Origin of the sequence: Sphaerotilus sp., from assembly GCF_013299175.1 — a bacterium.
Lineage (GTDB): Bacteria > Pseudomonadota > Gammaproteobacteria > Burkholderiales > Burkholderiaceae_C > Sphaerotilus.
In genome coordinates this window covers 1-46,608 of the sequence record NZ_JAAFKF010000017.1, presented here as the reverse complement: position 1 = coordinate 46,608, position 46,608 = coordinate 1, and the positions used below count along the sequence as shown (strand labels likewise).

Here is a 46,608-nt window from a genome sequence, read left to right as displayed (position 1 = left end):
TTATTGGGGCTGTTTCACGCCAGTGAGAAAATGGATGTTTTCCACCCGAGCGTGCGCTGTTTCACGCAGATCCCCACGGATGTGGCGCAGGCAGCAAACAGCCGTCACAAGGCGTAGCGGGCGATCCAGATGGCGTGTGGGCCGGATTCCCGCATCTCTACACCTCCCGTTGCAGACGAAGGGTGTTTGCATCGTCTGTGGAGCTGCCGTGTAGGAGCACAGGCCGTGCATCCGATAGCGACCCCCTATTTCAGCTCGAAAGCGCCCAGGTCCGGTGTCCGCCCGCCCTGGACTCGGCGCACCAGGCCCGCAGGTTCTGCAAACTGGTGGCTGACAGCAGGCAGATCCGTGGCGGTCTCGGCCAGGTCGGTGCCGGCCGCACCCACGCGCGGGCGGCCGTCCGGGCCGAGACCGGCGGCGGGCTGGCTCAGCAGCTTGCCGGTGACGACCACCTTGACTTGCGAGGTCGGCGCGGCTTCCGCCCAGTCGCGGCTGATCCAGTTGGTGCCGCTGAAGGTGACGGTGCCGGCTTCATGGCCCACGCGCATCTGTGTCGTGCCCTGGTTGACGAAGACATTGGCGCGGGCATCGACCTTCTGCTGCGCGGTCGGCATGTCGAACAGGGCCATGTACCAGGCCTGCGCCTGGGTGCTGCTGTGCAGGACGGTGTTGTTGTAGAAGTGCAGGGTGCCCTGGCGGAAGTAGCGTTCGTCGTTGTCGCCGCCCCAGTGGATCAGCTTGACCGAGGGCAGTCCGGGGTTCTTGAAGTCGTTGACGATCAGGTTGCCGTAGACCCAGGCGTCCGGGTAGAGCGGGTCTTTCAGGATCTGCCGCACGCCGCCCTCGATCTCCACCAGATCGATGGCCCGCGCCGCGGCGACGATGTGGTTGAAGCGCACGACGGTGGCGCTGGAGCGGTCCTTCATCGACGAGCCCTTGGCGCCGGGGATGAGCTGGCCGATGTAGTTGCCCTCGTAGAGCGCGCGGGCGGTCTGCACGTAGAGGTTGTGCTCGAACCAGCTCCCCACGTTGCCGTTGTCCCAGATGCGGTTGTGGCGGATGAAGACGTTGCGGCTGGCCTCGTCCTCGGACTTGCTGTTGACGAAGACGCCGTTGCCGTTGCGGGTGATCTCGCAGTTCTCGATCGCCAGGTCTTCCACGACGATGGCGTAGATGGCCGCCGCGCCACCGGAGAAGGTGCCGGTGCTGCCGTCCTGGGCGGTGTAGTGGTTGTCCTTGTGGGCGCCGGTGAGCTTGAGGTTCTCGATGCGGATGTGTTTCGGCCGGCTGCCCCAGGCCTGGTCGCGCGACTTGTAGATGAAAACCAGGCCCAGCGCCTCGCTGTACTGCTTGCTGAAGAAGCTGGCTGCCGCGGCGTCGCGGGCGGTGACGGCGTTCTGGCCGCTGATGACGGGGCGGTTGCACTTCACGTCGGTCACACCGTGGACCACCACCGGCGCGTCGGCGGTTCCTTGCGCGCGGAGGCCGATCTTGGTGCGGTACGGCTCGGCGCGGTGGTAGATGTTCACCACGTCCCCGGCGCGCAGCGACAGCCACGGCACATCGGTCAGCTCGGTGAGCGGATGTCCCGGCCCGACGTGGTAGGTGGTGCCCGAGCCTGTGAGCGGCTTGGAGCAGCCGTCGGCGCTGACCGGCTCGCGCGGGGCAGGGGGCCAGGCGGCGTCCTTGGCTGGTGTGGACGCCAGCGGGGCGCCCGCTTCACCGGATTGGCCAGGTTGGCCGGGCGTGGCCGCAGCCTCCTGGGGTGGAGCACCGAGATCGCCGAGGAACTGTCCGGACTCGCCGCTCGGCCCGCCGGTCTGGGCGCCGCTGTTCGTGGCCGGGACGATGACCCGCTGCGCCTGACCGGGTGGCGCCGACAGCACCAGCCCGAGGGCCAGGAGCAGGGCGGAGAGTGGGGCAGGGAGCGGGAATCGGGGTGGCATCGGTGGACTCCTTGGGCAGACGGCAGGGGGCTGCGCTAGCATTCGCGCCATTCTCGACTGCCCACCCTTACGCCATGTCCCTGCGGCTGATGCACATTGTCGATTCGCTCGAATTCGGGGGCCTCGAACGGGTGGTCACGGACCTCGCCATCGAACAGAAACGCCGCGGCGACACCGTCTGCGTGTTCAGCCTGCTGCACACGCAGGGCCTGAAATCCGAGCTGGAGGCCGCCGGCATCGAGGTCATCGTCGGCGGCAAGCGCGACGGGGTGGACTTGCCGCTGATCGGCCGGCTGCGCCGCGCCATCACCGAGCGGCGCATCGCGCTGGTTCACGCCCACAACTTTGTGCCCAACTACCACGCTGCGGCTGCGCTCTGGGGCCGCTGGCAGGCGCCCAAGCTGGTGTGCAGCCTGCACGACATGGGCTTCCGGCTGGACCGCGAGGCGCGGCTGCGCCGGTTCTTCCAGTGGTCGATCGGCCGCACCGCTGGTTTCGCGATGGTCGGCTCGCAGGTCCACGGCCGCTATGTCGGCAGTGGCATGGTGGCGGCGGACAAGGCCACGACGGTGCTCAACGGCATCCCGGTGGACCGTTTCCGCTGGACGCCCGAGCGCCGCTGGATCGCCCGCGAGCGGCTGGGGGTGCCGCAGGACGCGCTGCTGATCGGGGCGGTCGGGCGGCAGGTGGCGCTGAAGAACCACGCACTGCTGATCGCGCTGATGCCCGCCTTGCTGCAGCGCCATCCCTCGCTGCGGCTGGCGCTGGTCGGCAGCGGCCCGCTCGAAGCCGAGCTGCGCGCACAGGCCGAGGCCGCCGGGCTGGGCGACCGCGTGATCCTGACCGGCCAGCGCCGCGACGTGTCCGACCTGACGCCGGGTTTCGACATCTTCGCGATGCCGTCGCTGACGGAAGGGCTGTCGATCGCGCTGCTGGAGGCGTGTGCAACCCGTCTGGCCATCGTTGCCACGGCGGTGGGCGGCAATCCGGAGATCGTCCGGGAAGGCGAGACCGGCCTGCTGGTGCCGCCTGGCGAAGGTCCGCCGCTGCTGCAGGCACTCGACACGCTGCTGGCAGATGCGCCGTTGCGCGAGCGGTTGGGGCAGGCTGCCTGCGACTGGGTGCGCGAACACGGCTCCATCGGCACCTTGTTCACGGCATTCCAGCAGTTTTATGCCCGGCATTGAGGGGGCATGGATTCCGTATTGAAAACGATTCGCGTTTAGTGCCTAGAATGTTGGCATGAACGCTCCCACGCCCTCCCTGTCCCTGCGCGACCTGCCCCTGCGGGTCAGCGCCAGCATCGCAGCCGTCGTGCCACGCTCGGCCCATGACCCGATCGCCCAGCGGCTGGAGGAGCTGGGCTTCGTGCCAGGCGAGCGGGTGCGGGTCATCGCGCACGGGCCGCTGGGGGGCGAGCCGATCGCCGTGCAGCTCGGGTTCACCCGGTTCGCGCTGCGGCGGGCGGAGGCCGAGCGTGTCCTGCTCAACGCCCTCTCGGTGCCCGCATGAACACCGCCCACCTTGCCCTGGTCGGCAACCCCAATTGCGGCAAGACCGCCCTGTTCAACCGCCTGACCGGCAGCCGCCAGAAGGTCGCCAACTACACCGGCGTCACCGTCGAGCGCAAGGAGGGGCATTTCGTCGGGCCGTCCGGGCGCAGGTTCCGCCTCCTCGACCTGCCCGGCGCCTACAGCCTGCAGCCGAAAAGCCCGGACGAGGCCGTGACCCGCGCCGTGTGCCTGGGCGAGCTGGCGAGCGAGCCGCTGCCGGACGTGCTGATCACGGTCGTTTCGGCCACCAACCTGCGGCTGCACCTGCGTTTTGCGCTGGAGGTACGGGCGCTGGGCCGGCCGATGGTGCTGGTGCTCAACATGATGGACGAGGCGCGCCGGCTGGGCATGCAGATCGACGCCGCCGCGCTGGGTCGGGCGCTGGGTGTGCCAGTGGTCGAAGCGATCGCCGTGCAGCACGACGGCGCGCGGGCGCTGGTCGAGCTGCTGGACCGGGGAGTGCCGCCCGTGCCGACGGTGGCCACCCCCGCCGATCTGCACGCCGAGACCGCGCGCCTGCTCGCGCAGACCGTGACATTCAACGACACGGTGAGCCTGCGCGATGAACGCCTGGACGCCGTGCTGCTGCACCCGGTCTGGGGTCCGCTGGTGCTGGCGGCGCTGCTGCTGCTGATGTTCCAGGCGGTGTTCTCGTGGGCCGGGCCGCTGATGGAGGGCATCAAGGCGGGCATGGCCTGGCTCACCGCGCTGGTCAACGGCGTGGTGCCGGAAGGGCCGCTGCGCGGGCTGCTGACGGATGGCGTGCTCGCCGGGGCGGGTGGCGTGCTGGTGTTCCTGCCGCAGATCCTGATCCTGTTCCTGTTCATCCTGGCGCTCGAAGAATCCGGTTACCTGCCACGCGCGGCCTTCCTGCTCGACCGGCTGATGGTCGGCGCAGGGTTGTCGGGGCGCTCGTTCATCCCGCTGTTGTCGAGCTTCGCCTGCGCCGTGCCCGGCATCATGGCCACCCGCAGCATCCAGCACCCGCGCGACCGCCTCGTCACCATCCTCGTCGCACCGCTGATGACCTGCTCGGCGCGGCTGCCGGTCTACGCACTGCTGATCGGCGCCTTCATCCCCGATCGGGTGGTGGGCGGCGTCTTCAATCTGCAGGGTTTGGTGCTCTTCACGCTCTATGTCGCGGGCATCGCCAGCGCGGTGGGGGTGTCGATGGTGCTCAAACGCTGGTTTGCAGGACAGGGTGATACCGAGCAGCCGCTGCTGCTGGAGCTGCCGGCCTACCGGCTGCCGAACCCGCGCGATCTGGCGATCGGCCTGCTGGAGCGGGCGCGCATCTTCATCCGCCGCGTCGGCACGGTCATCCTGTCGCTGACCGTGCTGCTGTGGGGCCTGGGCAGCTTTCCTGCACCGCCCGAGGGTGCCACGGGTGCCGCGATCTCCTACAGCTTCGCCGGCATGATCGGCCACGCGCTGGAGTTCGTGTTCGCGCCGATCGGGTTCAACTGGCAGATCTGCATCGCGCTGGTGCCGGGCATGGCGGCGCGCGAGGTCGTCGTCGGCGCGCTGGCCACGGTCTATGCGCTGTCCGACACCAGTGCAGCCGCCACCCAGCAGCTCTCCGGCCTGATCGGCGCACAGTGGGGCTTGCCGACGGCACTGTCGCTGCTGGCGTGGTTCGTGTTCGCGCCACAGTGCATCTCGACGCTGGCCGTCATCCGCCGCGAGACCAACTCGGCGCGCACGATGTGGCTGTCGGCGGCCTACCTGACCGCGCTGGCCTACGGCGCGGCCTTCATCACCTTCCACATCGCCAAGGCACTGACATGACGACGACGCTCTATGCCGCCTTCGAAGCCACCGTGATCGCCGCGGCCTGTGGCTGGGCCTTGTGGCACACCGCCACGCGCGTGCTCAAGCTGAAGCTTGGGCGCCGCGCGGGGGTGTCTGCCTCTGCGGGATGTGGCAGCGGCTGCGGGGGATGCAGCGCCTCGCCGGGGACTGGCAGTGCCTGTGGCACCAGCACCAGCCCCCCGGCACAGAAACTCAGCGTGGTGGCTGCGCCTTCAACCAGGCGTAGGTCCGGCTGAGTCCGTCGGCGGTCGGCACGCGCTGGGTCCAGCCGATGCGCTTCAAGCCGTCGTTGCTGTAGCGGATCGGCGTGTACATCGACTTGACGACGTAGGGCGTGAAGACCGCGGGCATCTGGCCCTTGGACGCCTTGTTGTACGCCACCAGCTTCTTCGACACCCACAGGAACACCCCGAACGACAGCGGCACCACGCGCATCTTCTGCACGTTCTTCAGGTAGCCGTCGAGGTACTGGCGGCAGGTCGGGATGTTGTCGTCGGTGACGGCAAACGCGCTGCCATTCGGCGCATGCACCGCCGCCCGCGCCACCGCATCGGCGCAGTTCTCGACATACGTCAGCGGCAGCAGCGCCCCGTTGCCCAGGCTCGCGAACAGCCCCATCGCCTTCAGCCCGACCCGCGGCGACAGCGCACCACCGCCCGGCCCGTAGATCACGCCGGGACGCAGCACCACCGTCTCGAAGCCGTACTGTTTCGCGTAGTCCATGAACATGTGTTCCTGGCGCGTCTTGGCGTAGCCGTAGGGGCCTTTGTCCACGCCGACCGGCTCGATGGGTGTCTGCTCGCCCAGCGTGTCACCAGGTTGCATCTCGTCGGTCTTGTAGACGGCGAATGAGCTGATCAGCGTGATGCGCTTGATGCCCGTCTTGCCGCACGCCTCGAACACGTTGCGGCTGCCCATGACGGTGTTGGCGAACATGTCGGCTGCGGCGCCTTTCATGCCGGCCGCCGCGTGGATCACGCAGTCCACACCCTGCAGCATCGCGTCGAACGAACCACGGGACAGCAAGTTGGCCGCCGCGGTCTCGACCTGCGCCTGCGGGAACTCCCGGACCAGCGACTCGATGAAGCCGGCGGGCGCCTTGTTGCGGAAATGCAGCCGCAGGTCGTTCTGACCCTGCATCAGCAGGCTGCGGGCGATCTGCTTGCCGAGGAAACCGCCGGCGCCGGTGACGAGGATCTTCATGCTGCGACCTCCTTGGCGTTCTGCTCCGCCATGCAGGCGTCCACGCCCACGACGATCTGGTCGATCACTTGGCACACGCGCAGGATCTGCTCGGGCGGGATCGGGTCCGGACCCTTGCCTTCCACGGCGTCATAGAAGCGGTCCAGCAGCACGCGCATGCACTGGAAGTAGTGGAACTCGTACTTGCGGAAGCGGGTGATGTTGCGGCGGCCATTGGCGGCGAGTTGCCTGGCCTGTGTCCACGCCATGAACTGCCGACCCAGCGCACTCGGCGCCGACCAGCGCGACGCCTGGACCAGCGTGCGCGCCGTGTAATCCAGCTCGACCGAATCGTTCGTGCCGACGACTTTCAGCGTGTGCGGCACCGGGCGGCCGTGGGCGCTGACGTTGCCGCTCACGGTGACGCCGCCGCTGCGCAGGATGAAGCGCAGCTCGTCGGGCATCGCGTCCACGATGGCGCTGCCGGTCGGGCCGCGGCGGCGGAAGGCGAGCACGCGGGTGTCGATCTCGTCGCCCAGGAAGGGGATGACCTTGGCCAGCACATGGTCGAGCACGTTGTGGAACAGCTTGCCCGGCAGGCGATGCACCCAATGACCCGGATCGGTCATCACGGCCAGCCCGTAGTCGCCCGCGAGGTTGTAGCCATAGTTGGTGTCGAGGTGGACGATCTCGCCGAGCGTGCCTTTGCGGACCAGCTCTTCGAGTTCCAGCCCCGGCGTCTCGTAGTTGTAGAGGTAGTTCACCCCCGCCTTGCGCCCGGCCTGTGCAGCCAGCGCCAGGATCTCGCGTGTCTGCGCCGCGGTCAGCGCAAACGGCTTTTCCATGAACACATGGCAGCCGGCGGCGAACGCCATCTTCGCGAGGAAGAGGTGCGAGTCCGGCGGCGTGGCGATGTGGACCACGTCGAGCCGCTCCTTGGCGAACATCTCCGCGGCGTCGTCGTAGCGGCCGGGGATCTTCAGCCGCACGGCGAGCTGCTCGGCCATCAGCGGTTCGCGGTCGCACACGGCCACCACCTCGCCGCGGCCGATGGCGCGGATCTGTTCTACGTGGCCGTCGGCAATCTTGCCGCAGCCGATGATTCCTACCCTTAACACGGTATGCACTCCTGGTGATGCTTCAAGGATTTCAAGGACTTCACGGCAAGGACGCCGGAGTCTGCGGCTCTTTCAACGGCTGGTGCGGCCCCAGCTTCCGCTGGCCCGCCCGGTCGAAAAGCGCCAGGACGCCACCAGGAACGCCCAGTTCAGCGCAAACAGGAAGGCCGCCAGCTTGACCAGCGTCGGCAGCTTCACGCCCCGCGTCGTCAGCCGCCAGCCCGCCCAGGCCAGCATGTAGCTTCCCGCCTGTGCCAGCGCATACACGGCCCAGCCCGACGAGGATTCGGTGACGGCCAGCGTGACCGACGCCGCCAGCGCGAGCAGCAGCAGGTGCGGTGCCGTCCAGCGCAAGACCTTGTGCGAGACGTAGGCGAAGGCGGTGGCCAGCGAGGTGCGGGTCAGGTACTGGGGGTGCCGGGCCAGTGCCTGGAAATTGCCGATGCCGATGCGGATGCGGCGCTTGACCTCTTCGCCGATCTGCTCGGGCGTGTCCTCTTCCGCCCAGGCTTTCGGTTCGTACACCAGCCGATGCCCCGCCGCCGACACGTTCATCGCCACGCAGAAGTCGTCGCAGACCGTGTCCGGCCGCAGCGGCTGCCACAGGGTGCGGCGGATGGCGTAGATCGCGCCATTGGCTCCGAGCAGCGCGCCGATGCGGGCCTCGAAGAACTTCAGGAACTGCTCGATGCGCCAGTACAGGCTGTCCTGGTTGTCACCGTCGTTGCCCATCAGGCGCAGCTCGCCCGTGACGCCGCCGACCTTCGGATCCTGGAAGCGCGCCACCAGCCGCTTCAGGGCGCTGCGTTCGAAGTAGGTGTTGGCGTCCGAGAACACCACGATCGGCTCGCTGGTCCGCGACACCAGGTCGTTCAGCACGCTGGCCTTGCCGCGGTTGACCTCGAAGGGCAGGGCGACGACGCGGGGTTCGTCCTTGAACTGCACCATCAGCTCGGCCGTGCGGTCGCGGCTGCCGTCGGAGCCGATGTAGGCGTGCAGCTTGTCGGCCGGGTAGTCGAGCGCCAGCAGGTTCTCGATGCGCGAGACGATGTGCGTCTCTTCGTTGTAGGCCGAGATGACGATGGCCACCGGGGGCCACTGCGGTTCGGTCTCGGCATGGCCGGCGTCGATGCGGCGGTCGCGCTTGCGGAAGACAAAACCCACGTCGCGCAGGCCCTGCACCACCGACCCGATGACAAACAGCACCACCGGATACAGCGCATACGAGTAGACGACCGCCACGACACCCCCGATGGCGACGCAGGCCAGCAGCGTGTGCAGCACCGGCTCAGCCCTGCGCCGTGGTGGCGGCCGTGTCGCGGTAGCCGGGGCGCGGGATCACCAGGTCGCGGTACTCGCCCGGCTCGCCCGGCAGACCCTGTTCGGCCGCCTTGACGATGTTGTACATCTCGCGGGCGCTGACGTAGTGCAGCTTCCAGTCACGGCCGTCGTTGTACTTGGCGTGCAGGTGTTCGTAGGTGCGCCGCATCGGCTCGCCGAGCAGCGTGTCCATGTCGCGCTCCTGGGTGCCGTGGGTGTGGATCTTGACGAACAACCACTCCGGCTTGCCTTCGACGTGGATGCCGGTCTCGATCCACGCATCCACGCGGTCGGGCGTCGGCGGGCAGCTCGTGCGGATGTCCGAGTTCTCGATGCGCGGGATGATGCCGAACTTGCGGTCGTTCCACTTGAAACCCAGCGGACCCTGGATCAGCATCAGGTCGCCCGAGGGCTGGCCGCCGACCTTCACGCGCACGCCGGTGTCGTGCGACTTGCAGGCGTGGGGGTCGTCCTTGGCGTAGTAGATCTGGTTGATCGTCGAGGTCTGGCAGGGATCGGGCGAGGCCGGGAAGGTGTAGTCCACATAGCAGCCTTCCTCGCGCAGCACGATCAGCTCGTTGTTGACTCCGCAGCCATAGCCATCCGGGTGCGAGTTGTCCAGCGCCCAGTTGCCGTGGATGAAGGCCCAGCGCGGCTGTTTCGTGACCGGATCGACCGGCAGCGCGTCATGGCGATCGACCAGCAACTGCGTGAAGCGGCGCAGCTTTTCGCGCAGGCCGGCCTCGGTGTCCTTGTCGTGGTGCAGGTGGATCTCGATCTCGCCCAGTCCCATGCGGCAGATTTCGACCAGCGGGTCGAGGTGCTCGGGGCGGTATTCCTCTTCAGGATAGAAGAAACTGTGGATCGGGCCGCGGCCATCGGCGTCCTTGAACGGGGCGCACAGGGCGGGATATTCCTGGCGCCAGCGGGCCACGCGCTTGCACTCGGTGGCGTAGTCCGGTTTTTTCCACATCGGCTCGTAGTGATCGACGAAGCAGAACATCACATGCTTGGTCACACCAGCCGGCACAGGTGCCGGCGCCCGCCAATCCTGCTTCAGGTAGCTGGCCAGCCAGGTCTCGATATTGCGCTGGCGAATGAACACTGTGACGACGCCAGCGATGACCGCCAACAGCACGAAAATGACAAGCACGACACTCATCGGAACCTTTTGGTGTGTTTTGGTGTGGTGAAAATCTGCGCCGATGCCCAACGCATGGACGCAGGATCGGTGGCTGGGACGCTTGCAAAACAGGATCGGCCGAACTCTAGCACCGCCTGCGGGTCCGGGAAGACCCTGATTTGCTGAAGCTCAGCCGCCGCCGCCACCGTTGTGCGAAATCACGAATGCCTTTACTGCAAAAATCGTGAAAGCCATCATCCACAAAGTGCTTTTCACCCACTTGATGTCGTGTATGCGTTGATAAGCCGGGGAATCCCGGTCGGTCATGCCGGGAGATTGCGTGGCGCAATACCAGGCAGAAATGCACAATGCGAGCAAGAAATACAGCACGGGCTGGTAAGTGCGCGAGAGGAACCATGCGCAAACCAGAAAACCCACCAGCGAATTGCGCAGCAAGGCAACCAATTGCCGGCTCGGGTTGCGGCTGGGCAGGGTGTCGATCACGGCCGTCAGGCTTTTGTAGGCCAGCACGATCATGCCGATCCACAGGAAATAACCGACCAGCCCCAACTCCGCAAAACACAGCACAAAGGAGTTGTGGGCGGTCAGCGGGTTGTGGTCGATGAAGTTGCCGTAGCCGACGCCGAAGGCGGGCTTCCACTTCAGCAGCTCCAGACCCACCGACCACGCTTCGATGCGCTCGGCTGCCGATTGCTCCTTCGAGGAGATGGCCCGGCCGCCGATGGCGCTGGCGGCGATGAAGCCCGCACCGCCGAGCGCCATCAGCACGGTGGTCTTGGTCGTGCCCAGCCAGTCGCGCACCAGGAAGAACAGCAGCGACGCCGCCCCCAGCATCGCCCCGCGCGACTGGCTGAGGAAGATCGCATAGCCCATCACCACGCCGGGGGCGAGCACGAACAGCAGGTTCTGCAGGTACTTGCCCGTGCGCCAGACAGCCCACAGCAGCGGCAGGCACATCACCAGCACCTGCGAGAAGTCGTTCGGGTCGCTCAGGAAACCCTGGCCACGCACGCGCCAGAGGTACCAGCCGGTCGTGTCCTGGGCCGGGATCTCCGACGCGGAGGATGGCGGCGCACGGCTCGGGTCTTCGTCCTCGTGGCTGGGCGCCGTCTGGCGCAGCACGAGCTGCGTGGCGTACTGGCCGGTGTGGAACGCCTGGATGCCGAAGCCGGCAGCGATCAGCATCGACAGCACCACCGCCGCGCAGGTCTTCTTGAGCCGACCCAGATCGGTCACGTTCAGCGCCACCAGCACGAACAGCATCGACGAGGTGGTGAACTCGTTCATCGCCGCGAAGGCGCCACCCGCCCAGCCATTGACCAGCAGCGACAGGCCCAGCGTCAGCATGAAGCCGAACAGCAGCTTGAAATCGATGGCCCGCGCCGCGATCTGCTTGCGCACCACCGCCCGACTGGCTGCCATGACGAAGGCGATGCTCCAGAGCACCAGCATGGGTCGGAACTCGGCGATTTCGGGCACGAACAGCTCGATGGGCCGGAAAAAGCTCAGGAATACATACAGCAGAAAGACGGCGAAGCTCATTGTCGAAGACCGTTGTTCTTGCACAAAGGTTCGATCGTAACGGCTTCTGCCTGGGGCGCTCGGTGCCAGCGTCTTAATCTGGAATTAGAGGGTACCGCTCGTTGTTGCACAAACATCGCAACGGCGCTGTTCGTCCGATCGCGCCGGGGTGTGGCCCGCGTACCATCACGGCCGCGTGAATGCGTCACTGCGTAACCCCCACTCCGACATGAACAAGCCTGCTGTCCTCCCTCCCTTGCGCCGCGTGCTGTACCACCACCGCACCCAGGGCAAGGCCGTCGAAGGGGTCCACATCCGTGGCATCACCGACGCGCTGCGCGCCGAAGGGGTGACGGTGGACATCATCTCGCTGCCGGGCGCCGATCCCTACGCCAGCCCCAAGGCGCTGAGTCCGACCAAGCAGGCGCGCCCCTGGATGAAGTGGGTCACAGGCTTGCCGGAACCGCTGTTCGAGCTGGTCGAGCTGGGCTACAACCTGGTCTCCGGCTGGCGCATCCGCGAATACTTGAGTGCCTACAAGGACGTGGACCTGATCTACGAACGCTACTCGCTCTACATGTGCGTGGCAGTCATGATCGGTCGCGCCCGCAAGATCCCGGTCATCCTGGAGGTCAACGACTCGGCCACGGTCTACCGTGTGCGTCCGTTGTTCTTCCTGAAGCTGGCCACCCTGATCGAACGCTGGGTGTTCCGGCGGGCCAACGGGCTGGTGTTCGTGTCCGGCGCCTTCCGCGACCGCGTGACCAAGGCGCATGGCCACATTGCCCCGTCGCTGGTCTCGCACAACGCCGCCAACATCGACAAGTTCAGCTTCACGCCCGCACAGCGCGCCGAGACCCGTGCCAAGTGGGGTTTGAAGGACGGCGAGGTGGTCTGCGGCTACCTGGGGGCGTTCGTGCCGTGGCACGCGATCGACCAGTTCGTCTACCAGATCGCCGACCGCCTCCAGGACAACCCGCACCTGAAGCTGCTGCTGGTCGGCGACGGCGCGACCTTCCCGACCGTGCAGGCGTTCGTGGACAAGCACGGCCTGGGGCACCAGGTGATCCTGACCGGCCGCGTCTCGCACGACGAGGTGCCGGGGCTGCTGGCGGCGATGGACATGGCGGTGCTGCCCAGCGCGGGGGACTACACCTCGCCGGTCAAGCTGTTCGAGTTCATGGCCTGCGGCATCGCCCCGATCGCGCCGGACTTCATTCCGATCAAGGAGGTGGTCCAGGAAAACGAGACGGGCTGGCTGTTCAAGGCGGGCGACCTGGAAAGCGCCGTCGGCATGGTCCTGCAGCGCAGCCGTGACCTGCCCGCGCTGCAGCGGATCGGCCAGGCCGCGCGCGCCTACATTGCCCGCGAACGCCAGTGGCGCCACAACATCCTGGCGCTGGTCGATTTCCGCACCCAGGTCAAGGACCGCTGAGGTGGGCTGTCCATGAAGCTGCTGCTGTCCGACCTGCGCGCCAAGCAGGTGCTCTATGGCGAAGGGGGTCCACCGGTCGCGCTGCTCAAGGTGGTGCTGGCCGATGGCACGCTGGCCAACGCGCTCTACCGGCTGCAGGCGTGGCTGGCGCGCACCGGCCTGGCCCCGCTGGCGCTGTTGCCGCATGTGCTGAACAAGTGGCTCAACGGCTGTGTCATCGGGGTGAAGGCGCAGTTCGGCCCCGGCTTCGTGCTGATCCACCCGATCGGCGTGGTGATCAACTCCAGCGTGCGTGGCGGGCGCAACGTGTGGCTGGAGAGCAGCGTCGTCATCGGCGAGAACCGGGGTGCCTTTCCCCGGCTGGGCGACGACATCTTCGTCGGGTCGGGTGCCAAGATCATTGGTGGGGTGCAGATCGGTGACGGCGCACGGGTCGGCGCCAATGCGGTGGTGCTGCGCGACGTGCCACCGGGACACACCGCGCTGGGGATCCCGGCCCGCAACCGTCCGCCCCGGTGATGGCCATCGGATGGGCCATCGATAGCGTCAGGAATGCACGCGTGGACGCAAGTTCCCGGAAATTCGTCAACGCATTCCCTAGTGCGCCATCCGCCACGCCGCGATAGTCTAGGCGCTGTCGATCGATGGTTTCACGGCCTTCGTGGTCGGCGCATCAGAGCATTTGCCCCCTGGTCCAGAAGGCCAGGGGGCATTTTTTTGGGCTTGGCTTAGAACGCGGGTGGATCGTCGAAAGCGAGGGCTGCGCCGCTGAGCGGATGGGCGAAGGCGAGGTGGCAGGCGTGCAGCAGCAACCGTGGTGCTGCTTGCTGCCAGGGGTCCGGCGCATAGAGGGTATCGCCGACGATCGGGTGTCCCATCGACTGCAGGTGGACACGCAACTGGTGCGAGCGTCCGGTGACGGGTTCGAGTGCGAGCCGCGTGGTGCCGCTGTCCGGCTGGCGCGAGAGGACACGCCAGCGGGTGAGGGCGGGTTTGCCGAGGGTGTGGTCCACCATCTGGCGTGGCCGGTTCGGCCAGTCGCAGACCAGTGGCAGGCACACCTCGCCCTGTTCGCCGGCCACCTGCCCGGCGACGACCGCGGTGTAGCGTTTGGCGATGCGGCGCTCGGCGAAGGCGGTGCTCAGCCGGCGCTGCGACTCGGCCCCGCGCGCCAGCAGCAGCAGGCCCGAGGTCGCCATGTCCAGCCGGTGCACGACCAGCGCATCCGGGATCTGGCGCTGCACCCGCGCCGACACGCAGTCCGCCCGCTCCGGTCCCCGCCCCGGCACGGACAGCAGACCCGACGGCTTGCGCACGACGACCAGCACCGCGTCCACGTAGAGCAGTTCGAGGGTGGTGTGGGGCAAGGTCATGCCCGAATTGTCGCGTACACCCGGACACGCCAGCGCCTCTGGCTTGGCGGCAGAATCGGTGCCCTGTTCCGCTGTCCCTGTCCTTGCCATGCCCGCACCTGCTGTTGCCACGCCGCCTGACCTGCCATCCTTGCTGGCGGCGCTGGGGCGCACCTCCTCCCTGGTCGAACTGGCGGTGCTGGCAGGCGTGCTGCTGGCGGGCTGGCTGACCGTGTGGGGACTGCGGCGCGGGGTGCAGGACGCGCCCGACCCGCGTTCGATCTGGTTCGGCGCCCATGTGGTCGATGGGGTGCTGTTTCCGGTGCTGGCGCTGGCGCTGGCCTATGTGGCGCGGCGGGTGCTGCTGGATGCGGGGCATGCGCTGGGGGTGTTCCGGCTGGCGATTCCGGTGCTGCTGTCGCTGGTGGCGATCCGGCTGAGCGTGCGGGTGCTGCGGCTGGCGTTTCCGGCGTCCCGGCTGGTGCGGGTGGTCGAGCGGACGATCTCGTGGTTCGCGTGGCTGGGCGTGGTGCTGTGGGTGACGGGGCTGCTGCCGGCGGTGCTGGACGAACTCGACGACATCCAGTGGAAAGTCGGCGCCCACCCGATCAGCCTGCGCAACGTGATCGAGGGCACGCTGTCGGCGGGCTTCGTGCTGGTGGTGGCGCTGTGGATCTCGGCGGCGCTGGAGGCGCGGCTGCTGGCCGGTGCGGTGGGCGCGCAGTTGTCGCTGCGCAAGGTGGCGGCCAATGTGCTGCGGGCGGCGCTGCTGTCGGTCGGGCTGCTGCTGGCGCTGTCGGCGGTGGGGATCGACCTGACGGCGCTGTCCGTGCTGGGGGGGGCGCTGGGTGTCGGCATCGGGCTGGGCCTGCAGAAGCTGGCGGCGAACTACGTCAGCGGCTTCGTGATCCTGGCCGAGCGGGCGCTGCGCATCGGCGACCTGGTGAAGGTGGCCGAGTTCGAGGGTGTCATCACCGACATCACCACCCGCTACACCGTGATCCGCGCCGCCTCCGGTCGCGAGGCCATCGTGCCCAACGAGACCCTGATCACCACCATGGTGCAGACCCTGTCGCTGGCCGACCGCAACGTGCTGCTCAGCACCGTGGTGGGTGTGGACCACGGCACCGATGTGGCCACGCTGCGCGAACGCTTGACCACGGCGATGGCCCGTGTCCCCCGTGTGCTCTCCACACCGGGACCGGCCGCCCACCTGACTGCCCTCGGCGCCGAGGCGCTGGAGCTGACCCTGTACTTCTGGATCGCCGACCCGGAGAACGGCCAGGGCAACGTGCGCTCGGAGGTGAATCTGGCCGTGCTGGAGCTGCTGCGGCGCGAGGGTGTCCTGCACCATGCGCTGCCTGCCGCGTCCGCGTCCGTGCCCGTGGTCGCTCCGGTCAAGGCGCCTGCAGCGGGATCTGGACCGTGAACCGGCTGCCCTGACCCAGGTGGGTCGCCACCGTCACCCGCCCGCCCAGCACCTGGGTGCAGAAGTGGTGGCACAGGTGCAGGCCGATCCCCGTGCCGCCCCGGCCGCGCCGGGTGGTGAAGAAGGGGTCGAAGATGCGCGGCAATACCTGCGCGTCGATGCCGCGGCCGTTGTCGAGGACGGTGATCTGCAGCAGGCCGCTGTGCGGATCGATCTGGCTGCACACGCGGATTTCGGCCGGCTGTCGGCGCGGGGGCGCGGGGGTGATGTCCGATTCGAAGGCGTGCAGTTGCGCATTGCCCACCAGGTTCTCGACCACCTGCCCGAGCGGGCCGGGGTAGCTGTCGAGCACGATGCCCGGCGCGGACTCGATGTGCAGCGCCACGGCCGGCGCCATCTGGCGCGCCACCAGCAGCCGCCGCACGTCGCTGAGCACATCGTCCAGCGCGAACACCCGCCGCTCGACCGCGCCCCGGTCCACGGCGAGCTGCTTGAACAGGCGGATCACCTGTCCAGCGCGGCCCAGGCTGTGGTCGATGATGTCCAGCCCGGCACGCTGGTTGTCGAGCACGGCGCGGAGGTGCTGCGGTGCCAGCCCGTCCGCGCCTGCGCTGCGCAGGGCGTCGTCCAGCCGGCGCGTCATCGCCGAGGCCGTGACCGTGGCGCTGCCGAGCGGCGTGTTCAGCTCGTGGGCCACGCCGGCCACCAGCAGGCCCAGCGAGGCGAGCTTTTCCGCCTGCACCAGCTCGGCCTGCAACTGCTGCAGCCGCTGCAGCGACGCCTCGGCTTCGGCCTTGGCGGCAGCGAGCGCGCGGTGGTTGGTCTGCAGGTCGGCCAGCAGCCGCTCGCGCTCGCGCTCGATCTGGCGGCGCCGGCCAGTGGCCCAGACCGCCAGCCCCAGCACCACCGCGCTCGCGCCGCCGCTCTGCCAGGCGCTGGCGCTGCGCAGTTGTCCCACGGACTCGGCCGGCACATGGGCGAGGAAGTACCAGGGTTCGGACGCCAGCCGGCCGGGGCCGGGTTCGGTGGGCAGGAAATCCTGGAAGTACCACATGCCCTCGGCGCTTTCGCGCCGACCGCGGCCCTGTTCCCGCATCGACTGCCACAGGCTGGGGTCGGTGTAGGACAGGCCGGGCAGGGAGGAACCTGCCTCGACCGGCCGACCGTCCGGGCCGATGGGCTGCAGCGGGTTGATGCCGCTGCTGTCGAGCGCCTGCAGTTGCGTCAGCAGCCGGCGCAGGTCGAGTGTCACCACCACCATGCCGCGCTGGCGCCCCCGCCCGTCGTAGACCGGTGAGGCTGCGCGCAGCCAGAGGGTGCCGCCGCGGCGGTCGAGTGGCGTGAAGCGGGCCTCGGTGGGCAGCAGGTTGGACAGCGAAGGCAGCCACGGCTCGGTCTCGGTGCGCCGCAGCCGCGGTGACTCGACCAGGGTGGCGATGCCGTCGCTGTTGTCGATGCGGCTGCGCTCGCGGCCGGTCTCGTCCACCCAGGCGATGCGGGCATAGGGGCGCGAGGCGCGGGCGAAGGTCAGCAGCGCCGTGCCGGTGGCGGGCAGGTTGTCGGCGCTGATCGCTGCGGTCAGCGCCGGGTTCTGGCCGAGCACCAGGGCGTCCCGCGACAGGTTCGACAGCTCGCTGCTGGTCAGCGCCATGCCCTGCTCGATCAGCAGGCGTGCGCCGTTGCGCAGCGGTGTCAGCCGCAGGTCCAGCAAGCGCAGATAGCTCAGCGATCCCGCCACGCACACCACCACCACCCACGGCAGCAGCCGCAGGCCGAGCACCCGCACTTCGCGTTTCCAGGTCGCGGGGGGCGCCGGGGCAGGGGGCAGCGCGGCCGTCACCGAGGCGTTCAACCGTGGCCGGCCGTGACCGGCTGGGCGGGCAGGTGGCCGTGGGTGCGCAGCCAGTCGGGCAACGCGGCCACCGGCATCGGCGCGCCGAAGAGCAGGCCCTGCGCCGCCATGCAACCGCTGCGCACCAGCCACAGCCGCTGCGCATCGGTCTCCACCCCTTCGGCCAGCGACTTCAGGCCAAGCTGGCGCGACAGCGTGACGATCATGTCGGGCAGCGTCTCGTGGTCCGGGCGCTGGCCGATCTCGCCGAGGAAGGCCCGGTCGATCTTGAGCCAGTCCAGATCGAAGCTGCGCAGCCGCGCCAGCGACGAGAAACCGGTGCCGAAATCGTCCAGCGCCACCTCGAAGCCGAGCTGGCGCAAGCGGGCGAGCTGCGCGGCGGCGCCATCCGGGTCGAGCATCACGGCGCTTTCCGTCACCTCCAGCTCGATCGCCTCCGGTGGCACACCCTGGTCGGCGCACTGGTCGGCGATGTCCTGTGCCAGCGTCGGGGCGGCCAGTTGCAGCGCCGAGAGGTTGACCGCGATGCGCAGGTGCCCCAGCCCCAGGGCCTCCAGCACCCGCCAGGCATGGCAGGACTGCTGCAGCACCTGCGTGAACAGCGCGGTGATGTGGCCGGATGCCTCGGCCAGCGCGATGAAGGTGACGGGCGAGACCTCCTGTCCGCGCCGGTCGGTCCAGCGGGCCAGCGCCTCGAAGCCCTTGAGCGTGCCGTCCCGGAGCCAGACCTGTGGCTGCAGCGCGATGCGGATCTCGCCCGCCCGCAGCGCCTCGTGCAGCGCCTGGCCGAGCCGGTAGTTGTCGCGGGCGGCGGCCTCCATGCCCGGGCGGTAGGCCACCTCCTGGCCCCAGCCGCGCCGCTTGGCATCGTTGAGCAGGTAGCGGGCGGTGGCCAGGATCTCCTCCGGCGGGCCGCTGAACAGCGCCAGATCGACCCGCGCCCCCGTCAGGTGCAGCACGGCCGAGAAATGCCCGTCGCTCACGGTGATGCCCTCGCTGCGGTGGCGGTGCAGGGGGGTGTCGAGCTTGTCGCGCGGGCCGAGCAGGGCGAAGGTGTCGTTGTCCATGCGGGCGACGAGCACCTCCGGGCCGGCCTCGTCGCGCAGCCGCTGCGCCAGCGCCTGCAGCAGCCGGTTGGTGGTCTCGAAGCCGAGCATCAGGTTGAGGTTGGAGAACTGGTCCACGTCCTCGAACTGCAGCACCATCGTGGACAGCCGCTCACCCGCGGCGTGCATCATGCGCAGCAGTCCGTTGCGGTTGGGCAGCTCCGTGAGCGGGTCGTGGTAGGCCAGCCGGTCGAGCTTGGCGATCAGCTCCAGCCGGTGCATCTGGGCACCGACATTGGCCACCAGCAGTTGCACCATCTCGGTCTCGTTCGGCGCGGGAGGCTGCCGGCGTGGCATCCACAGCGCGAACAGCGTCGCCAGATCGTCCGGGCGGCCAGGGCTGGCCGTGGTCGAGAGCGCGGACGAGGGGTGCAGCGGCATGAGCAGATCGAGCGCGTGCGCGGGTGCGGCGGCCATGCCGGGGCGGTGCGTCAGGGCCTGCTCGATGCGCTGCACCTGGGCCGGATCCCCCAGCGCGTCGAGCGGTCGGCCCTGCAGCTCGGCGAAGCGGCCGGTGGCACCGATGACGAGCGCAGCGGTCGTGTGCGCTGGCCACATCACCACCAGACCTTCGCCCGGCAGCCCGAGCAGCCGCGCGACATCGACCAGCAGTGCCTGGCTCAAGCCCGTGAGGTCGGGCACATGGCTGGCGCCATCGACTGCGGCGAGCAACTGTTCGAGCTGCCGGCGGGTCTGCAGGGCTTCCTGGATGAACTGGTGGCTGCGCAGGTTGGCGTTGAGGATCGCTTCCAGCCGGTCGCTGCCGAGTTCGGTCTTGTGCCAGTACTCGTTGACATCGAGGTTGCGCATCACGTCGCGCATCGGCGCCATGCCCGGCTGGCCGGTCAGCAGCACGATGCGGATGTCGCGCCGCCCCATCCCCTCGCGCACATGGCGCACCAGCATCAACCCGTCGTCGTCGTTCTCCATGACCACGTCGAGCAGCAGCAGGGCGATGTCGGGGTGTGCGACGAGCAGGGCGCGTGCCTGGGCGGCACTGCCGGCCTGCAGCAGCGTGATGTCGCGGCCCTGGAACTGGTAGCCCTCCAGGGCAAAGGCCATCGACCGGCGAAAGACCACGTCGTCATCGACGGTCAGCACCTTCAGCTCCGGGGCATTGGCCAGATGGCGTGGCCATGCGGGGGTCGAATTGGCAGGGGAAGCGGGAAACGTCAAGGTCAAGTACGACTCCGGGCAAGGCCCATGCCGCTCGCGGCGCAGGCGGGCAGGGCCGCGTGCCCCCCATGTGCAGTCTGTCTCAGGCTCCCGGACTTGGCAATTACTCAAGGCTGATGCCCGGTCGCCGATATTGGAAACAACAGGTTTTCTGGGCCTCCATGTCGGTCGATTTCTCCTCCACGCGCGGCTTGACGGCCAGCCGGGTGCTGCACAGCCGGCTGGCCCGGCGCATCGCCTTGAGCGTCCTGCTGGCGGTGGTGCTGCCGCTGGGGCTGCTGGCGTTGCTGGGTGGGCAGGTGCTGGAGTCGCTGGCCGACCGCTTCTCGGCCCGCGAGCGGCTGGTGCTGGTGCGAACCGTGGCGCAGCAGGTGGCGGCCCACCTCGGCAATGACCGCACGCTCATGGCCGCCTGGCCGACCGAGTCACCGGGGCTGGAGTCTGGTGCCGACCCGCGTGACGCCGGCGTGCGCAACCGCTTGCCGGGACTCGGGATGCAGTTCAAGGAGGCTGCGCTCGTGGGCCGCGATGGCCAACTGCGCTGGTCCACCAGCGGCTGGCCGGGTCCGCTGGCCGAAGTGGTCACGGCACTGCCCGCTCCTGCCCGCACCGCGCGCAGCCAGTTGCTGTCCCATGAGCGCAATGGACAACTCCAGCTCGTTCTCGCCCAGCCCCCGCGGCCCGACGGCACCCGCTGGCTGGCCGAACTCGCCACCGAGGCGCTCTGGCAGCCGGTCACGGCCGCCGAGGGATCCGAGGAGGCCAACTACTGGTGCGTGCAGAACGCGCAGGGTCTGCGCCTGTACTGCCCGCCGCCCGCCACGGACAGCGCGGGTCGGGGTAGTCGGGGCCGGCTGCTCGGCGTGGCGATTGCCGATCGGGTCCACACCGGCTGGACCTTGCCGCTGGACGCCGACTATGGCGACGGCGACTGGCAATTCGATCTGGTGCAGGTGCGGGTGGCTCCCACGGTGCTGGAGCCGGCGTTGACCGGGCCGCTGGTGGGGGGAGCCTTGTGCGCGTTGTCGGGGGTGTTGCTGGCCAGCAGCGTGCTGATCCGCCGCACGCTCGGCCCGCTGCAGCGCCTGCAGCAAGGTGCCCGGCAGCTCGAACAGCGTGCGCCGGGCGTGCGGGTGGATGTCGGTGGTCGGGACGAATTCCGGGATCTGGCGCAAGCGTTCAACGAGATGGCGGGTGCGGTCGATGCGCAGTTCCAGTCGCTGGAGCTGCTGGCGTCGATCGACCGGGACATCGTGGGCCACCGGGCGGTGGACGAAGTGTTCCGGCGTGTGCTGGTGCAGGGCCTGCCGGGGTTGGGTGCGGCGGTGATGGGGCTGGCACGGATCGAGTCGGCACGGGTACCGCGGCTGCACCTGCAGTGGAACGACGAGGCGTTTGCGCACAAGGTGCGGCGCAGCGTGCGGGCGCTGTCACCCGCCGAGGTCGAGGCGCTGCTGGGGGTGACGGTGGACACGGTGTGGCAGCCGAGCGGGCCGAGTCTGGCCTCGGCGTGGTGCGCGCCGATGCGACAGGACAAGGATGCGCCGCTGCAGGCCCTGCCGCTGCGCTGGCAAGGGCGCACGCATGGACTGCTGCTGCTGGGCTGGACCACGGAACCCGCGTTGCAGCGCCTGCGCGAAGCGGCCGAGTTGCGCGACCGGCTCTCGGTGGCACTGGCCTCTCACCAGCGCGAGCTGGAGCTGACCTGGCAGGCCCGCCACGACGACCTCACCGGCCTGCTCAACCGCAATGGCCTGCACCAGGAACTGGACGCGCTGCTCGCCGCGGACCCCGCTGCGGGTCCGGGCGCACCTGCTACGGCCACGCTGGCGGTGCTGTTCATCGACCTGGACCATTTCAAGACCGTCAACGACAACCTGGGGCACAGCCTGGGTGACGAGCTGTTGCGCCAGGCCGCCGAGCGCCTCGAAGCCTGTGCCCCGACGCGGGCAGTGGTGGCGCGGCCTGGGGGTGACGAGTTCGTGCTGGTGCTGCCAGGCGCGAGTGACGCGGCGGCGATCGAGGTGGCCAGCGCCGTGTGCCGGCGCATGGCCGTGCCGTTCACGCTCAGCGGCAAGGAGCACTTTCTCGGGGCGAGCATCGGCATCGCGCTGGCACCGGTCCACGGCAACAGCCGCATCGACCTGCTGCGCCACGCCGACATGGCGATGTACACCGCCAAGGATGCCGGCCGTGGGCGCCATGCGATGTTCGAGGAACCCCTGGACGCGCGGCTGCTGGAGCGCAGCGCGCTGCTGGCCGATCTGCGCCAGGCCGTGGCACGCAAGGAGCTGGTGCTGCATTTCCAGCCGCGGGTCTGCGTGGCCGACGGCAGCATCGTGTCCGCCGAGGCGCTGGTCCGGTGGCGCCACCCCGTCCGCGGTCTGGTGCAGCCGGGTGTGTTCATCCCGCTGGCCGAGGAGTCGGAGCTGATCGAGGTGATCGGGCTGTGGGTCATTCGCGCGGCGTGTGCCCAGTTGGCGCGCTGGCGGCGCGAGGGCATGCCGCTGCAGCGGCTGTCGGTCAATGTCTCGCCGCGCCAGTTGCAGTCCGGCCGGCTGCTCGAAGAGGTCGAGGCGGCGCTGGTCCAGCACGGCGTGCCCTGGAACATGCTGGAGCTGGAGGTGACGGAGAGCCTGCTGGTGGGCGACGCCCGCTCGGCCAGCGAGCAGCTCAGTCGCCTGCGCGAGCGCGGTGTGCTGATCGCGCTGGACGATTTCGGCACCGGCTACTCCTCGATGGCGACACTGCGCAACCTGCCGATCGACGTGATGAAGGTGGACCGGGCGTTCGTGCAGGATCTGAGCGACGACCCGTCGGCGCTGGCCGTGACGCGGGCGATCCTGACGCTGGCGCAGGCGCTGGGCAAGCACACCGTGGCCGAGGGCATCGAAACCCAGGCCCAGGCCGATACCTTGCGCCAGCTCGGCTGCGACGAGTTCCAGGGTTTCCTGTTCAGCAAACCGGTGCCGGCGAAGGAGTTCGCGGCGCTGTGTCGCTTCTCGGCTCAGCAGCATCCTGTGGCGTCACTCGCTGCACCGGCCTGAGCACAGCCACGGCAGATGCAGGCCAGCCCGCGCTGCGCCGCCGGGACACGGGCCAGCACTTCCGCCGGAATCCGCACCGCCGTACACCAGCACGGGCTGTCGAACGAGCCGGACACCGCTGGCGCGCAGCCGTTCGGCCCGCCGCAGAGCGGACAGGCCGTGGCTGGCCGCGGGATGGGGGAGGTCACGCCTCGACGACCGGGATCTTGCCGATGCGGGCCTGCCAGAGCTTCGGGCCGGTGATGTGGGCGCTGGTGCCGCCCGCGTCCACGGCCACCGTCACCGGCATGTCCACCACGTCGAACTCGTAGATGGCTTCCATGCCCAGATCGGCGAAGCCGACCACCTTGGCGGCCTTGATCGCCTTGGACACCAGGTAGGCCGAGCCGCCGACCGCCATCAGGTAGGCCGACTGGTTGTCCTTGATGGCCTGGATGGCGACCGGCCCGCGCTCGGCCTTGCCCACCATCGAGATCAGGCCGGTCTGCTCCAGCATCATGCGGGTGTAGCCGTCCATGCGGGTCGCCGTCGTCGGGCCGGCCGGTCCCACCACCTCGTCGCGCACCGGATCGACCGGGCCGACGTAGTAGATGACGCGGTTCGTGAAGTCCACCGGCAGCGTCTCGCCCTTGGCCAGCATGTCGGCGATGCGCTTGTGGGCGGCATCCCGACCCGTGAGCATCTTGCCGTTGAGCAGCAGCGTGTCGCCCGGCTTCCAGCTCGCCACTTCGGCCTTGGTCAGCGTGTTCAGGTCCACGCGCTTGCTCTTGTTGTAGTCCGGCGCCCAATGCACGTCCGGCCACAGGTCCAGGCTCGGCGGCGTCATGTAGGCCGGGCCGGAGCCATCGAGCACGAAGTGGCCGTGGCGGGTCGCGGCGCAGTTCGGGATCATCGCGATCGGCTTGGAGGCGGCGTGCGTGGGGAAGGTCTTGATCTTCACGTCCAGCACCGTCGTCAGCCCGCCCAGCCCTTGCGCGCCGATGCCCAGGGCGTTGACCTTCTCGTACAGCTCGATGCGCAGTTCTTCCAGCTTGTTCTGCGGGCCGCGGTCCAGGAGTTCGTGCATGTCGATGTCCTCCATCAACACTTCCTTGGCCATCATCACGGCCTTCTCCGCCGTGCCGCCGACGCCGATGCCCAGCATCCCCGGCGGACACCAGCCCGCGCCCATCGTCGGCACCGTCTTGAGCACCCAATCGACGATGCTGTCGTTCGGGTTGAGCATGGTCATCTTCGACTTGTTCTCGCTGCCGCCGCCCTTGGCCGCCACGATCACGTCCACCTTGTCGCCGGGCACCACCTCCATGTGGACCACGGCGGGCGTGTTGTCGCGGGTGTTCTTGCGGGCAAAGATCGGGTCGTCGAGCACCGAGGCGCGCAGCACGTTGTCCGGGTTCAGGTAGCCCTGGCGCACGCCCATGTTCACGGCGTCGGCGATCGAGCCGGTGAAGCCCTCCCACGTCACGTCCATGCCGATCTTCAGGAACACGTTGACGATGCCGGTGTCCTGGCAGATCGGGCGACGGCCTTCGGCACACATGCGGCTGTTGGTCAGGATCTGGGCGATCGCGTCCTTGGCGGCGGGCGATTCCTCGCGTTCGTAGGCGCGGGCGAGGTGACTGATGTAGTCGGCCGGGTGGTAGTAGCTGATGAACTGCAGCGCGGCAGCGACGCTTTCAACCAGATCGGCTTGGCGGATGGTGGTCATGGGGGATCTCGGGTCTCTTGGCGAATCGCCCGGTGGGCGGCTGGGACAGGAACGGTACCGCGATGTTGCGCGTTTCGACTTGCGGCGAGTTTACTCAAGGCGTTTCAGTTTCAGCCGGAAGTGGTCGATACGATAAGCTCCCTGCGGTCTCGTCCCCATGTCACCACGTTGGGCGATGGGGCGCATTGCAGCCCGGGGGCTTGCTCCGGTTGATCCACAGAAGATTCAGAGCACGTGCTGTCCATGACTCCAGGCGACACCGGGAACCCTCCACCGCTGCCACCTCCGCCCAGGCGCTGGCCCGCCAGACTCGCCAAGTGGTCCGCCGGCGTCGCTGTGCTGGCCGGTGTGTCGTACCTGGCGCACGTCGAGATGCGCTCCTCGGCGTTGCAGGCGCGCTTCTTTGCTGATTGGGCCGCCAAGCTGGGCCATGCCCTGCAACCGCAGCCAGCGACCGGCAGCCGCTACCCCAAGTCCGGCCCCAGCGACGACCGCATGGGCTACACGCACCTGCCCGACTTCCTCGCCAGCCTGACCGGCCGTGGCTACCAGGTGGTGTCGCAGGCCCAGCAGTCGGCGGCCCTGCAGGATTTCATGGCCCGCGGCTTCTTCCCGCCGTACCCGGAAAAGGTCCAGGCCGGCCTGACGCTGCTGGACTGCCGTGGCGAGCCGCTGTTCCGCTCGCGCTTTCCGCTGCACACCTACGCGGGCGCACAGGACTTGCCGCCGCTGGTGGCACAGACCCTCGGTTTCATCGAGAACCGCGAGGTGCTCGACACCAGCGAGCCGCGCCACAACCCGGCCATCGAATGGACGCGCCTGGGCAAGGCCGTGCTGGACCAGGCGGTCGCCGTGGCCCACGAAGACCACGCCGCTGCCGGTGGTAGCACGCTGGCGACGCAAACCGAAAAGTTCCGCCATTCCCCCGACGGCCGCACCTCCTCTGCCCGGGACAAGTACCTCCAGATGGTGTCGGCCTCCGTGCGCGCCTACCGTGATGGCGAGGACACCGTCGCCGCCCGCCACCGCATCCTGCAGGACTACCTCAACAGCCTGCCGCTGGGTGCGCAGAAGGGCTGGGGCGAAGTCCACGGCGTCAACGACGGGCTGGCGGCCTGGTACGGCGTCGATGTCGAGGCGGCCAACCGCCGGCTGCGCGAACCCGGCGAGCAGGAGGCCGGGCTGGCCGAGCGCGGTCTGGCGTTCCGCCAGGTGCTCAGCCTGATGATCGCGCAGCGCCGGCCGGGCCACTATTTCGGCCCTGGTCACGCGCAGTTGCTGAACATGACCGCCAGCTACACCCGGCTGCTGGCGCAGGAAGGCGTCATCGGCCCGGCCTTGCGCGACGCCGCACTGGCTGCACCGCTGGCCGTGCGCAGCGCCTATACCGGCCCGGCTGCCGGCATCGAGTTCGGCGAGCGCAACGCCTCGACCCTGCTGCGGGTGCAGCTCTCGGCGATGCTCAACACGCCGCGCCTGTACGAACTGGACCGCTTCGACCTGCGCGCCACCAGCCACCTGGACGGGCGCCTGCAGCGGGAAGTCACCGACCTGCTGAACCGGCTGCGCGACCCGCAGGCGGCCAAGGACGCCGGCCTGCTCGGCTTCCAGTTGCTGGAGAAGGGCGATCCATCGAAGCTGCTCTACAGCTTCACCCTCTACGAGCGCGGCGAGGGCATGAACCGCGTGCGGGTCCAGACCGACAACCTCGACCAGCCCTTCGACATCAACGGCAGCGCCAAGCTCGAACTCGGCTCCACCGCCAAGCTGCGCACGCTGACCACCTACCTCGACATCGTCACCAAGCTGCACCAGGACCATGCCGGGCTGGATGCGAAGGCGCTCGCGGCGGTCGAGGTCGGCCCGAAAGACCGGCTCTCGCGCTGGGCCGTGGACTGGCTGAAGACGGCCAAGGACCGCTCGCTGGCCGCGATGCTCGAAGCTGCCATGCTGCGTACCTATTCGGCCAGCCCCGGCGAAACCTTCTTCACCGGCGGCGGCGCGCACGTCTTCGCCAATTTCCACAACGCCGACAACGGCCGCATGCCCACGCTCTACGAGGCGCTGCGCGATTCGCTCAACCTGCCCTTCATCCGGCTGATGCGCGACATCGTCTACCACCACCTCTACAACGCCGCTAACCCGGCCGCCGACATCCTCGAAGACGAGGACCACCCGCGCCGGCTGGAACTGCTCAAGCTCTTCATCAACAAGGAAGGGCGCCAGTTCATGCGCAAGTTCTACCAGCGCCACCACGACAAACCGGTCGAGACGGTGCTGGAGAATATGGCTGCGGCGGTGTCGAAGACGGCGCCGCGGTTGGCCGTGATCTACCGCTCGGTGAACCCGGCGGGCAGCTTCGAGGACTTCAGCGCCTACCTCGTCCACCAGATGCCCGGCACGCCACTGCCGCCGGACTACCTGCGCAAGCTCTACGACCGCCACGCGCCGGGCAACTACTCGCTGGCCGACCGCGGCTATCTGGCGCGGCTGCATCCGCTGGAGCTGTGGGTGGCCGACTACCTGCGCCAGAACCCCAAGGCGGCGCTGGACCAGGTGCTCGATGCCGGTGCGGTCGAGCGCGAGCAGTCCTACAACTGGCTGCTGCGCAACAAGGCGCGGCGCGGGCAGAACAGCCGCATCGTGCAGTTGCTGGAGATCGAGGCGTTCGCCAAGATCCATGCACAGTGGAAGCGGGTGGGGTTTCCGTTCGAGACCCTGGTGCCGTCGTATGCGACCGCGATCGGCAGCTCGGGCGACCGACCTGCCGCGCTGGCGGAGTTGATGGGCATTCTCGTCAACGACGGACGGCGGCTGCCTGCCACCATGCTGGACTCGCTCCAGTTCGCGTCCGGATCGCCCTATGAAGTGGCGCTCAAGAAAAAGCCGGCCGAGGGCGAGCAGGTGCTGGCCCCCGAAATCGCCGCGACACTGCGCAAGGCGCTGGCGCTGGTGGTGAGCGACGGCACCGCTCGGCGCATGAAGGGTGTGCTGGACGAACCCGGCCAGGCGCCGATGGTGATCGGTGGCAAGACCGGCACCGGCGACAACCGGCTCAACACCTACACCCGCGGCGGCGGGCTGCTGGCCTCCAAAGTCACCAGCCGCACGGCGACCTTCGTGTTCTACCTCGGCCCGCGCCACTTCGGCACGCTCACCGCCTTCGTCCTCGGCCCCGAGGCGGGCAGCTACAAGTTCACCAGTGCCTTGCCCACCCAGATCCTGAAGAACATGGCGCCGCTGCTCAAGCCGGTGTTGTCGGGGGTGTCGGCGCAGGCGTGCCCGGCGGGTGCATGAGCCTGTCCGCCCACGCGATGGCGATGGCCGAGGCGAGGAATGCGATGTGGATGACCGTCTGCCACATCAGCGTCTTCTCGCTGTAGTTCTCGGCGTTGATGAAGGTCTTGAGCAGGTGGATCGAGCTGATGCCGATGATGGCCGTGCCCAGCTTGACCTTCAGCACCGAGGCGTTGACATGGCTCAGCCACTCCGGTTGGTCCGGATGCCCCTCCAGGTTCAGCCGTGACACGAAGGTCTCGTAGCCGCCCACGATCACCATGATCAGCAGGTTCGAGATCATCACCACGTCGATCAGGCCCAGCACGACGAGCATCAGCACGGTCTCGTTGAGTCCCTCCAGCGGTACCGTGCTCTTGTAGCCGATGCTAGACACGAGGATCTGCAGCGCGTGCTGGTTGCCCAGTGCGGCCTCGATCAGGTGGACCAGCTCCCTCCAGAACTGCAGCACATAGACGGCCTGTGCCAGGATGAGCCCCAGGTACAGCGGGAGCTGCAACCAGCGGCTGGAAAAGATGAGCTTGGACAGCGGCGAGGTAGGTGCGGTCAGCGGTGCGGGAATTTGTGCCATGGACGTGTCAGGGTGTGTGTCCGGATGGACGCATCAGCAGATGGAGAAATGGGTGAAAACACGGGAAAACCAGCGGATTCTAGTGGGGTGATCGTGTCAGGATGGCGCGCGTTTTCTTGATCCAGCTCCAGCCCCCACAGGAATGAAATTTGCGGAGTAAGGGGTTCGTAAGAGCCTCTCCCTAATGTGGGGGGCAGCATTTTTTCACTGCATTCCACCGCAGGAGACAAGCATGACCCAAGCCGACACTACCCAAGAATCCAAGATCTATCTGCCGTCCGAGGCGTTTGTCGCCAACGCCACTGTCTCCGGCATGGCCGCCTACGAGGCCCTGTGCGCCAGGGCCGACACCGACTACGAAGGCTACTGGGCCGACCTCGCCCGCGAGCTGATCACCTGGAAGACTCCGTTCACCAAGGCCCTGGACGATTCGAACGCCCCGTTCTTCCAGTGGTTCGCCGACGGGACGCTGAACGCCTCCTACAACTGCCTGGACCGCAACGTCGAGCGTGGCCTGGGTGACAAGACGGCGCTGATCTTCGAAGCCGACGGCGGCGAAGTCACCCGGATCACCTACAGCGAACTGCTCGCCAAGACCTGCCAGATCGCCAACGGCCTGCGCTCGATCGGCATCGGCAAGGGCGACCGCGTCGTCATCTACATCTCCATGTCCATCGACGGTGTGGCCGCCATGCAAGCCTGCGCCCGCATCGGTGCGACGCACTCGGTGGTGTTCGGCGGCTTCTCTGCGCAAAGCCTGCGCGACCGCATCGAAGACACCGGCGCCAAGGCCGTCATCACCGCCGACTGCCAGGTCCGTGGCGGCAAGAAGCTGCCGCTGAAGTCCATCGTCGATGAAGCCCTGGCGATGCCCGGCTGCGAGAAGATCGAGAAGGTGCTGGTCGTCAACCGCGCCAATGCGCCGGTCACGGTGGTCGAAGGCCGCGACGTGTGGATGCACGACCTCACCGCCGGTCAGCCCACCACCTGCGAGCCGGAATGGGTCGGCGCCGAACACCCGCTGTTCCTGCTCTACACCTCCGGCTCGACCGGCAAGCCCAAGGGCGTCCAGCACTCGACCGGCGGCTACCTGCTGCACGCCGCGCTGACGACGAAGTGGACCTTCGACCTGAAGGCGGACGACGTGTTCTGGTGTACCGCCGACATCGGCTGGGTCACGGGCCACACCTACATCACCTACGGCCCGCTCGCCCTCGGTGGCACGGAAATCGTCTTCGAAGGCGTGCCGACCTACCCGGACGCCGGCCGCTTCTGGAAGATGATCCAGGACCACAAGGTCTCGATCTTCTACACCGCCCCGACCGCGATCCGCTCGCTGATCAAGGCCGCTGAAGCCAACGACGCCGTGCATCCGAAGAGCTACGACCTGACGAGCCTGCGCCTGCTGGGTTCCGTCGGCGAGCCGATCAACCCGGCCGCCTGGGAGTGGTACCACAAGCACGTCGGCGGCGGCCGCTGCCCGATCGTGGACACCTTCTGGCAGACCGAAACCGGTGGCCACATGATCACCCCGCTGCCGGGCGTCACGCCGATGGTGCCGGGTTCCTGCACGCTGCCGTTCCCCGGCATTCAAGCCGCGATCGTGGACGAGACCGGCAAGGACGTGCCGAACGGGCAGGGCGGCATCCTCGTCGTCAAGAAGCCGTGGCCGTCGATGATCCGCAACATCTGGGGCGACAGCGAACGCTTCGTCAAGAGCTACTACCCGGCCGACTTCCAGGGCAAGTACTACCTGGCGGGCGACGGCGCGATCCGCGACGCCAAGACCGGCTACTTCACCATCACCGGCCGCATCGACGACGTGCTGAACGTCTCCGGCCACCGCATGGGCACGATGGAAATCGAGTCCGCGCTGGTGAGCTGCACCGAGCTGGTGGCCGAAGCTGCGGTGGTGGGCCGTCCGGACGACACGACGGGTGAAGCCGTGTGCGCGTTCGTCGTGCTGAAGCGCCCGCTGCCAGTGGGTGACGAAGCCAAGGCGATCGCCAAGCTACTGCGCGACCACGTCGGCAAGGAAATCGGCCCGATCGCCAAGCCGAAGGACATCCGCTTTGGCGACAACCTGCCCAAGACCCGCTCGGGCAAGATCATGCGCCGCCTGCTGCGCTCGCTGGCCAAGGGCGAAGCGATCACGCAGGACACCAGCACGCTGGAGAACCCTGCCATCCTGAGCCAGCTCGGTCAGGCGTACTGAGGACCGCGCAGCCCCTGCGGGGGCTGCTGGCGTGGCGAGAGGTGGATTCCGGCGATCATGCAGCGCACGGAGCCACCCGCCCGCTCGATGGTTGGCACCGCCAGCGGCACCAGGCGGGCCGAGCGTTCGATGCGTGCTTTCTGATCGGCGCTCAGGCTGTCGCAGGCGCGCCGTGACAAGGCCAGCAGGCGCCCGCCCTGGCCCGACAGCTCGATGGCGTTGCCCGCAAACGCAGCGATCTGCGTCTGGCTCAGCGCGATCACCTCGCGGCCGGACTCCTGCAGCCGCGCACACACCTCGGCCGCCCGGCGCGGGTCGGTGAACGTGTCCAGGCCGATCAGCGCGAATGCGGTGGCCACGCACATCAGCACGTTCGTGTGGTAAATCGGCTGGCCGCTGGCGTCGGCCGTGTCGAACAGCATCGGCTCGTAGCGGAAGTGCGTGCAGAAGCGTTCCAGTGCCAGCGGATCGGCGCGGTGGGAGCGGGCGGTGTAGGCCACGCGGGCGATGTGGTCCAGCACCATGGCCCCAGTGCCCTCCAGGAACAGCCCGTCCTGTTCCAGCCCCGAATAGTCGATCACGTCCTGCACCCGGTAGGCGGTCTTGAGGTGCTCGATCACGTCGCTGCGCCGCTCGCGGCGGCGGCTGGGCGAACGCATGGCGTGGATCGCTACATGCCCGCCGGCGTGGGTGGAGAACCAGTTGTTCGGGAAGACCGAGTCGGGGGTGTCGCACTCGCCCCGGTCTTCGAACAGATGCACGCGCACGCCCTCTGCCCGCAGCCGCTCGGCCGCCGCCGTGACTTCGCGGTAGGCCGTGTCGGCGATGGTGTGGGGCGTCTCCTGCGCGGCAGTGGTCTGGAAGGCGTTGTCGGCCGCGGTTTCGCCGTTGGACCGGAACTGGTGGGGCCGGATCATCACGACCGCGGCGGGTGCCTGGATGGACTGCAGGGTGGACATGGCGATGGGCTTCCCGTGGGTCGGATCAGGCCACCCGGCGCACTGCGGCCCGTGCATCGCTGGAGCGGACATGGCGGAACAGATCCTTCGGGTCTTCAGCGTCGGGCACCAGCGCCACGTCCACGCCCAGTCCGCGGCGTTCGGCCTGCGCATGGAGGTAGCGCAGGGTGGAAAAGTCTTCCAGCGCAAAGCCGACGGAGTCGAACACCGTGACCTGGTTGGCGTGCTGCCGGCCGGTTTCGGTGCCGGCCAGCACGCGCCAGAGATCGACGACCGGGAAGTCGCGGGGAAGCTGCTGGATGTCGCCTTCGGTGCGCGTCTGCGGCTCGTACTCGACGAACACGCGCGCCCCACGCAGCACGTCGGCGTGCAGCTCCGTCTTGCCCGGACAGTCGCCGCCCACGCCGTTGATGTGCATGCCCGGCTCGATCATCTCGGGCGTCAGGATGGTGGCGCGGGTCTTGTCGGCGGTCACGGTGGTCACGATGTCGGCACCGCGCACCGCGTCGGCGATCGATCCGGCGCGGACGATCCGCAACGCCGGGTAGACCGAGAGGTTGCGGATCAGCTTCTCGGTGGCGCGCGGGTCCACGTCGTACACGGCGATCTCGTCGATGCCCAGGTGGCTGTGGAAGGCCAGGGCCTGGAACTCGCTTTGTGCGCCGTTGCCGATCAGCGCCATGCGGCGCGCGTCGGGTCGGGCCAGGGCGCGGGCCGCCATCAGCGAGGTCGCACAGGTGCGCAGCGCGGTCGCCACGGTGAGTTCCGACAGCAGCACGGGGTAGCCGGTCTCGACATCGGCCAGCACGCCGAAGGCCATGACCGTGTACAGGCCGCGTGCCGTGTTGCTCGGGTGTCCGTTGACGTACTTGAACGCATAGCGCCGGGCGTTGGACACGGGCATCAGCTCGATGACGCCGACTGCCGAGTGGTTGGCGACGCGGGCCGACTTGTCGAAGTCGGGCCAGCGCACGAAGTCCTCCTGGATGGCGTCGGCCAGATCGCCCATGCACTGGGTCACGCCGATGTCCTGGATCAGGCGGGACATGGTGGGAACGTCGATGAAGCGGGTCATGGGGCTTTCCTTGTTGCAGAAGGATTGTCCCCAGTGGTGCTGCCAATTTGAACGGTGCAAATTGCCACAAATATCGGTCAGCTATACATTGTGCTCACTCAAATCAGCAGGATGCACAGCGCCATGGACGACACCGACCGGCAACTCATCGCCTTGTTGCGCGACAACGCCCGGCTGCCCGTGGTCACGCTGGCGCAGAAGCTGCGGGTGGCGCGCGCGACGGTGCAGAACCGGATGGCCCGGCTGGAGCGCGAGGGCACCATCGTCGGCTACACCGTGCGCCTGCGCCCCGAAGCGGAAGCGCACCGCATCCGGGCCATCACCAGCATCCAGATCGAGGGGCACCACGGCGACGAGATCTGCCGCCTGCTGCGCGGCCACCCGAACGTCGTGGCCCTGCACACCACCAACGGCCGCTGGGACTTGATGGCGGAGCTGCGCGCCGATTCGCTGGAGGCGTTTGACCAGGTGCTCAACGGCATCCGGGCGATTCCGGGGATTGCGAGCACGGAGTCGAGCTTGCTGCTGTCGACGCACAAGCTCTAGATCTGGCTTACTTCTGGCTCAGCACCCAAGCCACCAGCGTCTTCGCCTCTTCGGGCGTCACGGCGTTGGCCGGCATCGGAATCTGCCCCCAGGTACCCGAGCCACCCTTGATGACCTTCTCGGACAGTTGCGCGACAGCGTCCTTCTGCCCTGCGTACTTGGCAGCGATGTCCTTGAACGCCGGGCCGACGAGTTTCTTGTCCACGGCGTGGCAGGCCATGCAGTTCTTTTTCTGGGCCAGCTCGGCGTTGGCGAACACAGAGCTGGAGAGGGTCACGGCGGCCAGGGCGGCGAGGGCGAACAAGGGCTTCATGGTGCGAGCTTTCGTTGGGGATCGGTGTGGCGGTGCGCAGAGGCACCGCGTGGCAACGATTTTATCGAGGCCCTCGTTGACGCATGGGGCGCGGGGTATCCTCGCCAGTCGGCGTTCTTGTGGCGGCTGGATGAAGCCGGGGGTGGTGGCATGGCGTTCTTGTATCTGGGTGTGCTGGGTCTGGCACTGAAGTGGCTGGAGATCGGCCCGGTGGCCCAGTGGTCGTGGTGGTCGGTGCTGGCGCCGTTCGGGCTGGCGGTGGTCTGGTGGGCCATCTCCGACGCCTTGGGTTTCACCGCCCGCGCCCGCCAGAAGCGCGAGGACACCCGCCGCGAGGCCCGCCGACGCAACACGGTCGAAGCCCTGGGCCGCAAGACCCCGCTGCCCCGCCGCCGCTGACCGCGCCTGCCCCTTTGGCCGCTGCAGCGGCAACCGGCGACAATCGGCCCCGTTTCTCTTCCACGGAGTGCTGCCGATGCTCGTGCATCCCCAATTCGATCCCGTTGCGCTCAATCTGGGGTTCCTCCAGATCCACTGGTACGGCCTGACCTACCTCGCCGCCTTCGGGCTGTTCTACTGGCTCGCCACTCGCCGCATTCGGCAAGCACCTTATGTGGCCGGTGGCTGGACGCCCCGCGAGGTGGAGGATCTGCTGTTCTACGGTGTCATGGGCGTGATCCTGGGCGGGCGCTTCGGCTACGTGCTGTTCTACAAGCCGGCGTACTACTTGGCCAATCCGTCCGAGATTCTGGCAGTCTGGAAGGGGGGCATGGCCTTCCACGGTGGCCTGCTCGGCGTGATCGTGGCGATGGCGGTGTTCGCCTGGGTGCGCAAGAAACGGTTCTTCGAGGTCACTGATCTGGTGGCGCCGTGCGTACCGACCGGGCTGGCCTGCGGGCGGATCGGCAACTTCATCAACGGTGAACTCTGGGGCCGGGCGGCGGACGCGAGCCTGCCGTGGGCGATGGCCTTTCCGCAATCGGGCAGTGACACGCTGGCGCGCCACCCGTCGCAGCTCTACCAGTTCCTGCTGGAGGGGCTGCTGCTGTTCGTGATCCTGTGGCTCTATGGCAAGACCCGCTCGGCCCACCACCGCGCCGATGGCTCGATCGTCTGGGGTCGGGTGTCCGGGCTGTTCCTGATCGGCTACGGCGCGTTCCGCTTCATCGCCGAATACTTCCGCGAGCCGGACAGCTTCCTCGGGTTGCTGGCGCTGAACCTGAGCATGGGGCAGTGGCTGTGCGTGCCGATGGTGGTCGCGGGCATGGGGATCTGGGCACTGGCGGGACGGTCGGGGAACCGTTCGTGAGCGCGCCGCTGCGGGTGCTGGGCATCGAGTCCTCGTGCGACGAAACCGGCGTCGCACTGGTCGAGCTGCCCGAGGGGATGGACGGCTTGGCGCCACCGCGGCTGCTGGCGCAGGCGCTGCACAGCCAGATCGACATGCACCAGGCGTATGGCGGCGTGGTGCCGGAGCTGGCCTCGCGGGACCACATCCGCCGCGCCGTGCCGCTGCTGCGCGAGACGCTGGCCGGGGCGGGGCTGGGGCTGGAGGCGGTGGATGTCGTCGCCTACACGCGCGGGCCGGGGCTGGCCGGGGCGCTGCTGGTCGGCACCGGCATGGCCTGCGCGCTGGGGATGGCGCTGGACCGGCCGGTGCTCGGTGTGCATCACCTGGAGGGGCATTTGCTGTCGCCGTTCCTGTCGGCCGATCCGCCGGAGTTCCCCTTCGTCGCGCTGCTGGTGTCGGGCGGGCACACGCAGTTGATGCAGGTCGATGGGGTGGGGCGCTACACGATGCTGGGGGAGACCATCGACGACGCCGCCGGGGAAGCCTTCGACAAGACCGCCAAGATGCTCGGGCTGGGCTATCCGGGCGGGCCGGCCTTGGCGGGTCTGGCGGAGCAGGGCGATGACGCGGCGTTCAAGCTGCCGCGGCCGCTGATGCGCGGCGACCTGCTGGACTTCTCGTTCGCCGGGCTGAAGACCGCCATGTGGACGCAGTTGAACAAGCTCGATGCCACGGCGCCGAACGCCGCGCAGGCGCGGGCCGATCTCGCCGCTTCGACGCAGGCGGCGATCGTCGATGTGCTGGTCGCCAAGTCGCTGCTGGCGCTGAAGCAGACCGGGCTGAAGCGGATGGTGGTGGCCGGCGGGGTCGGCGCGAACCGGCGGCTGCGGGTGCAACTGGACGCGCAGTGCGGGCGGCGTGGGGTGCGCGTCCACTATCCCGAGTTGCACCTGTGTACCGACAACGGCGCCATGATCGCGCTGGCCGGGGCGATGCGGCTGCAGAGCGGGCAAGGGGTGGCGACCAGAGACTACGCCTTCGATGTGAAGCCGCGCTGGGATCTCTCGGCGGTGTGAGGGGGGTGGTGCGTGCGCTGTTTTTGAATGCATAATTCAAAATTCATGAAAACACTGCACACATCCTTCCTTCCTGCGCTCGCCCTGTCGAGCGTTTTTTCCATCGGCGCGCAGGCAGCGGAGCCGATCCGGCTCGGGCTGATCGAAGGCTTGTCCGGCCCCTTTGCCAATGCCGGCGAAGCGGTGGCGCGCAACCTCACCTGGGCCATCGAGCGCGTGAATGCGCGGGGGGGTGTCAAGTTGCCCGGCGGGAATCGTCCGCTGGAACTCGTGCGCCTGGACAGCAAGGGCAACACCGAGGAGGCGCTGACGATGCTCAAAAGTGCTGCCGACCAGCAGATCGGCGTCGTGCTGCAGGGCAACAGCTCCGCCACCGCTAGCGCGCTGATCGACGCACTGAACAAGCACAACGACCGCGAGCCGCAGCGCCGGGCGGTGTTCCTCAACTACTCGGCGGTCGATCCGTTGCTGACCAACGAGAAGTGCAGCCCGTGGCACTTCCGCTTCGATGCCCACGCCGACATGCGCCTGGCTGCGCTCACCGACGTGCTGCAGCAGGACACCGCGACCAAGCGCGTCTACCTGATCGGCCAGGACTACAGCTTCGGCCAGCACGTCGTGCGCCAGGGCAAGGTGATGATCGCGGCCAAGCGCCCGGACATCCAGTTCGTCGGCGAGGAGCTGCACCCGGTCGGTCGCGTCAAGGACTTCCTGCCCTATGCGACCAAGATCAAGGCCAGCGGCGCGCAGACGGTCGTCACCGGCAACTGGGGCAACGACCTGACGCTGCTGGTGAAGGCGGCGCGCGATGTCGGCTTCGAGGGCAAGTTCTACACCTTCTATGGCAACGCGCTGGGCGTGCCGGGCGCCTTGGGGGATGCGGGCGTGGGGCGTGTGGTGGCCGTGGCCGAGTGGCACCCGAACGCGGGCGGCAAGGCGTCCGAGGCGCTGGTGAACAGCTTCCACCAGCGGTTCCCCAAGCCGGAGGACGACTACCTCCATGTGCGGATGCAGGCGATGGTCGAGATGCTGGTGCAGGCGATGGAGCGCGCCCGCAGCACCGACGCCACCGCGGTCGCCAAGGCCCTGTCCGGCGCCCGCTACGACGGCAAGGCGCTGGGCGGGCTGGGCGCGGGCGTGATGCGCGCCGAGGACCACCAGTTCCTCCAGCCGCTCTATGTCAGCACGATGCAGAAGGCGGGCACGGACGGCGTGCGCTTCGATGTCGAAGGGTCGGGCTATGGTTTCCGCACCGTCCGGTACCTGACCGCCGAGCAGACGGTCCAGCCGCATTCGTGCAAGATGGCACCCCTCTGATCCTCAGGATCGCACAGCAGCAGGGGATTCCATGCGCCAAGTGATTGCCGATCTGTCGGCGTCTCGCATCCGTGAAGTCGCCAACGCCGGACTGGGGCGCAGCGACGTGCTCGCCTTCTGGTTCGGCGAGAGCGACGAGGTCACGCCCATGTCGGTGCGCGATGCGGCGGTCACGTCCATCGAGGCCGGCGAGACCTTCTATGCCCACAACCTCGGCCTGCCCGCCTTGCGCGAAGCCTTGGCGGGCTACCTCTCGTCGCTGCACCGGCCCGTGGGCGCCGATCGGATCGCGGTCACGTCGTCGGGTGTCAGCGCCTTGATGCTGGCGCAGCAGGCACTGGTGGACGCGGGCGACGAGGTGGTGGTGGTCGTGCCGGTGTGGCCGAACCTGACCGCGCAGCCGGCGATCCTGGGCGCGCGGGTGCGGCGGGTGAGCCTGCGCGCCGGGGCGGGGGCGTGGCGGCTGGACATGGACGAGCTGCTCGCGGCGGTGACACCGGCCACGCGGGTGCTGGTGCTGAACGCGCCGAACAACCCGACCGGCTGGACGTTGACCCGCGCCGAGCAGCAGGTCATCCTGGACCACTGCCGCCGCACCGGCACCTGGATCGTGTCGGACGAGGTGTACGAACGGCTGTACTACCCGGACGCTGTGCCCTTGCCGGGGCAGGTCGTCTGCGCACCGAGCTTTCTCGATCTGGCCGATCCCGAGGACCGGCTGGTGGTGGTCCACAGCTTCTCGAAATCCTTCCTGATGACGGGCTGGCGGCTGGGCAATCTGGTGGCACCGGCGCCGCTCATCGAGCAGCTCGGCAAGCTCATCGAGTTCAACACCTCGTGTACGCCGGTGTTCGTGCAGCGGGCCGGATTGGCGGCACTGGCGGATGCGCCGGTGTCGGTGCCGGCCTTGCAAGCGCGGCTGCGGGTGTGCCGCGACACGCTGGTCGGGGCGCTTCAGGCCGTGCCACGGGTCGAGGTCGCCACGCCGCCGGGGGCGATGTACGCCTTCCTTCGCATCGAGGGCGAGACCGACTCGCTGGCGCTGGCCAAGCGGCTGGTGACCGAGCACGGACTCGGGCTGGCGCCGGGCACCGCCTTCGGGGACGAGGCCGAGGGCTGGCTGCGCTGGTGCTTCGCGTCGCGCCAGCCGCAGCGGCTGCTTCAGGGGGTGGAGCGGCTGGCGCGGGCCTTGGCGCTATAATCGCCGGCTTCGCTGTTCGTTCTGATGGCGATGACACGCGCATCGGCGCGTACACGGCGCGGGGCGGTTTCCCCCACGGCCGCAAGTGAACCTCGAAACCCCAAGGAAATTTGACATGTCCGAAATCAACAAGGCAGAAGTCGTTGCCGCCAACGCCCGCGGCGTCGCCGACACCGGATCGCCGGAAGTCCAGGTCGCCCTGCTGACCGCCCGCATCAACCACCTGACCCCGCACTTCAAGACCCACAAGAAAGACCACCACGGTCGTCGCGGTCTGCTGCGCATGGTCAGCCGCCGCCGCAAGCTGCTCGACTACCTGAAGGACCGTGACGCCAGCCGTTACCTCGCCCTGATCCAGAAGCTGAGCCTGCGCAAGTAAGCAGGTCATGCATGTGAAGAGCCTGTCTGGACCCTCCAGCACAGGCTCTTTGTTTTTACGGCCACGCGTGGGCGCTGCTGTGTCATTCCATCCTGATCCGTGCATCGACCTGATCGACGGGTCCGGATGGAATGGCATCCCGCCGCGGTGACCGGCCACCTCGAAGAAAGAAAACCCATGACCGCAAGTCTGTTCAACAAAGTCACCAAGACCTTCCAATGGGGTCAGCACACCGTCACGCTCGAAACCGGTGAAATCGCCCGGCAAGCCAGTGGCGCCGTGATCGTCAACATGGACGACACCGTGGTGCTCGCCACCGTCGTCGCCCGCAAGGAAGCCAAGCAGGGCCAGGACTTCTTCCCCCTGACGGTGGACTACATCGAGAAGACCTACGCCGCCGGCAAGATCCCCGGCAGCTTCTTCAAGCGTGAAGCCAAGCCCAGCGAGTCGGAAGTGCTGACCAGCCGCCTGATCGACCGCCCGCTGCGCCCGCTGTTCCCGGAAGGCTTCTACAACGAAGTCCAGGTCGTGATCCACGTCCTGTCACTGAACCCGGAAGCCTCGGCCGACATCGCCGCGCTGATCGGCTCCAGCGCCGCGCTGGCCATCTCCGGCATCCCGTTCAACGGCCCGGTCGGTGCGGCCCGCGTGGGCTACATCAACGGCGAGTACGTGCTGAACCCCGGCCCGACGCAGCTCAAGCAGTCGTCGCTGGACCTGGTCGTCGCCGGTACCGAAGCCGCCGTGCTGATGGTCGAGTCCGAAGCGCAGCAACTGACGGAAGAAGTCATGCTGGGCGGCATCGTCTACGGCCACGAGCAAGCCAAGGTCGCCATTGCCGCGATCAACGAGCTGGTGCGTGACGCCGGCAAGCCGGAATGGACGTGGCAGGCGCCGGCCAAGAACGAGCCGCTGATCGCCAAGATCGCCGAGTTCGGTCAGGCCAAGATCGAAGCCGCCTACCAGATCCGCTCGAAGCAAGCCCGCACCGACGCCTGCCGCGCGGCCTACGCTGAAGTCAAGGCTGCATTGAAGGCGGAAGGCGTCGTGTTCGACGGCGTTGAAGTCGATAACCTGCTGTTCGAGATCGAGGCCAAGACCGTGCGTGGCCAGATCCTGGCCGGCGAGCCGCGCATCGACGGCCGCGACACCCGCACCGTGCGCCCGATCGAGATCCGCAACGGCGTGCTGCCGCGCACCCACGGCTCGGCGCTGTTCACCCGCGGTGAAACGCAGGCTCTCGTCGTCGCCACCCTCGGCACCGACCAGGACTCGCAGCGCATCGACGCGCTGGCGGGCGATTTCCGCGACACCTTCCTGTTCCACTACAACATGCCCCCCTTCGCCACCGGCGAAGCCGGCCGCATGGGCACGCCGAAGCGCCGCGAAACCGGCCACGGTCGCCTCGCCAAGCGCGCCCTGGTGCCGCTGCTGCCGAACCGCGAAGACTTCGCCTACACGATCCGCGTCGTCTCCGAGATCACCGAGTCGAACGGCTCGTCGTCGATGGCGTCGGTCTGCGGCGGCTGTCTGGCGCTGATGGACGCCGGCGTGCCGATGAAGGCGCACGTCGCCGGCATCGCCATGGGCCTGATCAAGGACGGCAACCGCTTCGCCGTGCTGACCGACATCCTGGGTGACGAGGACCACCTCGGCGACATGGACTTCAAGGTCGCGGGTACGACCACCGGCGTGACCGCCCTGCAGATGGACATCAAGATCCAGGGCATCACCAAGGAAATCATGCAGGTCGCACTGGCACAGGCCAAGGAAGCGCGCCTGCACATCCTGGGCAAGATGGTGGACGCGATGGGCACGGCCAACACCGAGGTCTCCGACTTCGCGCCGCGCCTGTACACGATGAAGATCAACCCGGAAAAGATCCGTGATGTCATCGGCAAGGGTGGCTCGGTCATCCGTGGTCTGTGCGAAGAGACGGGCTGCCAGATCAACATCGACGAAGACGGCACCATCACGATCGCCTCGACCGACAGCGCCAAGGCCGATGTCGCCAAGAAGCGCATCGCCGACATCACCGCCGAAGCCGAGATCGGCAAGGTCTACGAAGGCCCGGTCGTCAAGATCCTGGACTTCGGCGCGCTGGTCAACGTGCTGCCGGGCAAGGATGGCCTGCTGCACATCAGCCAGATCGCCCACCAGCGTGTCGAGAAGGTCACGGACTTCCTGACCGAAGGCCAGATCGTCAAGGTCAAGGTGCTGGAGACGGACGAAAAGGGCCGCATCAAGCTGTCGATGAAGGCGCTGCTGGAGCGTCCGGAAGGCATGGAAGAAGAGCGTTTCGAACGTGCGCCGCGCCGTGAGTTCGGGGACCGCAATGACCGTGGCGACCGTGGCCCGCGCCGTGAACGCAGCGAGCGCCCGCCGCGCAGCGAGCAGCCGGCCGCTGAGTCGGCGGCACCCGCTGCTGCCGCGCCGGACGCCGGTTCGGAGCCGTCGCAGTCCTGATCGTTGCCTGAATATCCCTGAGCGTCCGAAGGAGCCCGCACCATGAAAGCCATCGAAATCGCCCGCCCCGGTCCGCCGGACGTGCTGACGCTGGTCGAGCGTGCGGACCCGGTGCCGGGTGCGGGCGAAGTGCTGATCCGTGTGTCGGCCAGCGGGGTGAACCGCCCCGATGTGCTGCAGCGCATGGGTGCCTACCCGCCACCGCCGGGTGCTTCGGACCTGCCGGGGCTGGAAGTGGCCGGAGTCATCGTGGGCGGTGATGCCGAGGCGATGGCGTCGGCCGGGCTGTCGATCGGGCAGCACGTCTGTGCGCTGACGCCGGGTGGTGGCTACGCCGAGTTGTGCGTGACGCCCGCGGTGCAGTGCCTGCCGGTGCCGGACGGCCTGAGCGACACCGAAGCGGCCAGCCTGCCCGAGACCTGCTTCACCGTGTGGTCGAACGTGTTCATGCGTGCGGCGCTGCAACCGGGCGAGACGCTGCTGATCCAGGGCGGCACCAGCGGCATCGGTGTCACCGCCATCCAGATGGCCAAGGCGTTTGGCGCCACGGTCATCGCCACGGCGGGCAGCGACGCCAAGTGCCAGGCGTGCCTCGACCTCGGCGCCGACCACGCCATCAATTACCGCACGGCCGACTTCGCCGAAGAGGCGCGCCAGCTCACGGGCGGGCGTGGCGTGGATGTGGTCCTGGACATGGTGGCCGGCGACTACGTAGCGCGTGAAGTGACGGCGCTGGCCGAAGACGGGCGGCTCGTCATCATCGCGGTGCAGGGCGGCGTGAAGGCGCAGTTCGACGCCGGGCTGGTGCTGCGTCGGCGCTTGACCATCACCGGATCGACCTTGCGTCCGCGTCCGGTGGCGTTCAAGGGCGCGGTGGCCGCCGCACTGCGCGAGCGGGTGTGGCCGCTGATCGCGTCGGGCCGCATCCGGCCGGTGCTGCACAGCGTGCTGCCCGCCGCCGAGGCTGCGCAGGCGCATGCCCTGATGGAGTCCAATCAGCACATCGGCAAGATCGTGCTGACTTGGTGATTTGGTGAGATGACCTAACTTGATCGAAGAGCTTTCATCATGACGACACGTCGCAAGCTGGTGGTAGGGAACTGGAAGATGCATGGCAGCCACGCGGCCAACGCCGAGTTGCTGCAGGGCATCCTGGCGGCCCGGCCGTTCGTGGCCGAGGTGGCGGTTTGCGTGCCGTTTCCTTACCTGTCCGAAGTCGCGGTGACACTGGCCAACAGCAGCGTGGCCTGGGGTTCACAGGATTGTTCCGCCCATGCCCAGGGTGCTTACACGGGCGAGGTGTCGGCGGTGATGCTGGCCGAGTTCGGTTGCCGCTACGCCATCGTCGGGCACTCGGAACGCCGGGCCTTGCATGGTGAGTCCGATCAACTGGTGGCCGACAAGGCGCAGGCTGCGCTCGCCAGGGGCATCACCCCCATCGTGTGTGTCGGCGAAACGCTGGCGCAGCGCGAAGCGGGCGAAACCGAGGCGGTCGTGAAGCGGCAGTTGTCGGCCGTCATCCACACGCTCGGGCCGTGCATGGGTGAAGTGGTCGTGGCCTACGAGCCGGTGTGGGCCATCGGCACGGGCCGGACCGCTTCTCCGGAGCAGGCGCAGGCGGTTCATGCGGTGCTGCGTGCGCAACTGGCGGCGGCGACCCCTCGGGCCAGCGAGATGAAGCTGTTGTACGGTGGCAGCGTCAAGCCTGACAACGCCGCGATTCTCTTTTCCCAGACCGACATCGACGGCGGCCTGATCGGCGGCGCGGCACTCAAGGCGGCAGATTTCGTCGCTGTGGTCCGCGCGGCGAGCTGATCCGCGTCAGGTTGGTCGAGTCGAGTTCCTACGGAGTTTTTCCCAATGCAAGTGATGATGAATCTGGTGCTGCTGCTGCAGCTGGTGACGGCCATTGTGATGATCGGGCTGGTGCTGATGCAGCATGGCAAGGGCGCTGACATGGGTGCTGCCTTTGGTGGTGGCTCGTCTGGCAGCCTGTTCGGTGCGACGGGCAGTGCCAACTTCCTGTCCCGTTCGACGGCGGTTGCTGCGACGTTGTTTTTTGTCTGCACGCTGGCGCTGGCCTATTTCGGCAACCTGCGTGCCGCAGGCAGTACGGGGGGCAGTATTCTGGACCGCGCTGCCGCACCCGCTGTTGTGGCGAGCGCGCCCTCTGCCGCACAGATCCCTGGTCTGGTGGCGGCGCCGGCAGCGTCTGCTGTGGCCGCTTCGGCACCGGCTTCGCGTTGATTGGTGCGAAAAAGCGGCCAGGGTACTTGAGGCAAACCCTCATTCGCATTAGAATTCAAGGCTGTGCTGCAGAGGTTGAATTTTTGTGGCAAGTCAGTCAAATCAAGTGCCAATAATTGGCGTGCTCGCAGTGATGAGCTGAGGTTGCTGGCTGTAGAATTTAGTTTGTACGTGCCGACGTGGTGAAATTGGTAGACACGCTATCTTGAGGGGGTAGTGGCGAAAGCTGTGCGAGTTCGAGTCTCGCCGTCGGCACCATGAATGACATGTGAATCAGAGTTTTGACCGAATTCTGGTTCAGCGCCCTGGCAAATACATAGGCGCAGGGAAGAGGTGGGCGCGCTGAGCACGCGGTTGAGCACTTTGTGTTTTTCCGGGCAGCGCGCTTTATTTTTGCCGCATGAGAGCCTGTCTAGGCGATTGACATGAATCTGGAACAATATCTCCCCGTCATCCTGTTCATTCTTGTCGGCGTCGGTGTAGGTGTGGTGCCCCAGTTGCTGGGCGCCTTGCTGGGTCCGCATCGGCCGGATCCGGCCAAGAACTCCCCTTACGAGTGTGGTTTCGAGGCATTCGAAGATGCGCGCATGAAGTTCGATGTGCGCTACTACCTCGTGGCAATTCTGTTCATTCTGTTCGATCTGGAGATCGCGTTCCTGTTTCCGTGGGCGGTGTCGCTGCGCGAAATCGGGGCGACAGGTTTCTGGGCGATGATGATCTTCCTGGGCATCCTGGTGGTCGGATTCGTCTACGAATGGAAAAAGGGCGCCCTCGATTGGGAGTGACGGGAATGAATTCGGTCCAGACCACGAGAGTCACGGAAGAACACCATGGGCATTGAAGGCGTACTCAAGGAAGGTTTCGTCACGACCAGTGTCGATACCCTGATCAATTGGTCCAAGACGGGCTCGCTCTGGCCGATGACCTTTGGTCTGGCTTGCTGCGCGGTCGAGATGATGCATGCAGGGGCCTCCCGCTACGACATCGACCGTTTTGGCATGCTCTTCCGGCCCAGCCCCCGCCAGTCCGATCTGATGATCGTGGCCGGCACGCTGTGCAACAAGATGGCTCCAGCCCTGCGCAAGGTGTATGACCAGATGGCCGAGCCGCGCTGGGTGCTGAGCATGGGTTCGTGCGCCAACGGTGGTGGCTATTACCACTACAGCTATTCGGTCGTGCGTGGATGCGACCGTGTCGTTCCTGTGGATGTCTACGTGCCGGGCTGCCCGCCCACCGCTGAGGCACTCCTGTACGGCATCCTGCAACTGCAGGCCAAGATCCGCCGCGAAAACACCATCGCCCGCTGAGCAGAGACCCTGACATGACGCAGAAACTCGATACCCTGCAGGCTGCACTGGAGCGTGTGTTTGCCGATCGCCTCGTGAGTCTGGTGCGTGCGCGTGGCGAGATCACGGTCACCGTCAAGGCGTCCGACTCGCTGTCCATCGCCCAGACGCTGCGTGACCACGCCGACTTCGGCTTCGAGCAGTTGATTGACCTCTGCGGTGTCGATTACAGCGGCTACAAGGATGGCGGGTACGAGGGCTTGCGGTATGCCGTGGTCACGCACCTGCTGTCGGTGCGCCTGAACTGGCGTCTGCGCTTGAAGGTGTTCGCGGCGGACGATGACTTCCCGGTGGTGCCTGCGCTGACCCCGCTGTGGTCGGCCGCCAACTGGTTCGAGCGCGAAGCCTTCGACATGTATGGCATCGTGTTCGACGGCCACGACGACCTGCGCCGCATCCTCACCGACTACGGTTTCATCGGCCACCCGATGCGCAAGGACTTCCCGGTCACGGGCCATGTCGAGATGCGCTACGACCCCGAGCAGAAGCGCGTGATCTACCAGCCGGTCACGATCGAGCCGCGCGAGATCACGCCGCGCATCATCCGCGAAGACAACTATGGCGGCCTGCACTGAGCTGGCGCAGCGCCGAACCTGAGGTTGATCCATGGCTGAAATCAAGAACTACACCCTGAACTTCGGTCCCCAGCACCCAGCGGCCCACGGCGTGCTGCGGCTGGTGCTGGAACTGGACGGCGAAGTCATCCAGCGCGCCGATCCGCACATCGGTCTGCTGCACCGCGCCACCGAAAAGCTGGCCGAGAGCAAGACCTTCATCCAGTCGCTGCCCTACATGGACCGCCTCGACTACGTGTCGATGATGTGCAACGAGCACGCGTACTGCCTGGCGATCGAAAAGCTGATGGGCGTCGAGGTGCCGATTCGCGCCCAGTACATCCGCGTGCTGTTCAGCGAGATCACCCGCCTGCTGAACCACCTGCTGTGGCTGGGTTGCCACGGCATGGACTGCGGCGCGATGAACATGCTGATCTACTGCTTCCGCGAGCGGGAAGACCTGTTCGACATGTACGAAGCGGTGTCGGGTGCGCGCATGCACGCAGCGTATTTCCGTCCGGGCGGTGTCTACCGCGACCTGCCGGACACGATGCCGCAGTACAAGCACAGCAAGATCCGCAATGCCAAGGCGATGGCTAGGCTGAACGAGAACCGTCAAGGTTCGCTGCTGGACTTCATCGAGGACTTTTCGAAGCGGTTCCCCACGCTGGTGGACGAATACGAGACGCTGCTGACCGACAACCGCATCTGGAAACAGCGCACGGTCGGCATCGGTGTCGTGTCGCCCGAGCGTGCGCTGAACCTCGGTTTCACCGGTGCCATGCTGCGCGGCTCGGGCATTGCCTGGGATCTGCGCAAGAACCAGCCCTACGAAGTCTATGACCGCATGGACTTCGACATCCCGCTGGGCGTCAACGGCGACACCTACGACCGCTACCTCGTGCGCGTCGAGGAAATGCGCCAGTCGAACCGCATCATCCAGCAGTGCGTGGACTGGCTGCGCAAGAACCCCGGCCCCGTCATCACCAGCAACCACAAGGTCGCGCCGCCGTCCCGCGTCGAGATGAAGACCTCGATGGAAGAGCTGATCCAC

Annotated in this window: 39 protein-coding genes and 1 tRNA gene; 25 read left to right on the top strand and 15 right to left on the bottom strand. The window is 67.6% G+C overall.

The features are described from left to right. Positions 1 to 245: 245 nt before the first annotated feature. Positions 246 to 1,946 carry a right-handed parallel beta-helix repeat-containing protein gene (locus QZW52_RS04985; protein ID WP_293995935.1) on the bottom strand — a complete coding sequence of 567 codons (1,701 nt, stop codon included), beginning with the start codon at positions 1,944 to 1,946 and terminating at the stop codon, positions 246 to 248. Positions 1,947 to 2,020: 74 nt separating this feature from the next. Between QZW52_RS04985 and QZW52_RS04980 the strand changes: the two genes are divergently transcribed. The 3 genes from QZW52_RS04980 to feoB are packed head-to-tail and all read left to right on the top strand — an operon-like array spanning position 2,021 to position 5,287. Next, positions 2,021 to 3,133, top strand: a complete 1,113-nt coding sequence (locus QZW52_RS04980; RefSeq protein ID WP_293995933.1) for a glycosyltransferase — start codon at positions 2,021 to 2,023, stop codon at positions 3,131 to 3,133. Positions 3,134 to 3,188: 55 nt separating this feature from the next. Further along, complete coding sequence (locus tag QZW52_RS04975) at positions 3,189 to 3,458, top strand: FeoA family protein (protein WP_293995931.1); 270 nt, start codon at positions 3,189 to 3,191, stop codon at positions 3,456 to 3,458. Next, on the top strand, positions 3,455 to 5,287 hold the full coding sequence (gene feoB, locus QZW52_RS04970) for a ferrous iron transporter B (RefSeq protein ID WP_293995929.1): 1,833 nt from the start codon (positions 3,455 to 3,457) through the stop codon (positions 5,285 to 5,287). The genes QZW52_RS04975 and feoB overlap by 4 nt, the downstream gene beginning before the upstream one ends. A 216-nt stretch (positions 5,288 to 5,503) precedes the next feature. On the opposite strand, the gene QZW52_RS04965 is transcribed toward feoB, so the two are convergent. From QZW52_RS04965 to QZW52_RS04945, 5 genes are all read right to left on the bottom strand, one after another. Beyond that, a complete protein-coding gene (locus tag QZW52_RS04965; RefSeq protein ID WP_293995927.1) occupies positions 5,504 to 6,514 on the bottom strand; it encodes an NAD-dependent epimerase/dehydratase family protein in 1,011 nt (336 codons plus the stop codon). Next, complete coding sequence (locus QZW52_RS04960; protein ID WP_293995925.1) at positions 6,511 to 7,611, bottom strand: Gfo/Idh/MocA family protein; 1,101 nt, start codon at positions 7,609 to 7,611, stop codon at positions 6,511 to 6,513. Before QZW52_RS04960 ends, QZW52_RS04965 begins: the two co-directional genes overlap by 4 nt. Before the next feature lie 72 nt (positions 7,612 to 7,683). After that, positions 7,684 to 8,895 carry a glycosyltransferase family 2 protein gene (locus tag QZW52_RS04955; RefSeq protein ID WP_293995923.1) on the bottom strand — a complete coding sequence of 404 codons (1,212 nt, stop codon included), beginning with the start codon at positions 8,893 to 8,895 and terminating at the stop codon, positions 7,684 to 7,686. Positions 8,896 to 8,899: 4 nt separating this feature from the next. Further along, positions 8,900 to 10,093: a hypothetical protein gene (locus tag QZW52_RS04950; RefSeq protein ID WP_293995921.1), complete on the bottom strand. Its 1,194-nt coding sequence runs from the start codon at positions 10,091 to 10,093 to the stop codon at positions 8,900 to 8,902. Between the two features lie 150 nt (positions 10,094 to 10,243). Beyond that, positions 10,244 to 11,617, bottom strand: coding sequence for an O-antigen ligase family protein (locus tag QZW52_RS04945; protein ID WP_293995919.1), 1,374 nt, complete (start codon positions 11,615 to 11,617; stop codon positions 10,244 to 10,246). Between the two features lie 208 nt (positions 11,618 to 11,825). Between QZW52_RS04945 and QZW52_RS04940 the strand changes: the two genes are divergently transcribed. Both QZW52_RS04940 and QZW52_RS04935 read left to right on the top strand, forming a co-directional pair. Further along, positions 11,826 to 13,031, top strand: coding sequence for a glycosyltransferase (locus tag QZW52_RS04940; RefSeq protein ID WP_293995917.1), 1,206 nt, complete (start codon positions 11,826 to 11,828; stop codon positions 13,029 to 13,031). 12 nt (positions 13,032 to 13,043) lie between these two features. Next, complete coding sequence (locus QZW52_RS04935) at positions 13,044 to 13,550, top strand: serine O-acetyltransferase (protein WP_293995915.1); 507 nt, start codon at positions 13,044 to 13,046, stop codon at positions 13,548 to 13,550. A 209-nt stretch (positions 13,551 to 13,759) separates the two neighbouring features. Here the strand turns inward: QZW52_RS04935 and QZW52_RS04930 are convergent, their stop codons facing one another. Next, positions 13,760 to 14,404 (bottom strand): RluA family pseudouridine synthase, encoded by a 645-nt coding sequence (locus tag QZW52_RS04930; protein WP_293995913.1) that lies wholly within the window; start codon positions 14,402 to 14,404, stop codon positions 13,760 to 13,762. An 88-nt stretch (positions 14,405 to 14,492) separates the two neighbouring features. Here QZW52_RS04930 and QZW52_RS04925 point away from each other — a divergent pair, with 88 nt between their 5' ends. Further along, positions 14,493 to 15,812 (top strand): mechanosensitive ion channel family protein, encoded by a 1,320-nt coding sequence (locus tag QZW52_RS04925; protein WP_293995911.1) that lies wholly within the window; start codon positions 14,493 to 14,495, stop codon positions 15,810 to 15,812. On the opposite strand, the gene QZW52_RS04920 is transcribed toward QZW52_RS04925, so the two are convergent. Together QZW52_RS04920 and QZW52_RS04915 are read right to left on the bottom strand one after the other, a co-directional pair. Next, positions 15,781 to 17,664, bottom strand: a complete 1,884-nt coding sequence (locus tag QZW52_RS04920) for a sensor histidine kinase (RefSeq protein ID WP_293995909.1) — start codon at positions 17,662 to 17,664, stop codon at positions 15,781 to 15,783. The genes QZW52_RS04925 and QZW52_RS04920 overlap by 32 nt on opposite strands. Beyond that, complete coding sequence (locus tag QZW52_RS04915) at positions 17,661 to 19,952, bottom strand: GGDEF/EAL domain-containing response regulator (protein ID WP_293995907.1); 2,292 nt, start codon at positions 19,950 to 19,952, stop codon at positions 17,661 to 17,663. The genes QZW52_RS04920 and QZW52_RS04915 overlap by 4 nt, the downstream gene beginning before the upstream one ends. Before the next feature lie 155 nt (positions 19,953 to 20,107). On the opposite strand from QZW52_RS04915, the gene QZW52_RS04910 reads away from it, so the two are divergent. Further along, on the top strand, positions 20,108 to 22,993 hold the full coding sequence (locus tag QZW52_RS04910; protein ID WP_293995905.1) for a putative bifunctional diguanylate cyclase/phosphodiesterase: 2,886 nt from the start codon (positions 20,108 to 20,110) through the stop codon (positions 22,991 to 22,993). On the opposite strand, the gene QZW52_RS04905 is transcribed toward QZW52_RS04910, so the two are convergent. Next, positions 22,954 to 23,109, bottom strand: coding sequence for a cysteine-rich CWC family protein (locus QZW52_RS04905; RefSeq protein WP_293995938.1), 156 nt, complete (start codon positions 23,107 to 23,109; stop codon positions 22,954 to 22,956). The genes QZW52_RS04910 and QZW52_RS04905 overlap by 40 nt on opposite strands. Positions 23,110 to 23,177: 68 nt before the next feature. Next, positions 23,178 to 24,701 (bottom strand): fumarate hydratase, encoded by a 1,524-nt coding sequence (locus QZW52_RS04900; RefSeq protein ID WP_293995903.1) that lies wholly within the window; start codon positions 24,699 to 24,701, stop codon positions 23,178 to 23,180. Between the two features lie 243 nt (positions 24,702 to 24,944). Between QZW52_RS04900 and QZW52_RS04895 the strand changes: the two genes are divergently transcribed. Next, the gene (locus QZW52_RS04895) at positions 24,945 to 27,998 is read left to right on the top strand and encodes a transglycosylase domain-containing protein (protein ID WP_293995901.1); all 3,054 of its coding nucleotides are present in this window, start codon (positions 24,945 to 24,947) and stop codon (positions 27,996 to 27,998) included. Here the strand turns inward: QZW52_RS04895 and QZW52_RS04890 are convergent. Continuing rightward, entirely contained in the window at positions 27,946 to 28,569 is a 624-nt protein-coding gene (locus QZW52_RS04890; RefSeq protein WP_293995899.1) for a TIGR00645 family protein, read from the bottom strand. The genes QZW52_RS04895 and QZW52_RS04890 overlap by 53 nt on opposite strands. 232 nt (positions 28,570 to 28,801) lie before the next feature. Here QZW52_RS04890 and acs point away from each other — a divergent pair, with 232 nt between their 5' ends. Beyond that, positions 28,802 to 30,784 carry an acetate--CoA ligase gene (acs, locus tag QZW52_RS04885; protein WP_293995897.1) on the top strand — a complete coding sequence of 661 codons (1,983 nt, stop codon included), beginning with the start codon at positions 28,802 to 28,804 and terminating at the stop codon, positions 30,782 to 30,784. On the opposite strand, the gene ctlX is transcribed toward acs, so the two are convergent. Beyond that, positions 30,772 to 31,743 (bottom strand): citrulline utilization hydrolase CtlX, encoded by a 972-nt coding sequence (ctlX, locus tag QZW52_RS04880; protein WP_293995895.1) that lies wholly within the window; start codon positions 31,741 to 31,743, stop codon positions 30,772 to 30,774. The genes acs and ctlX overlap by 13 nt on opposite strands. A 25-nt stretch (positions 31,744 to 31,768) precedes the next feature. Next, positions 31,769 to 32,818 carry an ornithine cyclodeaminase gene (locus tag QZW52_RS04875; protein WP_293995893.1) on the bottom strand — a complete coding sequence of 350 codons (1,050 nt, stop codon included), beginning with the start codon at positions 32,816 to 32,818 and terminating at the stop codon, positions 31,769 to 31,771. Positions 32,819 to 32,941: 123 nt separating this feature from the next. Between QZW52_RS04875 and QZW52_RS04870 the strand changes: the two genes are divergently transcribed. After that, a complete protein-coding gene (locus QZW52_RS04870; RefSeq protein WP_293995891.1) occupies positions 32,942 to 33,364 on the top strand; it encodes an Lrp/AsnC family transcriptional regulator in 423 nt (140 codons plus the stop codon). A gap of 7 nt (positions 33,365 to 33,371) precedes the next feature. Here QZW52_RS04870 and QZW52_RS04865 read toward each other — a convergent pair whose 3' ends face one another. Beyond that, positions 33,372 to 33,677: a c-type cytochrome gene (locus QZW52_RS04865; RefSeq protein WP_293995890.1), complete on the bottom strand. Its 306-nt coding sequence runs from the start codon at positions 33,675 to 33,677 to the stop codon at positions 33,372 to 33,374. A gap of 150 nt (positions 33,678 to 33,827) precedes the next feature. Between QZW52_RS04865 and QZW52_RS04860 the strand changes: the two genes are divergently transcribed. From QZW52_RS04860 to QZW52_RS04790, 15 genes are all read left to right on the top strand, one after another. Then, positions 33,828 to 34,076: a TIGR04438 family Trp-rich protein gene (locus QZW52_RS04860; RefSeq protein ID WP_293995889.1), complete on the top strand. Its 249-nt coding sequence runs from the start codon at positions 33,828 to 33,830 to the stop codon at positions 34,074 to 34,076. A gap of 76 nt (positions 34,077 to 34,152) precedes the next feature. Next, a complete protein-coding gene (gene lgt / locus QZW52_RS04855; RefSeq protein ID WP_293995888.1) occupies positions 34,153 to 34,986 on the top strand; it encodes a prolipoprotein diacylglyceryl transferase in 834 nt (277 codons plus the stop codon). Continuing rightward, the gene (tsaD, locus tag QZW52_RS04850) at positions 34,983 to 36,044 is read left to right on the top strand and encodes a tRNA (adenosine(37)-N6)-threonylcarbamoyltransferase complex transferase subunit TsaD (protein ID WP_293995887.1); all 1,062 of its coding nucleotides are present in this window, start codon (positions 34,983 to 34,985) and stop codon (positions 36,042 to 36,044) included. The genes lgt and tsaD overlap by 4 nt, the downstream gene beginning before the upstream one ends. Positions 36,045 to 36,089: 45 nt before the next feature. Then, on the top strand, positions 36,090 to 37,361 hold the full coding sequence (locus QZW52_RS04845; RefSeq protein WP_293995886.1) for a branched-chain amino acid ABC transporter substrate-binding protein: 1,272 nt from the start codon (positions 36,090 to 36,092) through the stop codon (positions 37,359 to 37,361). After that, positions 37,336 to 38,562: a pyridoxal phosphate-dependent aminotransferase gene (locus QZW52_RS04840; protein ID WP_293995937.1), complete on the top strand. Its 1,227-nt coding sequence runs from the start codon at positions 37,336 to 37,338 to the stop codon at positions 38,560 to 38,562. The genes QZW52_RS04845 and QZW52_RS04840 overlap by 26 nt, the downstream gene beginning before the upstream one ends. Before the next feature lie 115 nt (positions 38,563 to 38,677). Then, positions 38,678 to 38,941, top strand: coding sequence for a 30S ribosomal protein S15 (gene rpsO / locus QZW52_RS04835; RefSeq protein ID WP_293995885.1), 264 nt, complete (start codon positions 38,678 to 38,680; stop codon positions 38,939 to 38,941). 177 nt (positions 38,942 to 39,118) lie between these two features. Further along, positions 39,119 to 41,407 (top strand): polyribonucleotide nucleotidyltransferase, encoded by a 2,289-nt coding sequence (gene pnp / locus QZW52_RS04830; protein ID WP_293995884.1) that lies wholly within the window; start codon positions 39,119 to 39,121, stop codon positions 41,405 to 41,407. Positions 41,408 to 41,449: 42 nt separating this feature from the next. Next, positions 41,450 to 42,436, top strand: a complete 987-nt coding sequence (locus tag QZW52_RS04825) for an NAD(P)H-quinone oxidoreductase (RefSeq protein WP_293995883.1) — start codon at positions 41,450 to 41,452, stop codon at positions 42,434 to 42,436. 39 nt (positions 42,437 to 42,475) lie between these two features. Beyond that, complete coding sequence (gene tpiA / locus QZW52_RS04820; protein WP_293995882.1) at positions 42,476 to 43,222, top strand: triose-phosphate isomerase; 747 nt, start codon at positions 42,476 to 42,478, stop codon at positions 43,220 to 43,222. Positions 43,223 to 43,267: 45 nt separating this feature from the next. Continuing rightward, positions 43,268 to 43,654, top strand: a complete 387-nt coding sequence (gene secG / locus QZW52_RS04815; RefSeq protein ID WP_293995881.1) for a preprotein translocase subunit SecG — start codon at positions 43,268 to 43,270, stop codon at positions 43,652 to 43,654. 173 nt (positions 43,655 to 43,827) lie between these two features. Further along, a tRNA-Leu gene (locus tag QZW52_RS04810) sits at positions 43,828 to 43,912 on the top strand. A gap of 167 nt (positions 43,913 to 44,079) precedes the next feature. Beyond that, the gene (locus QZW52_RS04805) at positions 44,080 to 44,439 is read left to right on the top strand and encodes an NADH-quinone oxidoreductase subunit A (protein WP_293995880.1); all 360 of its coding nucleotides are present in this window, start codon (positions 44,080 to 44,082) and stop codon (positions 44,437 to 44,439) included. Positions 44,440 to 44,484: 45 nt separating this feature from the next. Further along, on the top strand, positions 44,485 to 44,961 hold the full coding sequence (locus QZW52_RS04800; protein ID WP_012346532.1) for a NuoB/complex I 20 kDa subunit family protein: 477 nt from the start codon (positions 44,485 to 44,487) through the stop codon (positions 44,959 to 44,961). 14 nt (positions 44,962 to 44,975) lie between these two features. Then, on the top strand, positions 44,976 to 45,575 hold the full coding sequence (locus tag QZW52_RS04795; protein ID WP_293995875.1) for an NADH-quinone oxidoreductase subunit C: 600 nt from the start codon (positions 44,976 to 44,978) through the stop codon (positions 45,573 to 45,575). A 31-nt stretch (positions 45,576 to 45,606) separates the two neighbouring features. Then, on the top strand, positions 45,607 to 46,608 hold a 1,002-nt coding region (locus QZW52_RS04790; RefSeq protein ID WP_293995873.1), incomplete at its 3' end, for an NADH-quinone oxidoreductase subunit D.

Excerpts from the sequence above, each read along its gene's own strand:
- QZW52_RS04935 (WP_293995915.1), top strand. The coding sequence starts at position 13,044 with ATGAAGCTGCTGCTGTCCGACCTGCGCGCCAAGCAGGTGCTCTATGGC.
- QZW52_RS04870 (WP_293995891.1), top strand. The coding sequence starts at position 32,942 with ATGGACGACACCGACCGGCAACTCATCGCCTTGTTGCGCGACAACGCC.
- QZW52_RS04845 (WP_293995886.1), top strand. The coding sequence starts at position 36,090 with ATGAAAACACTGCACACATCCTTCCTTCCTGCGCTCGCCCTGTCGAGC.
- QZW52_RS04930 (WP_293995913.1), bottom strand. The coding sequence starts at position 14,404 with ATGACCTTGCCCCACACCACCCTCGAACTGCTCTACGTGGACGCGGTG.
- secG (WP_293995881.1), top strand. The coding sequence starts at position 43,268 with ATGCAAGTGATGATGAATCTGGTGCTGCTGCTGCAGCTGGTGACGGCC.
- QZW52_RS04795 (WP_293995875.1), top strand. The coding sequence starts at position 44,976 with ATGACGCAGAAACTCGATACCCTGCAGGCTGCACTGGAGCGTGTGTTT.
- lgt (WP_293995888.1), top strand. The coding sequence starts at position 34,153 with ATGCTCGTGCATCCCCAATTCGATCCCGTTGCGCTCAATCTGGGGTTC.
- QZW52_RS04800 (WP_012346532.1), top strand. The coding sequence starts at position 44,485 with ATGGGCATTGAAGGCGTACTCAAGGAAGGTTTCGTCACGACCAGTGTC.
- QZW52_RS04980 (WP_293995933.1), top strand. The coding sequence starts at position 2,021 with ATGTCCCTGCGGCTGATGCACATTGTCGATTCGCTCGAATTCGGGGGC.
- QZW52_RS04895 (WP_293995901.1), top strand. The coding sequence starts at position 24,945 with ATGACTCCAGGCGACACCGGGAACCCTCCACCGCTGCCACCTCCGCCC.
- feoB (WP_293995929.1), top strand. The coding sequence starts at position 3,455 with ATGAACACCGCCCACCTTGCCCTGGTCGGCAACCCCAATTGCGGCAAG.
- QZW52_RS04985 (WP_293995935.1), bottom strand. The coding sequence starts at position 1,946 with ATGCCACCCCGATTCCCGCTCCCTGCCCCACTCTCCGCCCTGCTCCTG.
- QZW52_RS04865 (WP_293995890.1), bottom strand. The coding sequence starts at position 33,677 with ATGAAGCCCTTGTTCGCCCTCGCCGCCCTGGCCGCCGTGACCCTCTCC.
- QZW52_RS04860 (WP_293995889.1), top strand. The coding sequence starts at position 33,828 with ATGGCGTTCTTGTATCTGGGTGTGCTGGGTCTGGCACTGAAGTGGCTG.
- rpsO (WP_293995885.1), top strand. The coding sequence starts at position 38,678 with ATGTCCGAAATCAACAAGGCAGAAGTCGTTGCCGCCAACGCCCGCGGC.
- QZW52_RS04805 (WP_293995880.1), top strand. The coding sequence starts at position 44,080 with ATGAATCTGGAACAATATCTCCCCGTCATCCTGTTCATTCTTGTCGGC.
- QZW52_RS04875 (WP_293995893.1), bottom strand. The coding sequence starts at position 32,818 with ATGACCCGCTTCATCGACGTTCCCACCATGTCCCGCCTGATCCAGGAC.
- pnp (WP_293995884.1), top strand. The coding sequence starts at position 39,119 with ATGACCGCAAGTCTGTTCAACAAAGTCACCAAGACCTTCCAATGGGGT.
- acs (WP_293995897.1), top strand. The coding sequence starts at position 28,802 with ATGACCCAAGCCGACACTACCCAAGAATCCAAGATCTATCTGCCGTCC.
- QZW52_RS04945 (WP_293995919.1), bottom strand. The coding sequence starts at position 11,617 with ATGAGCTTCGCCGTCTTTCTGCTGTATGTATTCCTGAGCTTTTTCCGG.
- QZW52_RS04825 (WP_293995883.1), top strand. The coding sequence starts at position 41,450 with ATGAAAGCCATCGAAATCGCCCGCCCCGGTCCGCCGGACGTGCTGACG.
- QZW52_RS04910 (WP_293995905.1), top strand. The coding sequence starts at position 20,108 with ATGTCGGTCGATTTCTCCTCCACGCGCGGCTTGACGGCCAGCCGGGTG.
- QZW52_RS04890 (WP_293995899.1), bottom strand. The coding sequence starts at position 28,569 with ATGGCACAAATTCCCGCACCGCTGACCGCACCTACCTCGCCGCTGTCC.
- QZW52_RS04965 (WP_293995927.1), bottom strand. The coding sequence starts at position 6,514 with ATGAAGATCCTCGTCACCGGCGCCGGCGGTTTCCTCGGCAAGCAGATC.
- QZW52_RS04950 (WP_293995921.1), bottom strand. The coding sequence starts at position 10,093 with ATGAGTGTCGTGCTTGTCATTTTCGTGCTGTTGGCGGTCATCGCTGGC.
- tpiA (WP_293995882.1), top strand. The coding sequence starts at position 42,476 with ATGACGACACGTCGCAAGCTGGTGGTAGGGAACTGGAAGATGCATGGC.
- QZW52_RS04975 (WP_293995931.1), top strand. The coding sequence starts at position 3,189 with ATGAACGCTCCCACGCCCTCCCTGTCCCTGCGCGACCTGCCCCTGCGG.
- QZW52_RS04925 (WP_293995911.1), top strand. The coding sequence starts at position 14,493 with ATGCCCGCACCTGCTGTTGCCACGCCGCCTGACCTGCCATCCTTGCTG.
- QZW52_RS04940 (WP_293995917.1), top strand. The coding sequence starts at position 11,826 with ATGAACAAGCCTGCTGTCCTCCCTCCCTTGCGCCGCGTGCTGTACCAC.
- QZW52_RS04900 (WP_293995903.1), bottom strand. The coding sequence starts at position 24,701 with ATGACCACCATCCGCCAAGCCGATCTGGTTGAAAGCGTCGCTGCCGCG.
- ctlX (WP_293995895.1), bottom strand. The coding sequence starts at position 31,743 with ATGTCCACCCTGCAGTCCATCCAGGCACCCGCCGCGGTCGTGATGATC.